Below are 55,634 nucleotides of genomic sequence, written 5' to 3'. Positions count from 1 at the left end.
GGCGCCGTCGTCGAGGACTCCGTCCTGCTGAACCGGGTCCGGGTGAGGGAGGGCACGCACGTGAGGAACGCGATCATCGACTCGGGTGCCGACGTCTCCGGGCAGCGCGTGGGCGCCGGACCGGACGCTCCCGCCGTCGTCGACCGGGACGGGCGGCGCACCGACTGACCCGGTTTGGTCGAGCCGGATCCTGTCGGTAGTATGGTAGGGCGTTTGGCTGTGGCCAATGCCGACCCGTTCCAGGACGGGCCGGGATTTGCCCAGCTACCCGTGACTACCTAGAATTTAAGGCTGTGCCGGCCGCAAGGCCGCGCCCGCCTAATCTTCACCGTCTTCCCCGCGGCGAGGCGCTTCGGCAGGTTCTCACCCTGCCAGGTCAACCTCCGGAAAGCTGCAGTAATAACGGTGTCATTACTGGTGGCGGGACGCTCAACAAGTGATTCCGTCACGTTCATCTAATCTGGAGGAGAGTTATGGCAGCCCACTGCCAAGTGACCGGAGCCGAGCCCGGCTTTGGACACAGCATTTCGCACTCGCACCGCCGCAACAAGCGCCGGTTCGACCCCAACATTCAGAAGAAGCGCTACTACGTGCCTTCCCTGCGCCGCAACGTGACGCTGCAGGTCTCCGCCCGCGGCATCAAGACGATTGACGTCCGCGGCATCGACGCTGTCGTGGCGTCCATCCTCGCGAGGGGAGTGAAGCTCTAATGGCAAAGGACAAGGACGTACGTCCGATCATCAAGCTGAAGTCCACCGCTGGTACGGGCTACACCTACGTGACGCGCAAGAACCGTCGTAACGATCCGGACCGCATGGTCCTGATGAAGTACGACCCGAAGATCCGCAAGCACGTCGAATTCCGAGAGGAGCGCTAAACATGGCCAAGAAGTCAAAGATTGCTCGTAACGAGCAGCGCAAGGTCATCGTCGAGCGCTACGCGGCCAAGCGCCTCGAGCTGAAGAAGACTCTCGTCGACGAGAACGCCACCGATGAAGCACGCGAAGCAGCACGCCTCGGCCTGCAGAAGCTTCCCCGCAACGCCTCGCCGGTACGCCTGCGCAACCGCGACCAGATCGATGGTCGCCCCCGTGGCACCATCCAGAAGTTCGGTATCTCGCGTATCCGCTTCCGCGACATGGCGCACAAGGGCGAACTGCCCGGCGTGACCAAGTCGAGCTGGTAGCAGCCCCCGGGACACTCCCGTCCCACAGCACTCCCCACCGCCTCGCGCGGTGGGCAGAGAAGCCGGCAACCCTCGGGTTGCCGGCTTCTTCGTTCTCTCCGCCGGAACGCGCCCTGCGATCCCCGGGCACTGCCTGCCGTGTGCCTCGCATTCCGTGGCGTGCCTCCCACCGAGGGTCAGAGGTCCAACCGAGGACGGCGTCTCGGCGGTGCTGGGACGCCCTCCTCGGAGGAGCCGCCGCCGGGGATGAACCCACACGGCCGCCCGCAGGCCCGAAACATCCTCGAAATGGTCGTGTTTAAGCCGAAAAGCCGCGCAAACACGCGGGGCGGGGCGTCCAAGCTGATAGGTTTTCGGACAGAGGCTTTCCGTATACCGTGGGAAGCTCGTTCAGAAGAGTGACGTCCAGGAGGACCCAAATTGGCTAAAAACCGTAGTGAACTTGTTGCCGAGGTAGCAGCGAAGGCTGACACCAGCCAGGCGTCTGTCAACAGCGTCCTCGACGCGCTGTTCGACGTCTTCGCCGAGTCCATCGCCAAGGACGAGAAGATCACCATTCCCGGGTGGCTCGCTGTCGAGCGCACCAGCCGTGCAGCCCGCACCGGACGCAACCCCCAGACCGGTGAGACCATCCAGATCGCCGCCGGCCACAGCGTCAAGCTGACCGCCGGTTCGAAGCTCAAGGCTTCCGCCAAGTAGTCCATCACGCAGTACGTGCCTCGAAGGACCGCTGCCGTTCCGGCAGCGGTCCTTCGTCGTCCGGTGCTGCCCCGCGGCCATCGCTCTCCGCGGAACACCCCGGAGATTAGCCCTATTTCTACTCCGGGTAGAGAATGGTGTACGTGTCCACAACAGCGAAAAACCCGCGTCAGACGCGCACCGGCGCCTCTCCGGACCGCGCCATCGGCACCGGCTGGCTGATCCTCGCGGGCGTCGTCGTCTTCGCGGCCCTCGTCGTGGCCCTGTTCTACTCGGGAGCGGCCGCCGCACGGCAGCTCGGCGACCCCGGCGCCCTGACGAGGTGGGGCCTGCCCGTCGCCAAGGTACTCAACAACACCGCGGCTGCCGCCACCATCGGCGCCCTCGTCTTCGCCGTGGTCCTGCTGCCGCGGAGGGTCGGCGACACCGGCCGGAAGCCGAAGGACGGTGCGGCCGAGCATCCCGCCTTCGCCCGCGTGCTGCTCCTGGCCTCCGTCGCGGCCGTCGCATGGACGCTCGGGGCGCTCGGTGTCATGGTCTTCACCTACTCCGACGCCGCGGGCCTGCCGTTGAGCACGGACCCCGCGTACACGCAGGGGCTCGCAGCCTTCCTCACCGACTTCTCCACGGGCCGCGCCTGGCTGGTGACCTCCATCGTCTCCGCCGTCCTCGCCACGATCCTCTTCGGTGTCCGGTCGCAGACCGGCCTGGCGTTGACGCTGGTGCTGGCGCTCCTCAACCTCCTGCCCATGGCGCTGATCGGCCATTCCGCGAGCGGGGACGACCACAACGCCGCTGTGAACTCGATCGCGCTGCACCTCGTCGGAGTCTGCCTGTGGATGGGCGGGATCATCGCCCTGGCCGTCGTCAGCGGCACGCTGGGCGGACAGACCCTGCCGGTCCTGAAGCGCTTCTCGGCCCTCGCAGGATTCGCCTTCGTCCTCGTGGTCGGCTCCGGCGTGGTGAACGCCAGCCTCCGTATCACGGACCTCGCGCAGCTCAGCTCCTCGTGGGGGCTGCTGGTCACCTTCAAGACCATCGCCACGCTGCTCCTCGGCGGTATCGGCTGGATGCACCGGCAGTGGATCATCCCGCAGCTGGAAGCGTCCTCCGGCAGTGCAGCGTCGAAGCTGTCCGCGCGCCGCGTGCTGTGGCAGCTCGTCGCCGTCGAGCTGGTCATCATGGGCGCCGTCTCCGGTGTGGCGGGAGCCCTCGGGCGGACTGCGCCTCCGCGTGCGGAGGAGCTCCCCACCGAGGCCGGTCCGGCCCGCATCCTGTCCGGGTACGACCTCCCGCCGGAGCCGACCGCGGCCCGCTGGCTGACCGAATGGCGGCCGGACTGGCTGTGGATCACGGTCGCGCTGACGCTGGGCATCGCCTACATCCTCGGCATGATGAAGCTGCACCGCCGCGGGGACTCGTGGTCCGTGCCCCGGCTCATCAGCTGGCTCGTGGGCCTGGCACTGCTGACCTACTTCACGTCCGGCGCGCCGGCCATCTACGGCATGGTGCTCTTCAGCGCCCACATGATCGATCACATGGCGCTCACCATGGTGGTGCCGCTGTTCCTGGTGCTCGGCGCGCCCGTGACCCTCGCGCTCAAGGCGCTCGGCGCCCGCCGGGACGGCACGCGGGGGCTCCGGGAATGGATCCTCGTGATCGTGCACTCCTGGCCGTCGAGGATCATCACGCACCCGCTGGTCGCCGCCGGCAACTTCGTGGCGTCCATCATCGTGTTCTACTACTCCCCGCTGTTCGGCTTCGCCCTGCGCGAGCACGTCGGCCACGAGCTGATGATCACGCACTTCCTCCTCACGGGCTACATCTTCGTGCTCTCGATGATCGGATCGGATCCCGTTCCGCTCCGCGCGCCCTACCCCCTGCGGATCCTGCTCCTTTTCGCGACCATGGCGTTCCATGCCTTCTTCGGTGTGACCCTGATGGGTTCGACGTCGCTGCTCGAGGCATCCTGGTTCGGCAACATGGGCCGCGAGTGGGGTGCCTCGGCCCTCGCCGACCAACAGGTGGGCGGCGCGGTGACCTGGGGAGTCGGGGAGATCCCGACCCTCCTCCTCGCGATCGGCGTGGCCGTCATGTGGTCGCGATCGGACGCGCGGGAGACCAAGCGCAAGGACCGGGCGGCGGACAGGAATAAGGACGCCGATCTCGAGGCTTACAACAACATGTTCGCCGAACTCGCCGCGCGCGACGTCGGACCCCGCCCGGGAGCCAAGCCCGCGGCGCGGGCCACCACAGCAGGAGACGATGAATGACCGAGACCACCGTGCGCACCGGCTACCGCGTGCGCGGTTCTGAGCTGACCGGCCGTAACTGGCTCAACACCGGCGGCAGGCAGCTGCAGCTCGAGGATCTCCGGGGGAAGATCGTGATCCTCGATTTCTGGACGTTCTGCTGCATCAACTGCCTGCACGTCCTCGACGAGCTGCGGCCCCTCGAGGAGCAGTACTCGGACGTGCTCGTGACCGTCGGCGTGCATTCCCCCAAGTTCGAGCACGAGGCGGATCCCGTGGCCCTCGCAGCCGCCGTCGAGCGCTACGACATCCACCATCCCGTCCTCGACGACCCCGAGCTCACCACCTGGCAGGCCTACACGGCGCGGGCCTGGCCGACGCTCGTGGTCATCGATCCCGAGGGCTACATCGTGGCGCACCTCTCCGGCGAGGGGCATGCGGCCGGCCTGACGTCCCTCGTGGAGGAGCTCGTCGCCGAGCACGAGGCGAAGGGCACGCTGCACCGGGGGAACGGCCCGTACGTGCCGGCTGAGAGCACCGCGGGTGACCTCAAGTTCCCGGGCAAGCTGCTCGCCCTGCCCGCCACCGGCACCTTCCTCGCCGGTGATACGGGCCACCACCGGCTCGTCGAGCTCGAGGCGGACCTCGTCACCGTGCGCCGCACCATCGGCTCCGGCACGAAGGGCTTCCGCGATGGAGGTGCCGACGAGGCGCAGTTCAACGAGCCCCAGGGCGTCGCCCTCCTGCCGGCCGACCTGGCCTCCGAGGTCGGGTACGACGTCGTCGTCGCCGACTCCGTCAACCACCGCCTGCGTGGCGTGACCCTCGCCACGGGCGAGGTGCGCACCCTCGCCGGCAACGGGACCCAGCGCCTGCTCGACGCCGGGAAACACACGAAGACGGGGCGGCAGGAGAACGCCTCCGAGGTTGGCGCCCCGAGCGAGACCCCGCGCCTCACGGAGACCCGGCTCGGCACGGACGCGCTGAACGTCTCGCTGTCCTCCCCGTGGGACGTGCTGTACTCGTCGGTGCTGGACCGCCTGGTCGTCGCCATGGCCGGCACGCACCAGATCTTCAGCTACGACCCCCGGACGTCCGCCGTCGAGGTCCTGGCGGGAACCGGTCTGGAGGGACTGCTCGACGGCGATGCCTCCGAGGCGTGGTTCGCCCAGTCCTCCGGCCTTGCGGAAGGCGCGGACGGCACGGTCTGGATCGCCGATTCTGAGACCTCGTCGGTACGCTTCCTGACCTTTGCCGAGGTGGACGGACGCAGCACGGTGCAGGTGGGGACGGCCGTCGGAACCGGTCTGTTCGACTTCGGCTTCCGTGACGGTGACGCGGACCAGGCACGCCTCCAGCACCCGCTGGGCGTCACCGCGCTCCCCGACGGCTCCATCGCCATCGCCGACACCTACAACGGTGCGGTCCGCCGCTACGACCCGGCAACCCGCCAGGTGTCCACGCTGCTGCGCGGCCTCTCCGAACCCTCCGACGTCCTCGTGGACATGACGCCCGTGACCGACGGCGGGGATCCGCTGCTCATCGTCGTCGAGGCCAACCGGCACCAGCTGGTTCGGGTGCCCCTACCCAAGGAGGCGCTCGCCGTCGACGAGGGCGCGTCCCAGACGCAGCGGCCCAAGACCCCGATGTCGGCAGGCCCTGTGGCCCTGACCGTGCGTTTCACGGCCCCCAAGGGACAGAAGCTCGACGACCGCTGGGGCGATCCCACCCAACTGAAGATCAGCGCCTCGCCCGAATCCCTCCTGGTGTCCGGGGGCGGCACGTCGACCGGGCTGACCCGCGAGCTCGTGCTCGCGCCCGGGGCGGGCGACGGTGTTCTGCACATCACGGCGCGGGCCGCGTCCTGCGACGGCGAGCCGGGCGGTGAGATCCCCGACCACGCCGCGTGCCACCTGTATCAGCAGGACTGGGGCATCCCCGTCTCCGTGACGGCCGACGGCGCCACGGACCTGACCCTGGACCTGCGCGGACTCGACTGACCTGTCGGGTAACGAAGGGCATCGGCCGGGTGTCCTCCGTTCCTCCCGGCATCGGTCGTGCCGGGAGGCCCGGGCGGCGATCGGAGGACCGCTCGGAACGCCGGCGTCAAGTTCTCGGTCGTGGAACCCGCCTGCAACGTCCCCGAAACGGGCGCTCCGGACAGTGGAGTCAAGACACGCTCCACTGGTTCCACCGCCGCCTCACTCCGCTGCGACTCCTGCGGGCAGCTGCCCGAGCCCGGGAAGGTACGGCTGACCCTCGCCAACGTCGCCGTGATGCTGCCCATCGAACTGGCCGTCCACGCCGCGGTGGTCCAGACGCACCTGGCCTACCCGCTCAAGGTCCTCCTCCTCGCCCTCACCGCGACCGCCCTCGTCATCTGGGTGGCGGAGCCCTCCGTGATGCGGTTCCTGCGGGCCTGGCTGCACGCGCCCGCCCTGAGGCAGCGCAGGCGCCTCGACACGGCGACGGAGCTCTGGCGGGCACGGGTGCTGGTCGAGGACAACCCGGGAGCCCTGGAACGCATCTCCCACCAGCTCGCACGACGCGGCGTCAACATCCTGTCCCTCCACATCCACCCCGGCGCACGCTCCAGTGTCGACGAATTCGTCCTCGCAGCACCTGGCGGGGTCGGGGAGCAGGACCTCCTCCGGGCCCTGACGATCGGCGGCGGCACGTCCGCCCGGGTGTGGCCGTCCACCGCCCTGGCCCTGGCCGACGGGCAGACCAAGGCGCTCGCCCTCGCCTGCCGCGTGGTGCAGGACCCCTCGGAGCTGCGCTACGCCGTCGCCGAGCTCCTCGTGGCCAACCCGGTCGTGGCGCCGTCGCCCGCTCCTGAGGGCTCGAGGCACAGGGCGCCCTCGGTTGGCGGGCCGTCGCGCCGGCTGCCCGGAACCGTGGCGCAGGTGCCCCGGAGAGAAGCCGCCGCGCCGGGTGTGCGGACGCGGGATGTACAAGCGGTTGCTTGAAGGTGAACGGCCGTTGAACGGGGTAGCGTAGCCGTACTAGTCTTCGATGGGCCCGGGAACGGGCCGGCTGTCAAGGGTGTACGGCGATATCACGGCATCCGGAACGCGAGGTGTGCCATGTCTGGTCGGATTCTTCACGCGACCCGACGGGTCGGCGTCGTCGTGGGACGCTTCCTGGTCTACCTCCTGATCTGGGCGGGACTCGTTCTGCTCATCGCCGCCGCGGGCATCCGATTCTACTGGGGCACGATCTCCGTCAACCAGATGCTCATGAACCTCGTGTCCGTGGAGCCCGGCGGCGGGGGCGGATCGATCGTCTGGGTCGGCATCCTGGGGATCGGTGTCGTGCCCGTGCTAGTCACTGCAGGGCTCGCCCTGTGGCAGTACTCCCGACGGCGCCGCCACCGCCGGGACGGCGGTGACCGGGGGCGTCGTCGTCCGCAGTGGGTTCCGCGCGCCATCTCCACGGCCCTGGTAGCGGCGGTGGTCCTCGGCGGGGCTACGGCCTTCTCCACCACGGTGGGCATGGGGGACTACATCAGGGCGGCGAACTCCGACTACGATCTCGGCGACTACTACGTGGAACCGGTCGTGACCGGCGACGCGGACAAGCGCAACCTGGTGCTGATCTACCTTGAGTCCGGCGAGGCCACCCTCGAGGACGAGCAGCTCTTCGAGAAGGACGCATTCGCCCCGCTCAAGGCGGTCACCCATGCCGCCGACGGCTGGCAGAGCATCGAAGATCTCCAGCAGTACAAGAGCGGAGGTTGGACCATGGGCGGCCTCGTCGCGACGCAGTGCGGGGTTCCGCTGAAGGGGATTCCCTCCCCCGGAGGCGGCGCACAGACGAATGACCTCGGCAGCGGTGCCGACACCTACCTGGGCGGGTTGACCTGCCTGGGTGATGTCCTGAAGGATCACGGCTACACCAGCACCTTTTTGGGTGGCGCCGACGCAACCTTCGGCGCAAAGGATATATTTCTGAGGACCCACGGCTACACCGAGGAGAAGGGCCTCTCCGACTGGCGTGCCGCCGGGGAGCCGGCGACGAGCTTCCGCAGCGACTGGGGCCTGAGCGATGAACGCCTGATGGCGAACGCCCGCGACGAGATCGACCGGCTGCACGCCGAGGCGGAGCGCACCGGCGAGCCGTTCAACCTCTCCATGCTGACCCTGGACACCCACGAGCCGGCGCACGTCTTCGACTACTGCGATGTGGACACCGAGAACGAGGTCATCTCCGTGTACTCCTGCTCCATGACCCAGGTGGCCGGATTCGTGGACTACATGAGGGACAAGGGCTACCTCGAGGACACCGCCGTCGTGATTATGGGCGACCACCTCAAGCGCATGGGAGCGGATGATCCTTTCCACGAGCAGTTGGACGATGGCAACCGCACCATCTTCAACCGGGTTTGGGTTCCGGGTGGCACGCCTGCGCTGCGCCCGCGCGTGGATCAGTTGAATCTGTACCCCACCATCCTGGAGGTCGCCGGCCTGACCCTGCAGGACTCCGAGGCAGGGCCTGGCGTATCGGCCTTCGCTCCGGAGGTCCCGACTGGTTCAGCCCAGGCCTTGAAGCCGGATCTCTACGCCGAGCTGCTCGACGCGAATTCCCCGCAGTTCTATACGAAGGCCTGGGCCGGGGAGAGCGCGGGCCGGGTGCACTGAGCCGGATGGGGATGCCCAGCCCGCGCCCTCCCTGATCTTGCGGTCGCTGGAATATCCTGCCCTTAGGGCGGCTTGTCGCCTTCGGGGCCCTGACGGGCCGGAAGGACGCGCAGTACCCGGACCGGCGAAGGCGGGCACAGGCGGCGGCACGACGAGAAGGAGAGCAGGATGACGGCAGGAACGGTGCCACCGGACGGGCGGCGGGTAGCACTCGTGGCGGGAGCCACGGGTATCGCGGGGTCCGCCCTGGTCGAGAAGCTCACCGCCGAGGGATGGCCCGTGCTGGCGCTGTCCCGCACGCCCGGAGCGGAGCGCGACGGCGTGCGCCGGCTGCCGGCGGACCTGACATCGGCCGAGTCCCTGGCCGCCGTCCTCGAGCCGGAAAACCCTACGCACGTCTTCTTCACGGCGTGGTCACGGCGCGACACCGAGGAGGAGAACATCGCGGTCAACGCCGGCATGCTGCGCGACCTGCTCGCCGCCCTCCGCGGCAAGGACGTGGCGCATGTGGCCCTCATGACCGGCCTCAAGCACTACCTCGGCCCGTTCGAGGCGTATGCGGCCGGGGAGATGGCGGACACCCCGTTCCACGAGGAGGAGCCGCGCCTGCCGGTGCCGAACTTCTACTATGCGCAGGAGGACGAGCTGTTCGCTGCGGCGGCTGAGCAGGGGTTCACGTGGTCGGTGCACCGATCCCACACGGTGATCGGCCACGCGGTGGGCAACGCCATGAACATGGGCCTCACGCTCGCGGCCCAGGCGACCCTCTGCCGGGAGTCGGGGGAGCCGTTCGTCTTCCCGGGTTCGGAGACGCAGTGGAACGGGCTGACCGACATGACGGACGCCGGGCTGCTTGCCGAGCACATGCTCTGGGCATCGACGACCCCCGCTGCGGCCGACGAAGCCTTCAACATCGTCAACGGAGACGTGTTCCGGTGGCGCTGGATGTGGCCGAGGCTCGCCGCCTACTTCGGGGTCGAGTGGGAGGGCTGTACCGGCGCACCGCGACCGCTCGAGCAGGCCATGGCCGGGCGGGAGGACCAGTGGGCGGAGCTCGCACAGCGCCACGGGCTGGCCGAACCGCGGCTGGACCGTGTGGCCTCCTGGTGGCACACGGACGGCGACCTGGGCCGGGACATCGAGGTGGTGACCGACATGGGGAAGAGCAGGGACGCCGGTTTCATGGGGTACCGGCGGACCTCCGATGCCTTCCTCTCGCTCTTCGACCGCTACCGCGCCGACAACCTCATCCCCTGATCTGCGTGCCGTCCCGATACGGCTAGTAGCGGACCACGGGTGTGACCGTGATGGTGTCCTCGGTCACCAGGAGGTCCGCCTCGAATTCGAAGGGGACGGACTCCGACACGTCCCGGACGGCACCGGAGAAGAAATCACGCAACCGGGTGTCGATGCGGGCGGACCCGCGAAGCGGAGCCAGCGACCACTGGCCGTTGTCCGGCGTGATCGTCGCGGACGGGTACTCCTCGATGGACCAGGCGATACCGCCGGCCAGCCGCTCGTTCGTCAGGTAGTAGAACGGGCAGTTGGTCGGCTGGAAGACGGTCTGGCCGGCGCAGCCGTCGAGGAATGTGTGCAGCTGGTCGTCGACCGCCTGGACGAGCTCGGGCGTCGCCTCCATGGTGAGGGCGAGTGCGGGAGGGGACGTGTCCCGGCTCGTGACCGCCGTGTGCTGTGGGGGAGCGGAGAAGAACTTCCCATCGTAGGTCGCGTCGACGGCGGCGGGGTAGAAGGACGCCAGCGCGGCCCTGCCGTCGGGCAGTCCAACGTCGACACCGTTCACTGCGGCCTCGACGCTGTTCGGGGCCGACACCTCGACCGTGGGCAGGACGGTGTGCTCGAAGCGCCACACAGGAAAGAAGCCCCACTCCGTGCCCGTCCGTTGGAGCGGGAAGACCGTGGTCGTCTCCGCTCCGTCGACGCTGTAGGTGACCGGGACCTCGACCCGGTCGCTGTCCGTCGTGCGGGCGTCGCCGACCTCGACGTCCCCGAGGGACGCGGCCGCCCGGCGCAGGGGCTCGCCGTCGAGCAGGGTGGGATCGGAGCCCTCCGGAACGGAGGCGTTGAGCAGGCCCAGGGCCTTGCCGCCGTCGCCCTGCTGCAGGGCCTCGAGGTACAGGCCCACCTGGTGTTCCGGGCCGTAGAGCCGTCCGTTGAGGAGGAGCACGGTCGCGACGAATCCCGCTCCGACGAGCATGAGGCCGAGCAGCCATGCCGCGAGGACCTTCACTACGGGGGTGTGCACCTCTCCACGGTACCGGCTGCGCCCGGTCAGCCGGGCAGGAAGCCCAGCAGCACCCCTCCGATGAAGCACGCGACTCCTACGACGGCGAGGATGCGGGTGCCCCGGTAGGGCTTCTCCAGCGACCAGTGACGGGGGTCGCGGGCGGAATAGAAGATGTCCACGTCCTTCCCGGGGGCCGGCGATGGAGGGACGGCGTGTCCCCGCCGCTGGTGCGCGCAGCTCGACCACAGGGCCTCCACGATGCGATAGCGGTGGTCGTGCCAGCGCAGGTAGGGGTGCCCCTCGTGCTCGAAGGTGATCGCCTGGGTCCGGGTCCAGGAGCCGTAGACCAGCCGGATCACGAGGGCGGCCATGAGGAGCCCCGGCCCCAGCACCGTGAGGGCGGAACTCACGATCTCGATCACCATCATCGGACGGTGCCCCCGGCTGCCGGGTAGCAGCCCTGCCTCAGTACCAACGGCGCTTCCGGCGCTTGGTGCCGAACAGACCCCGCGCGAGCTCCCTGCCGATGACGCCGGCGGCCTTCAGGGCAAGATCGGCCATCTCGTCCCTGTCCGGTCCGCGCTGGGCCGCCGGCCGACCCGTGCCGCTCTCCCGCTCGTCCCGCTCGGCGCCAGGGACATCGCGCTCCCGCCCGTTCTCTCCTGAGCGCCGACCGCCCTCCGGCGAGGGCAGGGACGGCATCCCGAGGATCTCCTCCTCGATGCGCTGTGCCTCGGCGTCGCGATCATTTCTGGACCTGCCCGCCGACCGGTCGGGAGCCGTCTCGCCGGGTGGGCCGGCAGGGACGGGAGTGGAAGCGCCCGGCGAGGGGACGGGCATCGGCCGACCGGTCAGCTTCTCGTAGGCGGAGTGGCCGTCGATCGCCTGGCCGTACTCCGGCAGGAGGGACGACGAGGCGACGACGGCGGGGACGGTTTCCTCCGGCGCCCGGCCCAGAACCGACTCGGGGGAGCGCAGGCGGGTCCACGCCACCGGAGTCGGGGCTCCGCGCTCGTTCATGACGGTGACGACGGCCTCGCCGATCCCGGCGGACGTCAGGACTTCCGCCAGGTCGTACGGGCTCATCGGGAAGGTCGACACCGTGGCGCGCAGCGCCTTCGCGTCGTCGGGCGTGAACGCGCGCAGGGCGTGCTGGATCCGGTTGGCCAGCTGGCCGAGGACCTCCCCGGGAATATCCCGGGGCGTCTGCGTGATGAAGAAGATTCCCACGCCCTTGGATCGGATGAGCCGCACGGTGGCCTGGATCGATTCCCGGAATGCCTTCGAGGAGCCCGCGAAGAGCAGGTGCGCCTCGTCCAGGAAAAACACGAGGCGGGGCTTGTCGACGTCACCGACCTCCGGAAGCTCGGCGAACAGGTCCGCGAGCAGCCACATCAGGAACGTCGAGAAGAGCCGCGGTTTCTGCTGCACGGCGACGAGCTCCAGCGCGGTGATCATGCCGCGTCCGTCAGCGGCGGTCCGCAGCAGGTCTGCTGTGTCGAACTCGGGTTCGCCGAAGAAGGCGTCCATGCCCTGCGCTTCGAGGGTGACTAGTTCGCGCAGGATCACGCCGGCCGTGGCCCTCGAGAGGCCGCCGAGTGACGCGAGGGCGCTCTTCCCCTCGTCGGAGGTGAGGAAGGCGATGACAGCGCGCAGATCGGCGAGATCGTAGAGCTCGAGGCCGTTCCGGTCGGCGTAGTGGAACACGAGCTGCAGGCTCGATTCCTGCGTCTCGTTGAGGTCCATCACGCGGCTGAGGAGCAGGGGGCCGAAGGAGGAGATGGTGGCGCGGACGGGGATGCCGTCCCCGTCGCCGCCGAGGGAGAGGAACTCGACCGGGAATGATGTGGGGGTCCAGTCCTGGCCGACGCTCGCGGCCCGCTCCGCCAGCCTGTCGGAGGCGGTGCCCGGACGCGCCAGGCCCGTCAGGTCTCCCTTGATGTCGGAGAGGAAGACGGGGACTCCCTGCGCGGAGAGCTGCTCCGCCAGGATCTGGAGGGTCACGGTCTTGCCGGTCCCCGTGGCACCCGCGATCAGGCCGTGCCGGTTCAGCATGGCGAGCGGGAGGCGCACCTGCGCGTCGGCGTGGAGTGTCCCGTCCACGAGTGCTGCGCCGAGGTGCAGGGTGGGACCCTCGAAGACGTATCCCGCGGTGATGTCGGCGATCCGGGCGGCGGCGTCCTGTTCGGGCATAGGGCCACACTACACAGCAGGACCGGCACCCTTGCGGATGCCGGTCCTGCTGGGCCTTGCCGGAGCAGGGGGGGCGGGTCAGCCCGCGGTGTGCGCGCCGCCTGCCGCCGTGGCGCCGCCGGTGCGCCCGGCACCGGCGTCGACCGGTGCGCCGTCCGTCCGACCGGAGGTGCCACTGCTGAAACCGGTCCCGTTCCCGTTCCCGTGTCCGTCCGCCTGCTGGGCGATCTCGATCTCCTCGGCCCGCTCCTCGCCTGCCTGGCGTGTGAGCTCCGCGCCCGCCTCCGCGTCGCGTGTCAGGTTCTCACCCGTCTCGGCGTCGAACAGGTGGAGCTTGCGGGTGTCCAACCAGAGCTCCGCCTCACGCCCGCCGCGGATCCGGCTCGCGGCATCCAGGGTGACGACCACCTGCGGTCGCAGCTCGTCGGCGTCCATGTCCCGTGCGAGGTTGTTCAGCAGCTCGCGCATCTCGGGTGCCGGGTCGAAGTTGATGTACCCGTACTGCTCGTTGCCGAGCCACTCGGTGTGCGTCAGGGTCGCGTTGAACGTGGAGCCGTTGGACCGCTTGTGGTCCTCCACGAGCTTGGCGTCCTCGAAGAACTCCGGACGGACACCCACGAGGACTACTCTCTTGCCCGCCGCCTTCCGGGCCTTCTCGGCGGGGATCTCCAGGTCGCCGACGGCCGTCCGGAGGACGTTCCCCTCGAGGGTGGCCGGCAGGAAGTTCATCGACGGCGAGCCGATGAACCCGGCCACGAAGAGGTTGATCGGCTGCTCGTACAGTTCGCGTGGTGAGGCGATCTGCTGCAGTTCACCCTTCTTCAGGACGGCCACGCGGTCACCGAGCGTCATGGCCTCGGTCTGGTCGTGGGTCACGTAGACGGAGGTGACGCCCAGCCGGCGCTGCATCTGGGAGATCTCCGACCGCATCTGGCCGCGGAGCTTGGCGTCCAGGTTGGAGAGCGGCTCGTCGAAGAGGAACGCGTCCGCCTGCCGCACGATCGCGCGGCCCATCGCGACGCGCTGCCGCTGGCCACCGGAGAGATTGGCCGGCTTGCGCTGCAGGTGGTCCGTGAGTTCCAGGGTGGCCGCGGCCTCGGTGACGAGCTTGTTCACCTGGTCCTCGGAGTGCTTGCCCTTGGCGAGGCGCAACGGGAACGCGATGTTCTCGTACACGGTGAGGTGCGGGTACAGCGCGTAGTTCTGGAACACCATCGCCAGGTTGCGGTCGCGCGGGGCCTTGTCGTTCACGCGCTGTCCGTTGATGAGCAGGTCGCCGTCGGTGATGTCCTCCAGGCCCACGATCATGCGCAGCAGCGTCGACTTCCCACAGCCGGACGGGCCCACGAGGATGATGAACTCGCCGTCGGCGATGTCGATGCTGACGTCGTTGACGGCGGGGAAGCCGTCGCCGTACTTCTTGACCAGGTGGTTGAGGGTGATTGAAGCCATGGTGCGAATCCTTTTCTTGAACCGGGGGCGTTAGCCCTTGACGGCGCCCGAGGTCAGGCCCGAGACGATCTGGCGTTGGAAGAGCAGCACCAGGAGGACGATCGGGATGGTGACGATGATCGCCGCCGCCGAGATGGCTCCTGTCGGTGCCTCGAACTGCGAAGCGCCCGTGAAGAACGCGAGAGCTGCGGGAACCGGCCGTGCCGCCTCGGTGGAGGTCAGCGAGATCCCGTACACGAAGTCGTTCCAGGCGATGAAGAACGCGATGATCGCCGTCGTGAACACCCCGGGAGCGGCCAGCGGCACGATCGCCTTGCGGAACGCCTGCCACGTCGTCGCACCGTCCACCTGCGCCGCCTGCTCGAGCTCCCACGGGATCTGCCGGAAGAAGGCGGCGAGGGTCCAGATGGAGATCGGCAGGGTCAGCGACAGGTAGGGGATGATCAGCCCGAGCCAGGTGTCGTAGAGGCCGATGGTGCGCCACAGGTTGAACAGGGGCGTCACGATCGAGATGACGGGGAAGATCGAGACCGCCAGTGCCGTGGTGAGCACCAGCTTCTTGCCCGGGAAGTCGAGCCGGGCGATGGCGTAGGCGCACAGGGTGGCCAGCACCACGGCGATGAACGTGGCGATCAGCGAGATGCCGATCGAGTTGCGCAGCGCCGAGAGGAACAGTCCCTGGGCGTCACCGACGAGGATCTGCTCATAGTTGCTGGTGGTGGCCTTGCCCGAGGTCGGCAGGAACTTGCCGCTCGTCAGGTCGCTCGGCGCCTTGAAGGACGTCGCGAGGATCGAGATCACGGGGAACAGCGCGTAGATCAGGACGAGGATCGTGACGACGGCCCAGAGGACCTTGCTCCTGGTGGTGGTGTTCGTCATTACTTTCCTCCCTGCGTGCCGGCGAGATCGACCTTGAACAGCTTGATCGCCACGAAGCAGATCAGCAGGACGCAGAGGAACAGGAGGACGGAGACGGCGGAACCGAGACCGATCTCGAGCCTGCTGATGGACTGCCGGTAGGCGAGCAGCGACAGCACCTCCGTGTTGTACGCGCCATTGGTCATGATGAAGACGTTGTCGAAGATGCGGAAGGCGTCCAGCGCCCGGAACAGCACGGCCACCATGATCGCGGCCTTCATGTTCGGGATGATGACCTTGCGCATCTGCTCCCACCAGGTGGCGCCGTCGACCTTGGCCGCCTCGCTGAGCTCGTCCGGCACCTGCGCGAGGCCCGCGAGGAGGAGCAGCGAGATGAACGGCGTGGTCTTCCAGATCTCCGACGCCATGATGACGAACAGGGCTGTGGGTCCCTGCGCGAACCAGTTCAGGTTCTCGTCGATGCCGGGGAGCCAGCCGAACCAGCTGTTGACGTACCCCGAGCTGATGTCGAAGGCGTAGAACCAGGCGAAGGCCGACACCACGGTGATGATGCCGTAGGGGACGAGGATCGCGGTGCGCAGGAGCCCGCGGACCGACTTCAGGGCCTTGTGCATGACGAGCGCGAGCGCGAAGCCGAGCACGAGCTCGACGGCCACGGTGATGACCGTGATGAGGACCGTGGTCCCCAGGTCCGACCACCAGACGGGGTCGCTGAGGATCACCCCGTAGTTCCCCAGGCCGATGAACTCCCGCTCGTCCGGTGCCGTGAGGCGGAACCGGAACAGGGATTCGTAGATGGCCTGCAGGATCGGGTACAGCGTGACCAGCAGCATGATGACGAAGGCCGGACCGGCGAGGATCCAGCCGAGCCGCCGTTCGGCGCGCACCCGGTCGCTGTACTGTTGCGGCGCCCGGCGGGTCCTGCCGTTGCTCCTGCTGTTGCCTGTATCGAGGCGCGGGCCGGAGTCGGAGGACGACGCCGTCGTCGTCTTGGCGGGAATGGCGGAGGTCACAGGAGTTGCTCCCCTCTCAGGACCGATGTGATGAAGTCGCTCGACGACCCGGGAGTGCTCTCGGGATCGACGGCGGCGGGCGGCGCCCAGGTCTGCTGGATGCCGGTGGAGACCTCGTTGTAGAACGGTGTCTGCGGACGGGGTGCTGCGAGCTGGAGCGAGTCCCTGATCGTTCCGGCCATGGGGAAGGATTCCTCGACGCGGGGGTCCTCGTAGGCCTCGGTGTTCGATGGCGGGTTGCCGTTGGTCACGAAATATTCCGCCTGGTTCTCGACCGAGACGATGCACTGGATCGCCTCGTAGGCCAGCTCGGGGTTGCTGCTCTCGGCGCCGACGCCGAGGTTGATGCCCCCGAGTGGCGGTGCGGACTCCTGGTCGGCCGTCATCCGTGGGTAGACGCTCCAGGCGATGTCGTCGAGGACCGCCTTGTCGACCGTCCCGGCCTCGACGGCGCCGGAGGTGGCCGGCCAGACGAACGGCCAATTCACCATGAAGGAGCCGGAGTCACCCTGGAAGCCGATGAGGGATTCGTTCTCCGCCTGCGTGGGGAGACCCGGGCCGCCCAGCCCGTCCTTGCCGATCGTCGAGATCACCTCGGCCGCCGCGATGCCGGCGTCGGAGTCGAGGCCGAGTTCGATCGTGTCCGCTGTGGCCTCGGGATCGACGATGATGGAGCCGCCCGCCGACTCGATGAGCGCGTTCACCCACACCGTCATCGATTCCGCCGAGGCCCCCTGCACCCCGAGCGTCTTCTCCTGGGCTCTGGCGGCCTCCATGATCTGCTCCCAGGTCACGGGCTTGGACATGTCCAGGCCCGCTGCCTCGGCGACCGACTTGCGGTACCAGAGGATCTGCGTGTTGGCCCAGAACGGCACGGTGACGAGTTCGTCCTTCCAGGTGGCCCCGTCGAGGGCACCCTCGACGACGTTTTCCGTGGTGGCCTGGGCTACGTCCTCCGGGACCGGCGCCAGGAAGCCCGGTTCGGCCAGTTCGGGGATGAAGGGGGGATCGAGGCTCAGGATGTCGAGCGACGAATCTCCCGCAGCCAGGCGGCGTGCGAGCTGCTCACGCTGCGAGGCGGCGTCGGTCGGGAGGAGCGAGGTTTCGATGCGGTAGCGGCCACCCGACTCGTCGCTGCACTTCTGGGCGATGGCGGCCTGGCCTCCCGCGTCGGGATTGATGTACCAGGTGAGCGTGTTGTCCGCCTGGGCCGGACCGCACCCGCTCATGGCCAGCGTCCCCATCATCAGGCCCGCCACGACGGCGGCCTTCGGGCGGTTCTTCGCGTCCCTGCGTGTTCTTCGATTCAGCGGCATCCGTACCGAGCCTCCACATCCTTGTAGACAACCCGGCTGGCGATTCGATCGAATCGACAGCCTAAGCATGCTTCCTTTTTGACCCTATTCCTAGACGGCCGAAACCGCTAGACAGCCAGCTTACTGTCTCGCGGCGGACAGGGGGCCGGAGGGAGGGGCCAGGGTCGGAGGGAAGGGTTCAGGCGGAGACGGTGGAGTTGTCCAGTGCGAAGGGAGGGCGTTTCACGTCGCCCAGGACCGCCTCTGCCGGATCGGAGCCGAGCTCCACGATGCGGTTCCCGGCATCCACGTGGACGACGGTGGGGACGAAGGCTCGCGCTTCCTCGGTGGTCATCTGCGCGTAGGTGATCAGGATGACGAGGTCTCCGCGCTGCACCAGGTGCGCCGCGGCACCGTTGATGCCGACAACGCCCGATCCCCGCTCACCGGCGATGGTGTAGGTCTCGAGACGCGCGCCGTTGGTGATGTCCACGATCGACACGAGCTCGCCGGGCAGGATGTCGGCGGCGTCGAGCAGGTCGAGATCCACGGTCACGGACCCTACGTAGTGCAGGTCGGCGTGGGTGACCGTGGCGCGGTGGATCTTCGACTTGAACATTGAGCGATTCATCGCTTCAAGGATACTGCGGAACGCAGGCCGTCAGCAGGGCGGAGGAGGTGGCCTCGAGCACACGGGAGAGCCACCGGAAGCTCCACGGAGGGGAGCGGAGAGCGGGCGACGGGAATCGAACCCGCGTATCGAGCTTGGGAAGCTAGCGCTCTACCATTGAGCTACGCCCGCAGTGCGGTTGGACCGCTCCATCACCTTACAACAGATCGTCCGGCTTCCCGGGATCGGCCGCCCGCGCCCGCTCGATCAGCTCCCTCCACGGGTCATCGAGCCGGTTCTCGGAGAGGTGCACCTCGGTGTACCCGATGGAGATCCTGTAGGTGAAGCTGTCCCGATGCGACCCGGACTCCACGCCGCTGCCACCGGCCTCGGCCTCCGCGAGCGGCAGCCAGCGCTCTTCGGCCTCGGTCCGGCTGACCTCGAGGGTCCAGGTCCGGGTGAGCCCGGCAAAACCGCCGGAGCGGGTGATCTCGATCCTCACACCGGCACGCCGACCCGCGACCAGGCGTCGGCCACCGCATCGGCCTCGCGGCTGTCGAGGCCGAAACGCTTTCCGGCGGCATCCTGCGTGGCCTTCGCGAAGGTGGGGAAGTCGCAGTTCGGGGGGATGCCGCCGGTGAGGACGGCGTCGTACCAGATGCGCCCCGCGTCCTTCCAGGCCGGGCCGCCGAGGGCGGTGGCCGTGAGGTAGAAGGCGTGGTTGGGGATCCCGGAGTTGATGTGGACCCCGCCGTTGTCCGACGCCGTCTCCACGTAGTCGGCCATCGTGGCAGGTTGCGGGTCCTTGCCGAGGACGTCGTCGTCGTAGGCCGTGCCGGGCGCCGCGAGGGAGCGCAGCGCCTTCCCCTCCACGTCCGCGGTGAAGATGCCCGCACCCACGAGCCAGGAGGCGGCAGCGGCATCCTGCCCGAGAGCGCGCTGTTCGACGAGGACGCCGAACACATCGGACAGCGACTCGTTGAGCGCACCGGACTGGCCCTGGTACTCGAGGTTGGTGGTGTACTGCGTGAAGCCATGCGTGAGCTCGTGGCTGATCACCGTCAGGGACGCCGTGAAGCGGCCGAAGATCTCTCCGTCGCCGTCCCCGAAGACCATGCGCCCGCCGTCCCAGAAGGCGTTGTCGTAGTCGGTGCCGTAGTGCACCGTGGCCTCCAGCGGCTTGCCGGCGCCGTCGACCGACGACCTGCCGTACTCCTCGCTGAACAGCCGGTACGTGGCACCGAGGCCGTCGTAGGCCTCATCCGCGGCGGCGTCCCCCGTCGCCGGCGCCCCTTCGGCCCGCACCGGGGTCCCCGGGAGCTCCTCCCGGCCGCCGGCGTCGGAGATGCGCCGTATCAGGGTCCCGGCGACAGCCGAGCCGCGGTGGACCGGGGCGCGGAGGGCCTCCGAACGGACCTGCAGGACGGGGTCGAGCTCGAGCAGTGCATGGCGTGCCGCGCGGGCCGTGACCGAGAGCCGCGGATCACGGAGCGCGGCGAGTCGGGTGAGAAGGTGCGGCGGGACGATGCCGCAGTGGATTCGGTGCATGGGCCTCCTTGGATGCGTTCCAACGTAGCCGCGCGGACCGACAATCCGGGGACGTAGGCTTGCCGCATGAGTGTCGAGCGCAACACCCGCGACCTGGAGCAGGGTATCGAGCGGGACTTCTCGGACAAGATGAGCTACGGGTCCTACCTGGGGCTCGACAGGCTGCTCGACGCGCAGCACCCCGTGAGCTCGCCGGAGCATCACGACGAGATGCTGTTCATCATCCAGCACCAGACCTCGGAGCTGTGGCTCAAGCTCGTGCTGCACGAGCTCCGCGCCGTGCGCCTCCACCTCCAGGGGGACGACCTGCGGGCCGCGATGAAGGGCATCGCGCGCATCAAGCACATCCAGCGCTCGCTGACCGAGCAGTGGTCCGTCCTGGCGACCCTCACGCCGTCCGAGTACGCGGAGTTCCGCGGGGACCTCGGGTCCTCGAGCGGCTTCCAGTCCTACCAGTACCGCGCCGTCGAGTTCCTGCTCGGCAACAAGAACGCCGCCATGATCGAGGTGTTCGACGCCGATCCGGCGGCTCGCGACCTGCTCGCGCAGCTGCTGGGGACGAGCAGCGTGTACGACGAGTTCATCGCGCTCCTTGCGCGGCGGGGCTACGCCATCCCCGATGAGCTCCTGGGGCGGGACGTCACGGTGGCGCACGAGTTCACCCCGGCCCTCGTCGCCGTCTACAAGCAGGTGTACGAGGACGCCGCCGGCCACTGGGACATCTACGAGGCATGCGAGGAACTCGTGGACCTCGAGGACAACTTCCAACTGTGGCGGTTCCGGCACCTGAGGACCGTCGCGCGGACCATCGGGTTCAAGGCCGGGACGGGAGGCTCCTCCGGCGTCGGCTTCCTGCAGCGTGCGCTCGAGCTCACGTTCTTCCCCGAACTCTTCGCCGTGCGCACCGAGATCGGGCGCTGAACCGGGTCCTGCAGGACTGGTAGTTTTGGACGGTGCTGATCTCAGACCGCGACATCCGAGCAGAACTGGCCGCCCAGCGGATCGTCCTCGAACCGCACGACCCCGCGATGGTGCAGCCCTCCAGCGTCGATGTCCGGATCGACCGCTACTTCCGCCTCTTCGACAACCACAAGTACGCGCACATCGACCCCGCCGAGGACCAGCCGGACCTCACGCGCCTGGTCGAGGTGGCCCGGGACGAGCCGTTCATCCTCCACCCCGGCGAGTTCGTCCTCGGGTCCACCTACGAGACGGTGACCCTCCCCGACGACATCGCCGCACGGCTCGAGGGCAAGTCGTCACTGGGCCGGCTGGGACTGCTGACGCACTCCACCGCGGGGTTCATCGATCCCGGGTTCTCCGGCCATGTGACCCTCGAGCTCTCCAACATGGCGACCCTGCCGATCAAGCTGTGGCCGGGGTCGAAGATCGGGCAGCTGTGCTTCTTCAAGCTGACCTCCCCGGCGGAGCACCCCTACGGTTCGGGCGAGTACGGCAACCGGTACCAGGGCCAGCGGGGCCCGACGGCGTCGCGCAGCCACCTCAACTTCCACCGGACGGACATCTGACGCCCCGTCCCCTGACGGGGCCGTCCGGCCGCGGGATCAGGCCTCGGGCACGACGGCGCGCACCACGCGGGAGGGCGGCCGGACCGGCAGCAGGACGAGGAGCCCGGCGAGCAGGACCACGAGGATGCCGACCACGCCGTAGAGCTGCGAGCCGAAGATCCCGATGCAGAGGGCGAAGAGCGTCGGGGCCAGGAAGCTCACGGCGCGGCCCGTGGTCGCGTAGAGGCCGAACAGCTCGCCCTCGTCCCCCACGGGTGCGAGGCGTGCCAGGTAGGCCCGGGACGATGCCTGGGCTGGCCCGACGAACAGGGTGAGCAGCAGCCCGAAGACCCAGAAGGTCGTGTCCGAGGTCCACTCCATGCCGATGAAGGAATACGTTCCCGTGCCGAGCAGGAGGATCGCCGTCCCGGCGACCAGCAGCCCCACCAGGGCACCCGTGATGACGCGTTTCGGTCCGATCCGGTCATCGAGGAAGCCGCCGATCACGGCACCTGCGGCGGCGATGACGTTCGCCGTGATCGCGAAGACGATCACCTTGCTCGCGGAGAACCCGAAGGCGCCTGCGGCGAGGATGCCTCCGAAGGTGAACACCGCGGCCAGGCCGTCCCGGAAGATGGCGCTGGCCAGTAGGAAGTAGATCGTGTGGGGGCTCTCCCGGTAGATGGCCTTCACGCGCCGCACCAGCAGCCCGTACGAGGCGAGGAATCCGAGCTGCGCCGCGCGGGTCCTGCGCGGGACCTCCGGGACGGCGAACATCACCGGAAGCGCGAAGGCCGCGAACCACAGCGCCGAGAAGACGGCCACCAGCCGGATGTTCAGGCCGTTGTCGCTCGAGGCACCCGGCCAGTCGACCACCGGCTGGATGAACACGACGAGGACCACCACGAGCGCCACGATGCCGCCCACATAGCCCATCGCCCAGCCGAACCCGCTGACCCGGCCGATCGTGGCCGGCGTCGAGATCTGGGTCAGCATCGCGTTGTAGTTCACCCCGGCGAACTCGAAGAAGATGTTGGCGGCGGCGATGAGTGCCACGCCGAGGAGCAGCATCCCGGGGCTCGGGAACACAAAGAAACACAGGCCGGTGAGCACGGCGACGATGAGGCTATTCACGCCGAGCCAGAGCTTCCGGCGGCCTCCGCTGTCGGAGCGCTGCCCGGTGACAGGGGCGAGGAGGGCGATCAGCAGGCCCGCGACGGCGAGGCCCCACCCGAGTACCTGCGAGGCGCGTTCCTCCCCGCCGAACGCCTCCGACGTGAGGTACACCGTGAACACGAACGTGGTCATGACCGCGTTGAAGGCGGCCGAGCCCCAGTCCCAGGAGGCCCACGCGAGGACGGGCTTGCTGAAGATGCGGCCGGAGCCGACCGCCGGAAGGGGTGCGGGGGCTTCCGCGGGCTGCGGACGCTGCTCGTGGGTACTCATAGGGTGAATGCTAGCGCCGTACGACGCCCATTCCGCCTGACCCGTCGCGGTGCGCGGAGTGGCGGTTCGGGCGGCGGTTCGGGCGTCCGGAGGGGAGGCCCGGGGAGGCCGAAGGGGAGGGCCGGGGGAGGCCGGGGACAGGTCGGAGGGAATCCTTCGGTAGACTGGCAGGAGCCCGACCGACCCCCAGCGGAAGATCGAGACTCCCATGCTCACCGTGCTCATCGCGATGTTCGCGCTGGCACTTGGAGCGCCTGTCCTCTTTTCCCGGCTCGGCAGATCGGCGTTCTTCGTCTTGGCCGCCGCACCCGCCACGGGCTTCGCCTGGCTCCTCCTCCAGCTGCCGGCGGTCCTGGCAGCCGATCAGGAGGCTCTTGCCGGGCCCCGCGCTCCGCCGTCGGTGGTCATCCCCTGGATCCCGACCCTGCAGCTCGAGCTGGCCTTCCGGCTCGATGCGCTGGCCGCGGTGCTCTGCATCCTGATCCTCGGTGTCGGGGCGCTCGTGCTCTTCTACTGCGCGCGCTACTTCAAGAACGACGATCCGGACGTGGGCGCGTTCGGCGCGCAGCTCCTGGCCTTCGCGGCGTCCATGGTCGGGCTGGTCACGGCCGACGACCTGATCCTGATGTTCATCTTCTGGGAACTGACCACGATCCTGTCCTACCTGCTCATCGGCTACGCGCGCCACCGCCTGTCGGCTCGGCGCTCGGCCCTGCAGGCACTGATCGTCACGACCCTGGGCGGCCTGGCCATGCTCGTGGGCCTCGTGATGCTCGGCCAGGAAGCCGGAACCTACCGGATCTCCGAGATCCTCGCCGGTGCCGGGTCCCTCGTGGCGCGCGGGACACTCGTCGACGTGGCGATCGGGCTGGTGCTGGTCGGGGCCATCACCAAGTCCGCGCTCGTGCCCTTCCACTTCTGGCTGCCCGGCGCGATGGCGGCACCCACGCCCGTCAGCGCCTACCTCCACGCCGCGGCGATGGTGAAGGCCGGCGTCTTCCTCGTGGCGCGCTTCGCCCCGGGATTCTCCGACACCGCCCTGTGGTACCCCGTGATCCTCCTCCTCGGCATGGCGACGATGTTGCTCGGCGGGTGGCGCGCCCTGCGCCAGTTCGACCTCAAGCTCGTCCTCGCCTACGGGACGGTGAGCCAGCTCGGATTCCTGACGATGGTCGTGGGACTCGGCGGGCGCGACGGGGCCGTGGCCGGCCTCGGCCTGCTCCTCGCCCACGGCTTCTTCAAGGCGACGCTCTTCCTGGTGGTCGGCATCATCGACCACCACTCGGGCACGCGGGACCTCCGGGTGCTGTCCGGGATCGGAGGCTCCTCACCCGTCCTCTTCGTCGTCGCGCTGGTAGCCGCCGGGTCCATGGCGGGCATTCCGCCACTGCTGGGTTTCGTCGCGAAGGAGTCGGTGTTCGAGGCCTTCGCGCACCGTGCGGAGGACGGCGTCGCCGGGGTACTCCTGCTGGGCGGGATCGTGCTCGGTTCCATCCTGACCTTCGCCTACAGCGCCCGGTTCGTCTGGGGTGCCTTCGCGCTGAAGCACGGCGGGCCGCGGACGGCCTTCGAGCCGGTCCGGGCCTCCTTCCTGCTGGCACCCGCCGTGCTCGCCGCCGCCTCCGTGCTGTTCGGGATCTGGCCGGCCCCGCTCGACGCCGCGATCCAGCCCTATGCCGCGCTCTTCGCCGGCGGCGGCACACCGCACCTCGCCCTGTGGCACGGATTCAACCTGCCCCTGCTGCTGTCGGTCGTCACCATCGTGGCCGGCGTCGCACTCCACCTCCTGCGCGTTCCCGTCGAACGGGTGCAGGCCGGGGTGCCGTCCGTGCGGGAGGCCGAGGCGGTCTACCGCTCCACCGTCGGGGTGCTCGACGACGTCGCCGTCTGGGTCACCGGGCGCACCCAGCGCGGCTCGCTGTCCTTCTACCTCTTCGTCATCCTGGCCACAGCCGTCGTCACCCCGCTGACCGCCCTGATCCTGTTCGATGCTCCGCTGCCCTCGGACTTCCGCATCGCGGAGTCCCCGGCGCAGGTCGTCGCCGCGGCTGTCATCCTGGCGGGCCTCCTCGCGGCGCTGCGGGCGGACAAGCGGTTCATGGCCGTCCTGATGGTCGGCATCACCGGCTACGGCATGGCGGTCATCTACGCCCTCCACGGTGCGCCCGATCTCGCGCTCACCCAGATGCTCGTCGAGACCATCGTGCTCGTCGCGTTCGTGCTCGCCCTGCGCTCACTGCCGGCCCGGCTGTGGAACCGCGAGGAGACCCGGCACCGGCTCCTCCGCGCCGCGCTGGGGATAGCGTTCGGCGGCATCATGGCGATCATCGCGATGTCGGCCATGGCATCGAGGACCGCGGCGCCCATCTCACTCGCCTACCCCGAGCTGGCCTACAGGGACGGCGGGGGAGCCAACGCCGTCAACGTCCTGCTCGTGGACATCCGCGCGTGGGACACCCTCGGCGAGATCACGGTCCTGGCGACAGCCGCCACGGGAATCGCCAGCCTCATCTTCATCCGCGGCCGCGGGGACAAGCGGCGCCGGGCCGACGGCGTGGAGGACGGATCGGTCGACCGGGGGCAGGAGCCCCTGCACGGCCGCGAGCACGCTGCACGGACCCTGGCGGCACAATTCGCCGCCGTCGCCCGGGACCCCTGGCTCGTCGCCGGACGGACCCTCGCGCCGGAGCGCCGTTCCATCATCTTCGAGGTCATCACGCGGCTGCTCTTCCACACGATCATCGTGCTGTCGATCTACCTGCTGATCGCCGGCCACAACCTGCCGGGCGGCGGCTTCGCCGGCGGGCTGATGGCAGGCCTCGCCCTCGCCATCCGCTACCTCGCCGGCGGACGGTTCGAGCTCGCCGAGGCCAGCCCGGTCAGTGCCGGGGCCTTGCTCGGCGTCGGGCTCGCCATCGTCTCCCTCACGGCGGCAGCGCCGCTGCTGGTCGGCGGCGAGGTCCTCGAGAGCTACATCCTCGAATTCTGGCTGCCGGTCTTCGGTGACGTGAAGTTCGTGACGTCCACCATCTTCGACATCGGGGTGTACATCATCGTCGTGGGCCTCGTCCTGGACGTCCTCCGGAGCCTCGGGTCGGAGATCGACGAGCGCAGCGAGGCCGATCGCCCCGTCGAGGAAGAGGCCGGGCCCGATGCCCTCGTCCCGCCCGCCACCGAAGGAGTCCGGCCATGACGGTCAACATCACGCTCATCGTGCTCATGGCCGCACTGTTCGCCGCCGGGATCTACCTGCTGCTCGAACGCAGCCTGACCCGGGTGCTCCTCGGCCTGATCCTCATGGGGAACGGGGCCAACATCCTCATCCTGGCCATGAGTGGAGGCGGCGGGAAGTCCCCCCTCTACGTCGCGGGGACGGCGGCGGAGGACTACACCGACAGCCTGCCGCAGGCCCTGATCCTCACGGCGATCGTCATCACGTTCGCCGTCACCGCGTTCATGCTCGGCATCATCTACCGGTCGTGGGTGCTGGGCCGGGAGGACGACGTCCAGGACGACCCGGAGGACCGCCGCGTCGCCGACCAGGACAGCTACGACTACGAGGACGACGCCGACATCGCCGCAGACACCTCCGAGTTCCCCGGCGACGACGAACGCCCGGCGGACCGGCACGACCCCGCCGGCCGCACCGCCGGGCCGGGGGGTGCGCGATGATCGCGGCCGACCTCGCTCCGCTCGCCGTCGTCCTGCCGTTCCTCGGAGCGGCCGTCACCTTCATCCTCATCCGGCACGCGCGGGCACAGCGGGCCGTGAGCATCACGACGCTCAGCGTCACCCTGTTCATCGAGGTCGGGATGCTCCTCGCCGCGCCCGGCGCCGGGACGCACGCCGTGACGCTCGGCGGGTGGCAGCCCCCGTTCGGCATCGTGCTGGTGGTGGACCAGTTCTCGGCCCTCATGCTGGTGGTGTCGTCCGCCGTCAGCCTCGCCGTCCTGATCTATGCCGCGGGGCAGGGGATGACGGACGGCGACGAGGAAGGGCCGGTGTCGATCTTCCATCCCACCTACCTCATCCTCGTCGCCGGGGTGTCCAACGCCTTCCTGACGGGTGACCTGTTCAACCTGTACGTGGGCTTCGAGATCCTCCTCACCTCGAGCTACGTCCTCATGACCCTCGGCGGCACCGCGCCCCGGATCCGGGCCGGTGTGACGTACGTGGTCGTGAGCGTGGTGTCCTCGATGCTGTTCCTGATCGCCATCGCGATGATCTACGGCGCGACCGGCACCATCACCATGGCCGATCTGGCGGTCCGGCTGGAGGACGTGGATCCGGCCACGCAGATGGTGCTCCACCTGATGCTGCTCGTGGCCTTCGGCATCAAGGCCGCCGTCTTCCCGCTCTCCTTCTGGCTGCCGGACTCCTATCCGACGGCACCCGCGCCCGTCACAGCGGTGTTCGCCGGGCTGCTGACCAAGGTCGGCGTCTACGCCATGGTCCGCGTCGAGACACTGCTCTTCCCGGGGGACCGCATCAACTCCCTCCTGATGGTGGTCGCGCTGCTGACGATGGTCGTGGGGATCCTCGGTGCGCTGGCACAGTCGGACATCAAGAGGCTCCTGTCCTTCACCCTCGTCAGCCACATCGGGTACATGGTCTTCGGGCTGGCCATCTCCACCCGCCTCGGACTCGGCGCAGCTGTCTACTACGTGGCCCACCACATCACCGTCCAGACGAGCCTCTTCCTCGTCACAGGACTGATCGAGCGCCGAGGCGGAACGGCCAACGTGGACCGCCTCGGCGGCCTCGCGAAGCTGTCGCCGCTCCTGGGGGTCCTCTTCTTCCTCCCGGCCATGAACCTCGCGGGCATCCCGCCGTTCTCGGGGTTCCTCGGGAAGCTCGGACTCATCCAGGCGGGCATCGAACTCGGGACCCCGCTCGCCTATGTCCTGGTGGCCGGAGGAGTGGTCACGAGCCTGCTGACGCTCCTGGTGATGGCCCGGGTCTGGAACCGGGCGTTCTGGCGGAGCCCGGCGGACGCGGAGGATCCCGATCCGATCCTCCTGGCGAGCACGGCGGACGGCTCCGGCGTGGGGACGTCCCATCGCGTCACCGGCGAGGACACGGGGCGTTTTGCCGGCAAGGACCCGGTGACACTCCTGCCCGGCACCATGACGGGGCCCACGATCGGCCTCGTGGCGCTCGGGCTGGCGCTGACCCTCCTCGCCGGTCCACTTTTCACGCTCAGCGACGATGCGGCCTCCGAGATGCTGGACCGCACCCCGTACATCGAAGCGGTCCTGGGAACGGGGGCGGACGGGTGACCCGGCAGCGCATACCGCTCATCACCGAGCTCCCCCTCGTCGTCTGGCTCGTCCTCGTCTGGGGTGCCCTGTGGCAGGATTTCGGCCCGGGCAACCTCGTCTTCGGTGCCCTCATCGCCTACGCCGTGGTGAATTTCTTCTACCTGCCTCCCGTCGAACTCACGGGCCGCTTCAACGTGCTGTGGGTGGTGCCGTTCCTCGGCCGGTTCCTGTACGAACTCGTCACGGCCAGCCTTCAGGTGTTCTGGCTCGCCGTGAGCAAGGGGCCGTCGCTGCGGAACGCCGTCGTCGCCGTGGAACTGCGCAGCTCCTCGGACTTCCTCGTCACGGCCACGGGTCACGCGATCTCGCTCATTCCGGGCTCCCTCGTCCTGGAGGTGGACCGTTCCACGTCGACGCTCTACCTGCACTGCCTGAACGTGACGGACGACGCGGGCGCCGACGCGATCCGCCGGAATGTCCGTGCGACGGAAGCCTGGCTGATCCGGATCATGGGAAGCAGCACCGACCTGGCGGCACTCCGGACCGAGGAGGCGCGGAGATGACGGTGGTGGAATATGTGGTCGGAGGAATACTTGCCGTCGGGGCTGCCCTCGCGTTGTACCGGGCCGTGCGGGGCCCGTCGATCCTCGACCGCGTCCTGGCGCTCGATGTCGTCCTCGCCATCATCGGTGCGGCGCTGGTGCTGAACATGGTCGTGCACGGACACCTCGACAACCTGATCCTGCTCGTCGCGATCTCACTGATCGGGTTCGTCGGCTCGGTGACCGTGGCCCGTTTCGTGACGGACAGGAAGTAGCGCCATGGCCGACGTCGTCGTCTCCGTCCTGCTGGTCGCAGGAGCGCTCCTGTCCCTCGCTGCGGGCATCGGCCTGGTGCGCTTCCCCGACCTGCTCTCGCGCATGCATGCCGCGACCAAGCCGCAGGTCCTCGGGCTCCTGCTCTTCCTTCTGGCGCTCGCGGTCGAGTCCGGGAACTGGGTGCTCGTGCCGCTGCTGGTGCTGTGCTGGCTGTTCCAGCTGCTGACGAGCCCCGTCTCGGCGCACATGGTCGGCCGTGCCGGATACCGTACCCGGCACCTCCGGCGCGATCTGCTCACACTGGACGAGCTCGACGACGTCGTGGTGCGGGCGGCGGACGACCGCGACGGGCCTTCGCAGCCGGACGGTGGCGGACGCGGCGGCGGGCAGGGGACCGGCGACGCGACCTGAGCTTCTCCTGCGCACCGCGATCCTCGGCGTCATTCCGCCCGCACCAGGTGGTCACGTCCGGGCCCGGACGGTAAGCTTGCTTCCAATCGAGGAGCGGTGACGAGTGAGGCTGGTTTCGGAGTCGGATGAGCGGCAGCGGGTCGCCGTGGTCATCGAGGACGACGCCGACATCCGTCAGTTGCTCGTCATCATCCTGTCCTCGCGGAACTTCGAGGTGCACGAGGCCGTCACGGGCGCCGAGGGGCAGCGCCTCCTGGACGCCGTCGATCCCTCACTCGTCACCCTGGACCTCAATCTCCCGGACGTGGACGGCATCGATCTCTGCGGCCGGCTCCGGGCCGATTCGGACGCGCACATCCTGACGATCTCGGCCCGGCCCCCTCAACTCACCGAGGAACAGTGCCTCGCGGCCGGGTCGGACCACTTCATGGCGAAGCCCTTCAGCCCGCGTGTCCTCGGTGCCTACCTCGACGGCGTCTTTCCGCGCGAGGGTGCCGCCTAGGCGCCGTCGCGCTCGGGACCGGTCGACAGCAAGGGAGCGGGGACCCCTCGGGGAGACCCCGGGCAGCGCTAGGCGGAGCGCCGGGTGGGCGAGATGACCCGGATGACCGCGGAGTCGTCCTCGGCGGCCAGTCCCTGCGCCTGGCCCAGCAGGTAGAGCTGTTCCGCGGCGGCGGCCACGGGAGCGGCCATCCCGGCGGCTCGGGTCGCCTTCCCCACGATGCCCATGTCCTTGACGAAGATGTCGAGGCGGCTGAGAACCTCTGCCCCCTCGTCCGAGTAGGCCTCGAGCATCCGCGGCCCCCGATTCGAGAGCATGAAGGACCCGGCTGCGCCGGCCTCGAGGGCGGCGAGGGTCCGGGCCGGATCGAGTCCGAGGGCGTCCGCGAGGGCCATCGCCTCGGCTGCGGCCGCGATGTGCACGCCGCACAGCAGCTGGTTGACGGTCTTGAGGGCCTGCCCGTCCCCGGGCTTGTCGCCGACGACGGTCAGGGTGGAGGCCAGGAGCTCGAGCACGGGACGTGCCGCTTCCAGAGCAGCAGGGTCCGCTCCCACCACGATCAGGAGGTCGCCCTCGCCGGCGCGCTTCGGGCCACCCGAGAGCGGTGCGTCGACCAGTGCGACACCGTAGCCCGCCAGTCGCTCCACGGTCGCCGGCACGGCATCGGTCCCCACGGTGCTGGTGAGGATGACGACGGACCCTTTCCGCAGGACGGAAGCCACTCCCGTCTCGCCGAACAGGACGTCGTCGAGCTGTTCGCCGTTGCGCACGGCGAGCAGCAGCGCGTCGGTACCGGTCGCTGCCTCCCGGGCGGAGGAGAACGTGCGGATTCCCGCCTCCCGGGCCAGTGCGAGCCTCGGCTCGGCGATGTCGAAGCCGTGGACCGTGAGGCCGGTGGCCAGGCGTGTGGCCATCGGCAGGCCCATGGCGCCGAGGCCGAGGACTGTGACGGAGTAGCTGTCGGTCATGGGTATCGCCATCCAATGCTAGAGCGGGGGCTGCCGGGGGGGTAGGGGAGATGGGGGGTGCGCGTCAGAAGGTCGCGCTGAGTTTCCTGGTGACCCGGGCGAGGGAGGAATCGTCCCCCACATTGCCCGCGAAGACGATGTACGGGATGCCCCTGGCGGGGCCATCCACCGGCTCCCACAGGCTCACGATCCCCGGGAGCATCGGGCCCCGGACGATCGCCCGTCGGATCTGCAGACCGTGCGCGGCCACGTCGGAGGAGGTGATGCCTCCCTTGGCGATCACGAAGCGGGGCGGGAAGATCTTCAGCGAACGGTTCACGACCGCGACGACGGCGGCGGAGACGGTGCGCGCGATCCGAAGGCTGGCGGCCGCATCGCTGGTCCGGACCAGCAGCCGGCTCGTGTGCAGGATGACGTCCCCCTCCGCGAGGCGTGCCACGACCTCGTCGACGATCCCGTCGAGGTGGCGGGCCGCGCGCTCGTCGAGGAGTTGCTCGACGTCGATCTCGATGATGTGCGCCCGCTGGTGCTGCTCGGTGAGGATGCGGAGCTGCCGGGTCGTGACGCCGACGTGCGAGCCGACCACGATCAACCCGCCGGCAGTCGACGGCTCGTGGCCCGCGTAGGCCTCGTCCCCGGTCAGTTCGGCCCGGATGTCCTGCCCGATCCGGGCCCGCATGAAGGGCGGTCCCACCCGGTACAGCAGCTTCCTGCCGCGCCGTTCCGCCTCGTCCAGCCCGAGGGCGAGGGCGCGCAGGTCGTTCTCGGTCACGATGTCGGCGACGATCGGCGTGGCATCGGCCGCGCCCTCGATGGCGTCCGCGATGGCCTTCGCCGATGCCGCCGCGCCCCCACCCGTGCTGCCTGCACGGATGATGCCGAGGTCCAGGACGATCACGGAGTCCGCCGGGATCCGTCCGGCGCTCTTCTCCTCCACGTAGTGCGCGAGCGAGGCGTTGCGGTAGCCGAAGGTGGCGTCCTGGGCGAACTCGGTGTCCGACACCGGGACGAGCCGGCCGGCGTCGGGCGATCGCACGTAGTGCACCCCGCCGATGGTGACGCGTCCGGCATCGGGGAAGGCCGGGACGATGACGACGCCGTCGGTCGCTTCCCCCGCGACGTCGAGGACGGTCGCCGCGATGGTGTCGGGTTCGAGGGGGTAGTGCCCGCGCAGGGTCGAGTCGGACCGGCTGACGAAGCTGACGTGGACACCCGCCGGTTCGGCTGCTGCTGCGGTCAGTGCGTTGCGGACGATCTCCTCGTTCCGGGCCGCCGCTTCCGGCGCGTCGAGGCTCCGGGTGTTCGTGAGCACGTAGACCGCCGGCTTGCCCTGGGCGAAGGCCCAGGAGAAGTCCTCGACGTCCCAGCGCATCAGGACCGGGAGGTCCGCCACGGACTGCGTCCCGGTCGGGTCGTCGTCGAGGACCACGAAGATCCGCGGGTCGTCCTGCTGGGCGGCCTGGACTGCCGTCGCCACCTCATGGGCGGAGATCGGCAGTTCCGCCGGGTAGGCGGACAGGAGGTCGGATTCGGTGGTCATGCTGCTCCGTCGTGGTGTCGGGTGGAACCTGAAATTCCGGTGCGGGACCGCCGACGGCGGTGAGGAAGAAAGTCCCCCCCCGCCGCCGATGGACCGCTTGCCGTCAGTGGCCGGGTACTGCCGCCACCTTCTCGTCCTCGACCAGCAGGTCGTCCGACCGGGACCGCATCTTGCGGGTCAGGAGGAACATCACAGCGGCGAGGAAGGCGAACACGCCGACCGAGATGGTGCCGTAGAGGCCGGTCTCGGTCGCGTAGCGCTCGTCGATCGCGGTGCGCATGATCGGGGCCACGAATCCGCCGAGGTTGCCCAGCGAGTTGATGAGCCCGATGCCCGCCGCCGCCGCCGTGCCGGTGAGGAACGCCGTGGGGTAGGACCACGTGATCGGACCGCAGGCCAGGAAGCTCGAGACCGAGATCACGAGGAACGCGATCGCCAGGACGGGCATCCCGTTCTCGCCGGCGAATGCCGCTCCGATGGTCGCCAGGCCGGTGAGGGTGTAGAACATCGCGCCCCACGTACGGCGGCGCCGGATGGTGTTGGCGCGCTTGCCCACGTTGTAGCAGACGAACAGGCCGACGAGCCAGGGGATGGCCGTGATCAGGCCGACCTGCCAGAACTCGGCGTCGGGGCTGATGATGCGCTTGACCTGCTGGGGGAGGTAGAACGTGGTGCCGTAGACCGCCACCTGCAGGCAGAAGTAGATCACCGTGAAGTACCAGACCTTCCAGTTCCCCATGGCACGCAGGATGCCCGACGGGCCATCCGTGCTGCGGACGACGTCCTCCGCCTCCATGACCCGGAGCAGTGCCCGCTTCTCGTCGTTGTCCAGCCACTTCGCCTTCTGGGGGCTGTCGATGAGGAAGAAGATCGCGGCGATACCGGCGACGACCGCCAGCATGCCCTCCGTGAAGAACATGACCTGCCATCCGTGCCACGGCGTGTACGTGTCGCCGAAGGAGATCAGGGCGCCGGAGAGCGGATTGCCGAGCATCTGGGAGAAGGGCTGTGCGAGGTAGAACAGGGCGAACATCTGGACGCGGACCTTGTTGGGGAACCATTCCGAGAGGAACATGATCACGCCCGGGAACAGCCCGGCCTCCGTGACGCCGAGGAGGAAGCGCAGGACGATGAACATGGTGTCGCCGGTCGTGAAGGCGAAGGCCGCGGCCACGAGGCCCCAGGTGACGGCGATGCGGGCGAGCCACCAGCGTGCGCCGAACTTCTTCAGCAGCAGGTTGGACGGGATCTCGAAGATCGCGTACCCGATGAAGAAGATGCCCGCGCCGAGGGCGAAGGCCCCGGCGGAGACGCCGCGGTCGACCTGGAGGGCATCTTGGGCGTATCCGACATTCGTACGGTCGAGGAACGCGACGAAGTACAGGATGATGAGCATCGGCATCAGGTGCCGTGCAGCTTTCTTGACGGCGGAGGCAAGCGCGGGGCTGTCCAGGTCGTCTTTGACCGCGTCCGTAGCGGACATGGGCCTCTCCTTTAGTGCAGTTGGTGGTGGATGGTGCGACTCACCCGACGAGTGCCGGGAAGATGAGCCACGCCCCGATGACGACGAGGACGACGCCGAGGGCGAGGAACAGGATGCGGGATTTCGACCAGTCGCGCATGTCAGTGCATGTAGAGGCCGCCGTCGACGTTCAGGGTCTGGCCCGTCACGAATCCGGAGTCCTCGCTGATGAGGTAGGCGATGGCTGCTGCGATGTCACGGGGGGTGCCGATCCTCGGGAGGACACCGTCGGCCGCCATGGCGGCTTTCCGTTCCTCCGTGAGCGTTCCGCCCATGATGTCCGTGTCGATGGGACCGGGGGAGATGGCATTGACGGTGATGCCCGCCCCGCCCAGTTCACGTGCCACGGAGCGGGTGAAGCCGATGACCCCGGCCTTCGCCGCGGAGTAGACGGTCTTGGAGAACGTCCCTCCGCCGCGCTGCGCGGAGACCGAGGACAGGTTGACCACCCGCCCGACGCCGTACTCGACCATGGACTCGACGGCCCGACGGGTGGCGTAGTGGACACCGTTCATGTTGATGCTCATGACGCGGTCCCACTCCTCGGCGGTGACCTCGAGGTAGGGCACGGGACTGGAGACCCCGGCGAGGTTCACCAGTGCGACGATCTGCGGGAGTTCGGCCTCCAGGGTGTCGAAGGCCGCCCGGACCTCGGACTCGTTGGCGACATTGGCCCCGGCCCCGGCCGCCGTGACGCCGTGCTCCTCCGCGATCTCGCGGGCGACGGCCTTCGCCGCGGCGTCATCGAGGTCGATGATGCCGATGTTCCAACCGAGTCCTGCCAGGTAGTGGGCCGAGGCGCGGCCGATGCCGCGCGGCGAGGCCGCCCCGGTCAGGACGACCGACCGGGAGTCGGGAAATGCTGGTGCCACGATAGGGCCTCCTTGCGATCAGTGGATGGGGGCAGGACCGAGTTCGTCCATGAGTTTCTTGATGGCCACGTAGGCCTTGTTGCGGTAGGCGATCAGCTCGGCGGTGCGGTCCGCCGGGACGTCGAGGTAGCCGGAACCAGTCTTGGTGCCGAAGTTCCCGGCGTCCACGAGTTGCTTCAGCGAATCGGGGGTTGCGAAACGCTCGGGCCAGCGGGTCTGCAGGGACGCGTAGCAGAACGCGTAGACATCCAGTCCGGCCATGTCCGCGATGGCGAACGGACCGAAGACGGGAAGGCGGAAGCCGAAGGTCGTGCGGACGATCGTGTCGACGTCGTCCGCGGTCGCGATGCCCTCCTCGACGATCTGGGTCGCCTCGTGGAACAGGGCGTACTGGAGCCGGTTCAACACGAAGCCGGTGGCGTCCTTCACACGCGCCGTCTCCTTGCCGGTTGAGGCGACGATCTCCTCGACCACCGGGATGATGCCGTCATCGGTTCCCGGGTGCGGGATGAGCTCGACGCCGGGGATGAAGGGGGCGGGATTGGAGAAGTGGACGCCGAGGAACCGCTCCGGATGCTCCACGGCCTCCGCGAGGCTGGCGATCAGGATGGTGGAGGTGTTCGAGCCGATGATCGCGTCCGGACGGGCGGCCGCCGAGATCCGCCGCAGCGTCTCGTGCTTGATCTCGATCCGTTCCGGCACCGCCTCCTCGATGAACTCCGCGTCGGACACGGCGTCCTCGATGGAGTCGGCGGCGGTGACGTTCGCCTCGATGCGCTGGCGCGCATCCGCGGGGAACAGGCCGTCGGCGGCGAACTGGTCCGCCTCGGTCAGCAGCCGTGCGAGGTTCGACGACGCGATCTCGGCGCTCACGTCCGCGATCCGGACGGTGTGGCCGGCAAGCGCGAGGACCTGGGCGATCCCGCCGCCCATGTACCCCGATCCGACGACTGCGATTCTCTTCGGTGTCATGCGTCCTTCTTCCCAGGCAGGAGTGAGCGGATGTAGGTCTGGTTGGTGCTGCAGTTCCCGAGGCTGTCCCCGCCGTAGTGCTCGCACAGGAAGATGCCGTCGAACCCGAGCTCGATGGCGTCGCGGATCACCTGGCGATAGTTGATCAGGCCGGCCTCCATCGAGCTGGGGACGCTCGTGGCCCACGAGCCGTCGGCGGCCTCGTCGCGTGTGTAGTTCTTGACGTGCCAGTAGTTGGCGTAGGGGAGGAGCTTCGCGTGGAGCTCACGCCAGTCCTCGACCGGGCGGTGCAGGCGGATGAGGTTGGCGACGTCGGGGTTGATGCCGACGTTGTCGAGGCCGATCTCCTCCACGAGCCGCACGGCGCTGTCCGCAGTGCCGAGGTACGTGTCCTCGTACAGCTCCAGCGACATCTTCAAGCCGACGTCGGCGGCGTGCCGGCCGAGCTCCCGCAGGCGCGTGACCGCCGCCTGCCAGACCTCCGGATCGTCCGGGTCCTTGGGTCCCTGCGCGGTCCAGAACCAGAGGGCGCGGCGCTGCGCCTCGCTGAAGGGCTGGTGGAGTCCGGTCGAGAACACCTCCATGCCCCATTCGGCTGCCGCGTCGATCGTGCGGTGCGCGTAGGCGAGGTTGCGTTCCTCGTGGCCCGGCATGATGACGCTCTGCCGCTGCAGGTGGACCGACGGGATCCGCACGCCGTGCGAGGCTGCGATGGACAGGAACTCGTCACGCCGGGACGGCTCGAGGTCGGCCGGGCGGACGTGGCTGTCGGCCAGTTCGGCGAGCGAGAAGCCGACCTGTTCCACCTGGCTGAACATGTCGTCCCACGCCTCGGGGGCGGCGTCGTGGAGGGCGACGCCCTCCTTGCTCACCGTGGGGATGCCGTGCAGGCACGTGGCGATCGGCCAGTTCTGGGCAGTGAACGCGGGCTGCGAAGGCATGTCGTTGCTCCATTGCAATCGGGATGGGGAGGAAGAAAAGATCCTATAGGAAATATAGACGGACCGATCCGTCTCTGCAAGACCTCTCCGGGCTGTTTCCGAGGTTGCCGGTCAGGCGCCGGGAGAATCGTCCAGGGAGCGGGCGCGCACGCCCTCGATGTGGGCCCGCAGGGCCGCGACGGGCGATGAGAGGTCCCCGCTGGCGAAAGCCGCCAGGATGGCGGCGTGCTCGGTGGCCGCCTCGGAGACGTCACTCGTCCCCCGGATGACGGCCTGGCGCATCCGGTGCGTCAGGGCCCCGAGATTGGCATACATGTCCTGCACGTACCGGTTGCGGGCGGCGTCGAGGATCACCAGGTGGAAGGCGTTGTCGGCGTCGAAGTAGTCGTGGATGGTGCGGATGGGGACGTCGCCGCCCCGCATCGCCTCGGTGACCCGTTCACCCATCAGGTGATGGTGTTCGTGGGCCCGCTGCAGGGCGGGCAGGAAGGATGCGGCCCGGGGGGCCGCGAGTCGTGCGGCCTCGACCTCGAGCATGATGCGGGCCTCGAACAGTTCATCGAGCTGCTCGGCTCCGAGGGGAGGAGCGACGCGGTAGCCCTTCAGGGCCTCGCGGGTCACCAGGCCCGTGCGTTCGAGCTGGACCATGGCCTCGCGGATGGGCGTCGGGGAGACCTTGAGCTGTTTCGCCAGCGTGTCGATCGAGAGCCTCGCCCCCGGTTCCATCTCGCTCGAGAGGAGGATGTCGAGGATCCGGTCGTACACCCGGTCCCGCAGCCCGCGGCGGTCGATGTCCGGAACGGAACGGTCAGAAAGCCCTGCTGTCATCGCCAACCCCAATTCTCCACGCCTCGTCCAGAATGGCCCCGAACGCAGCCGGGTCGTGTGCGAAGCGGCCGAGGAACATGCCGTCCACATCCGGAGCGATGCGCGTCAGCAGGCCCGGGCCGGCACTCCCTCCGTAGATTACCCGTGGATGCTGCAGCAACGCGTCCCCGGAGAGGTGTGCGCGGAGGGCGCGGGTGACGGCGCGGATGTGGGCGTCGGGTGCGGGTTCCGGCTGCCCGATCGCCCAGACCGGCTCGTAGGCCACGATGATCGTCCCGCCGGTCCCTTCGTGGCGGGCGACGGCGAGGCACGCCTCGAGCTGGCGCAGGCACGCCTGAACCGCCGACGCGTGCTCGCCCCGTTCCTCCTCGCCGATGCAGAGCACAGGCACCAGTCCGTGACGGAGGCTCGCATGGACCTTCCGGGCGGCGGAGGAATCCGTCTCACCGAACATCGCCCTGCGCTCCGCATGGCCGATCTCCACGAGCCCCACGCCCAGCTCCGCCAGCTCCGCCGCCGAGACCTCCCCGGTGAAGGCGCCGGCGTCCTCCCAGTGGACGTCCTGCGCTCCCACGAGCAGCCCCGCGGGAGCAGCCAGATCCAGGACGGCGGGGATGGACGGGAAGGTCGGGATGACGAAGGGCTCCACCACCCCGTCCCGTACCGCCGGGTGGGCGGAGGCGATCTCCGCCACCCGGCGGGTCCACTCGACCTGGCTCCGGTGGCCGAAATACATCTTCAGGCTGGAACCGATGGTGAACCTCGGCATGGGTCCCTACACGCCCTCGTAGGCGAGGATGTCGTCCACCTTGGCCTTCGACGCGCTCGAGGTGTCGAAGGTGTAGGTCAGCCACTCCCGCACGAGCCGGCGGGCGAGTTCGATGCCGACGACGCGCTGGCCCATGCAGAGCACCTGGCAGTCGTTGGACAGGACCGACCGTTCCACCGAGAAGGAGTCGTGGGCCGTGGCGGCCCGGATGCCCTGCACCTTGTTCGCGGCGATGGCGACACCGATCCCGGTACCGCAGATGAGCAGCGCCCGATCGGCCTCGCCCCTGGCGACCCGCTCGGCGGCCTCGATGGCGACCGTGGGGTAGGGCGTGTGGCCGTCCGGTCCCACGCCGACGTCGACCACCGACTCGACGAGGTCGTTCTGTTCGAGGTCCTTCTTCAGGATCTCCTTGTACTGGTATCCCGCATCGTCACAGCCGATGATGAGCCTGAGTGCCATGTTCTCTCCTAGGAATCCTGCGGGCTGGTGCCCGCTGCGCTACTGATGACGTCGGCGACGGTGGTGCAGATGAGGGCGAAGGACACCGCGCCGGGGTCGGGTGTGCCGACGGATTTGTCCCCGTGGGCCCGAGCACGGCCGAGGGTCGCCTTCATCGCCGCCGTGGCCTCCGCCGCGGCCGTGGCCGCGGACGCGGCTCCCGACCACGCCTCGGCGAGCCCCTGCCCGTCGCCGATCCGCGCCGACAGTTCGTCGGAGAAAGGCACGATCGCGTCGATCATGGTCTTGTCGCCGACCTTCGCCTTCCCGAAGGCCATGACGGCGTCACTGGCGGCCGACACTCCTCGTGCGAGGTCCTCCGCGGTGGGCCGTACCTCGTCGCCGACCACCGATCCGAGGGCCTTGAGGATGGTCGCCCAGATGGCCCCCGAGGTGCCGCCGGCACGGTCGCTCCACGCGTTGGCCGCGTGCCGCAGTGCCGTCTCGGCGCCGGCGCCCTGCCCGACGGCGGCGCGCGCCGCGTCCCGGGCGGCGTGGGCGCCGCGCTGCATCCCGATGCCATGGTCGCCGTCGCCTGCCACCTGGTCCAGCCTGCCGAGTTCGTCGGCGTGCTCGTCCACGATGCGCGCGACGGCCTCGAGGGCCGTGGCGACGGTAGCGGCGCAGGCGCGGGATTCGGCGGATGAGCTGCCGACCGTCTCCTCGGCGTCGTCCTTGACCTCCGCGTCGAAACGCTGCTGCTCGCCGACCTGTCCGCGGCGGAAGCCGGGCGTGTCCGCCGGCGCCGTCCAGAGGCGTTCGAGCTCGTCGTCGAGCCACAGGAGGGTGAGGGAGCAGCCGGCCATGTCGAAGCTGGTGCACAGTTCGCCGACCTCCGGGTCGACGATACTGATGCCGCGTTCGCCGAGCAGCTGGTGGACGGTGCGGTAGACGACGAAGAGTTCCTCGTACTTCACGCTGCCGAGGCCGTTCAGCAGGGGCACGACCCGCGCGCCCTCGAGGGCGACCCCGTCCGGGACCTCCTCGAGGAGGCGGCTGACGAACAGTTCGGCGAGGCCCGCCGCCGTGGGGATGTCCACCTCGTCGATGCCGGGCTCGCCGTGGATGCCCAGTCCCACGGCCATGCGGCCTTCGGGGACCTCGAAGAGGGGCGCGTCGGCGCCGGGGAGCGTGCAGCCGCCGAAGGCGACCCCGAGGGAGCGGGTCCGATCGTTCGCGCGGCGGGCGACGCGCTCGACCCCGTCGAGGTCGTAGCCCTCCTCGCACGCTGCGCCGGCGACCTTGAACACGGTGAGGTCCCCCGCGATGCCGCGCCGTTTGTGCTCCTCGCCCCTGGGGGCGCTGAAGATGTCGTCCGTCACGGTCACGGTGCGGACGTCCAGTCCGGCTTCGCGCAGCTCGGCCTGCGCCTCGTCGAAGTGCAGGACGTCACCCGCGTAGTTCCCGTAACTCAGGAGGACGCCCCGGCCCTGGTCGGCGGTCCGGGCGACCGTGCGGACCTGGTGTGCCGACGGCGATGCGAAGAGGTTGCCCATCACGGCTCCGTGGGCCAGGCCTGGCCCCACGAGGCCGCCGAAGGCCGGGTAGTGTCCGCTGCCGCCCCCGATGACGAGGGAGACCGTCGGTGCTGCAGGGCGGCCGGCGCGGACGACGCCGCCCGGGATCTGCTGGACCCAGCGCGATGCCGCGGCCGCGAAGCCGCTGATCATCTCGTCGACGAAGTCTCCGGGCTCATTGAACAGTCGCGTCATTGCGATTCCTCCTGGTCGTTTTCCTACATTCTATAGGATCTGCACGATCAGGCAATGCCCTCGGAGCGCGGCACGCAGCAGGTCAGCCGGAGGACCGCCGGTCAGCTCGGCTCGGCGCGGGCTGGTATCCGCCGGCCGCGTGCAGGGCCCGGGCGGCGTCCTCCGGGCGCGAGGCGGCAGCGACGAACCCGTCCGGCCGCACGAGGTACAGGATGCCGGGCCGGAGGGGTGTCGATCCGGTGGTCGGAAAGCGGTGGAGGGGGAGCCCGAACTCCCGCGCCGCGGCTTCCGCGTGCCGGATCCCTGCCTCGTCCGCTGCATACAGGTGCAGCTGCCAGGTCGCAGAGCGCAGCACGTCGAAGTTCTCGCCGGTCCACTGCAGCCGCCTCCCGACGACGGCGTCCCGGCGTCGGCGCACGGTGCTCCCGTCCATCCAGTAGTGGATGCGGATCTGGCCGAGGTAACCCGCGAGCCGCCGGCCGACCGGCAGGCGGGGGAACAGGGCGACGGCGACCGGCAGTACGACCCGGGGCACGTACCTGCGCACGGCCATGACGACCTTCGAGGAGGACGTCAGGCCGCGGAACACCAGGTCCGTCGTCGTGAGCAGGCGCACCGCCACGGGCCGGCGTTCCGCCTCGTACCGGCCGAGGAACGTCTCGGGTGCACGCCCCGCGACGACGTCGGCGAGCTTGAACGCGAGGTTGTGGGCGTCCTGCAGCCCCGTGTTCATGCCCTGCGCGCCGACCGGGGAATGGACGTGGGCGGCATCCCCAGCCAGGAACACGGAACCCGTGCGGAACTGCGCGGCGATCCGGTGGTGGATGCGGTAGGTGGAGAACCAGCGGTAGTCCTCGTAGGTCACGCCGAACGCCTCGGCCATCCGGCGCCGCGCGAAGTCCTCGGTGACGGACGGGGCGTCGTCGTCGCCGGCGGTGCCGATGAGCCGCTGGCCGTTCCTGCCCTCCTCGTCGGGCCGCATGGGGAAGGCCAGGAGGAACTCGGTCGCCTCCTGGCGGATGTTGACGGTGGCGGGAGGAAGCCCGCTCACTCCCACCGCATCGACCAGGTAGAAGGTCTGCCGGCTGGTGGTGCCCTCGAACGCGATCCCGGACAGGGTACGGACGAGTGAGGACGCCCCGTCGCAGCCGACCGCGAACCGCGCGGACACGGTTGCCGTGCCCATGGGCCCCTCGACGACGGCTCCGACGCCGCCGTCCACCTGGTCCAGGGACCGCAGCCGGTGCCCCCAGCGGACGGACCCGCCGAGTGCCTGCAGGTTGTCGACGAGGAGCCGCTCGTTGGCGCTCTGCTCCAGCATGTGCATGCCGGGATAGGGGGAGAGCCCCCTGCCGAGGCCGCCCAGCGGGACCGGCGCGAAGGCCCTGCGCCCGAACCCCGGCCGCACGGACTCGGCGTGCACGGCCTCGGCCAGCACCCGGTCCACGACGCCGAGCTGGTCGTAGATCTCCATGGACCGCGAGTGCACGCCCAGGGCACGGGACTCCACCGTCGGGCCGTCCTTGCCGTCGATCAGCACCACGCGCACGCCCAGTCTCACCAGCCAGTTCGCCAGCATCAGGCCGGTGGGGCCGGCTCCCACCACCAGGACGTCGACGCTCCCGGGGTCGTGCCGTTCGTCCTGCTCCATCGCGGGCCTCCTCGCCGGTGTCCTGGTCAGCGGTCCAGGGTCGTGCAGACGCAGGCCCGGTTGCCCTCGGCGTCGGCCAGCACGGTGAAGGACGGCGCCCGGGTGGCGTCCACCACGGTGCCTCCGGCGGCGACCGCCGCCGCGATGCGGGCGTCCGCCGCGTCGTGCGGCACCCAAAGGTCGAGGTGGAACCGCTGCCGCGGCGTCTCGTGCGCGTCGGTGTGCTGGAACCACAGGAGCGGAACGCGCCCGGAGGGGTCGACGACGTCGTCGCCGTCCACCGCGCCGGCCTCCCCGGTCAGCAGCGCCGCCCAGAACGGGCCGATCGCGGCCGGGTCGGCGGTGTCGAGGGCGAGCTCGACGACGGCGGGAGCCGCGGGGTCGGCGGCGATGCCATGCGCCGAGGCGAGTTCGCTGACCGCCCTGGCCAGCCGGACGTCACGCTCCGTGATGCCGGACGCATCATGGCTGAGGAGCTTCACGTCGACGTGCCGGTAGGTCAGCACGACGTCAGGGTGGTGGTCCATCTCCTCGGCAAGCTCGCCGATGGCCGCGACGAGGGCGAGGCCGGTGGCGAAGTTCCCGGTCAGGAAACGGGCGTGGAGCGCCTGGGCCAGCTTCCGCCAGTCGCCCAGGCCGGCGTCGAGGATCTGGCGGGTGCCGAGGATAGTCATGCGGCCAGTATGGCCCCGTCGGAGAGGCAGGAGAAGGTCTGCCGCCCACGCAGTCGACGGCCGCCCGGTGAGGCTGTGATTTGACTCTCAGTTCCCTACGGTTCAGGGTTTTATGTCTGTCATATCCGTCTTTACCCACGCAACCGCCGCTGCCTTCCTGCCCCGCGGCTGCGGAAGGAACACCTCCTCCATGTCTGATCCCGTACTCTCGGCGCCGGCCTCGACCCGCGCCACCGGCCGTTCCAGCTCCTCGCCCCACCTGACCCGGGCGCTGAGCAACCGCCACATCCAGCTGCTCGCCATCGGTGGTGCCATCGGCACCGGCCTCTTCATGGGCTCGGGCAAGACCATCTCGCTTGCCGGTCCCTCCGTGATCTTCGTCTACATGATCATCGGCTTCATGCTCTTCTTCGTCATGCGCGCCATGGGGGAGATCCTCCTGTCCAACCTCGAGTACAAGTCCTTCAGCGACTTCGCGGGCGACCTGCTCGGACCCTGGGCCGGGTTCTTCACCGGGTGGTCCTACTGGTTCTTCTGGGTCGTGACGGGCGTCGCCGACATCGTCGCCATCTCCGGCTACGTGGACATCCTCGCCCCCGGGACCCCGCTGTGGATCCCGGCGCTGGCCACCCCCGTGGTGCTGCTGCTCCTGAACCTGCCCACGGTGAAGGCGTTCGGCGAGGCCGAGTTCTGGTTCGCCATCATCAAGGTCGTGGCCATCCTGGCCCTGATCGCCACCGGCATCGTCATGATCGCCACGCATTTCACCTCTCCCGCAGGGCAAGTCGCGAACCTCGCCAACATCTGGAACGACGGCGGCATGTTCCCGCACGGGCTGTTCGGCTTCATCCTCGGCTTCCAGATCGCCATTTTCGCCTTCGCCGGCATCGAACTGGTCGGCACCGCCGCCGCCGAGACGAAGGACCCCGAGACGACGCTTCCCCGCGCCGTGAACTCCATCCCCATCCGTGTGCTGCTCTTCTACGTCGGAGCGCTCACCGTCATCATGGCGGTCAACCCCTGGCGGACCATCGATCCCGCGAACAGCCCCTTCATCGGCATGTTCACCCTGGCCGGCCTCGGTATCGCTGCCGTCGTCGTCAACTTGGTGGTGCTGACCTCCGCCGCCTCGAGCGCGAACTCCGGCATCTACTCCACGTCGCGCATGGTGTTCGGACTGGCGCAGGACGGCAACGCCCCGAAGGCCTTCGGCACGCTCAGCCGCCGCCAGGTGCCGCAGAACGCTCTCCTGTTCTCCTGCATCTTCCTGCTCGCCGGTCTGATCCTGCTCTACTCGGGTGACTCCGTGATCGGAGCCTTCACGATCGTCACCTCGGTGGCCTCGGTCCTGACGATGTTCGTCTGGTCCATGATCCTCATCAGCTACCTGGCGTTCCGCCGCCGCCGTCCCGAGCTGCATGAGCGGTCCGCGTTCAAGATGCCCGGCTCCGCGTTCATGCCCTACGTGGTCCTTGCCTTCTTCGTGTTCATGCTCGTAGCCCTCGCGCAGGCCGAGGACACCCGGCTGGCGCTCGTCGTGACGCCGGTGTGGTTCCTCCTGCTCGGAGCGGCCTGGTACGCCAACCGGAAGACGCCGCTGCAGCAGGCCCGCATCGAGGAGCACAAGGCCACGGTGCAGGCCGAGCAGGCGGCACGCGCGGGCCGCTAGGTCCCGCACCACTGCTCCGGAAGACCGCTCCGGAAGACCGCTCCGGAAGACTGCTCCGGAAGACCGCGCGGAAGCACCGAAGGACCGTCCCCTGGAAATCGCTTGGGGGGCGGTCCTTCGTCGTCCTCCCGGAGTGCGGAGCGGCGGGGACACCGATGGGCCCGGGTGCGGATGCCATACTGCAGGGATGGCCAAGAACAGGACTCCCTCCGGCCGCATCCTCGCCGCCCGCGTCGACGACGACCTGAAGGAGCGGCTGCGCGCCGCAGTGGTCCATCCCCACCTCCTTTTCGCGGGCAAGGCTGCCCTCGCGGCCGCGCTCGCCTGGACCTTCGCGCTCGCCATCCCGGGGAGGCCTCCCGGTATCCGTACTACGCCCCGCTGGGCGCCCTGCTCGCGCTGTACCCGACCGTCGCGGGAACGCTCAGGTCGGGACTGCAGACGGTCGCCGGCCTCACGATCGGGATCATCCTGGCCCACATCGCCGGATGGGCGGGAGACCCGGACTGGCTGACGATCGCCTTCGTCGTCGGCGTGGGAGTGCTCCTCGCGGGCGCCCTGCGGAGGACGGCGGGCGGCGGTTCCGGGATCGTGTCCGCCGGGCTGTTCGTCCTGGTCATCGGTAACGATGACCTCGGGTACTCGCTGGGCTACTTCGTCCAGACCGTCGTGGGCGTGGGCGTGGGCCTTGCCGTCAGCGCGCTGATCCTGCCGCCGCTGAACCTGGACGATGCCGTGGGACAGGTGAGCCGGCTCCGTAGGACGGCGTCCCGCCAGCTCCAGGAGATGGGCGAGGCGCTCGAGGAGGACTGGGAGGCGGATGATCCGCGCTGGCCCCAGCGGCGGGACGACCTGACCGCCACGGTACGCAATGCCCGCGAGGCCCTGCAGTACGCGGACGAGAGCAGGAAGGGCAACGTCCGGCGGCGCTTCCACCCGCATGACGCGGACCGCGACCACCGGCACGTCGAGGTCCTCGAAGCCGTCGCGACCCACACGCTGAACATCACCAACATGCTGCAGGACGCGCTCCATGGAACATCCCGCGAGCAGCCCCTGCCCGCCGCGGTCCGGCCGCCCCTCCAGCAGGCCTTCACCGCCGTCGGCGACGTCCTGGACCTGTGGACGGTGGAGGAGGACGACGCCGGGACGCTGCGGGTGGCCGAGCGGAGCCTGAAAGCGCTCGAGGTCGCTGCGTACGAGTCCTCGTCGAAGGACGTCCCCTTCGGTGCCGCGGCCGCGATCGGCATGAACCTGCACCGCATCCTGCAGGCCGTCCGGCAGGAGCAGGAAACAGGCCGGGCGGCCTAGCGGTACTGCCGGGGGACACAACGAGGGGCACCCCGAAAAGTGCCCCTCGTCACTGGATGAAACTTCCTGCGTGGAACCGCTCAGGTGAGGTCGCGGGTCTTCGCGAACCGGTCGATCGCCTTCTGCGTGGAACGGTTGGTGAGCACCTGGATGGTGGTGCTCACCACACCCGAGACGATCGCGAACACCAGGGCGGAGCGCAGGGTGTTCTCCAGCCCGTCCTTGCTCTTCGGTGGCGCTTCACCCGTGATCTTCTCCCACAGGAAGTCGACGAGCTTGGTCCCCACGAAGCCGGCGCCGACGCTCATGCCCGCGCCGAGCAGCTTGAACAGTACGTTCATGTCTCTCCTTCTGGTCCGGTAGTCCTCCGCCTAGCCTAGCCGCGGCGGGCGGCCCCCGGCACAGCTGCACGCACGGGGCCGGCCCTGCACGAGGAGCTCATCTGCCGGGGCTCCCCCTGCGGTGTAGGATCGGTAGCGCTCAACCAACATACGACAGGGGAGCGCCGACCGGCAGCATGCTGCGGGAACGGGCGCTGAGAGTGCGGACCGCCGCAGACCCTCGAACCTGATCCGGCTAGTACCGGCGAAGGGAGTCGAGTTCTCAGAGTGCACGGAAACTGCCCCGGCGGTCCCCGGCACCCTCCCCTCCTGTACCTCAGGAGGAATCACCATGGCATCATCAACCGCCCTCAACGGCACCTCTCCCCGCACCCGCCAGTGGCGCGTCGTCGACATCGTGGTGGCCTCGGTCATCGCGGTCGCCGTCGGCGTCCTGTTCTTCGCATGGTCCGCGGGGTACTCGGGCATCAGCGTGCTCACGGCGGGCTTCCCGCCCCTGGCCGGCCTGTACTCCGGCGGCTGGCTCATCGCCGCCGTCCTCGGCGGGCTCATCATCCGGAAACCCGGCGCGGCGATCTACTGCGAGGTCCTCGCCGCGGCCGTCGAAGCCCTGCTCGGTTCCCACTTCGGGCTCACCGTGCTGCTCTCCGGAGTCATCCAGGGGATCGGCGCGGAGCTCGTCTTCCTGCTCTTCCTCTACCGGAAGTGGAACCTCCCGGTAGCGCTGCTCGCCGGTCTCGGTGCAGGCCTCGCGCTCGCGATCAGCGAGAACATCCTCTACAACGCGCTGTGGACGTTCGAATTCAAGCTCCTGTACACGGTGTTCGCAGCCATCTCCGGCATCGTGATCGCCGGGCTGCTGTCCTGGCTCGCCATGCGGGGCCTCGCCCGGACGGGCGTCCTGTCCTCGTTCGCCGCGGGCCGCACGGCGGACGTGTGACACCAGCGCAGGCACCCTTCCCGGGCCCCGTGCACGTCCGCGCCCGGGAATGGGGCTGGCGTCACGCCGGCCGGAAGGCCTTCGCCGCACGCCGGCTCGATCTCGACATCCCGCCGGGGGAGCGCGTCCTGCTCCTCGGCGCCTCGGGCGCGGGCAAGTCGACCGTGCTCGCCGGTCTGGCCGGCCTGCTCGGGACCGGCGACGAGGGCGAGCAGGAGGGTGAACTCCTGCTCGACGGCGCGCAGCCGGCCGGCGCCCGGGGGCGCGCCGGGCTCGTCCTGCAGGACCCCGAGACGCAGGTGGTCCTCGCCCGCGTGGGCGACGAGGTGGCCTTCGCGGCCGAGAACCTGTCGGTGCCGCGCGAGGAGATCTGGCGGCGCGTGGGCAGGGCGCTCGACGACGTCGGGCTCGACCTCCCGCTCGGCCACCCCACGGCGGCGCTCTCCGGCGGCCAGAAGCAGCGACTCGCGCTCGCGTCCGTCCTCGCGATGGAGCCGGGGCTGCTCCTGCTCGACGAGCCCACCGCGAACCTCGATCCCGAGGGAGTCCTCGAGGTGCGCGACGCCGTCGTCCGCGTCCTCGAGCGCACCGGAGCCACCCTCGTCGTCGTGGAGCACCGCGTGGCGGTATGGGCCGACGTCGTCGACCGCGTGGTCGTGCTCGATGCGGGCGGAGGGGTCCTGGCCGACGGGCCGCCCGCGACCGTGCTCGCCGGGGGCCCGACCCGGGACCGGCTTGCCGCTGCAGGAGTCTGGGTCCCGGGATGGCAGCCGGTGGTGGGCGGACTGCTCCCCGCCGGTGGCGGGGAGGCCCTGCTGTCGGCCTCCGGTCTCACCGTCGCCCGCACCAAGCGGGGACCGGCCGCCGTCGAGGACCTCGCCGTCGAGGTGCGCGCGGCCGGGGCGCTGAGCATCACCGGCCCGAACGGGGCCGGGAAGTCGACCGCCGCCCTGACACTCGGCGCCCTGCTCCGCCCGCGGGCGGGACGGCTGGAGGCATCGGCGGCCCTGGCCGGGACCGCCGCGGGTGACCCGTTCCGCTGGCGCTCGTCCGAGCTGGTCCAGCGCATCGGGACGGTCTTCCAGGAGCCCGAGCACCAGTTCCTCACGGCGACCGTCGCCGACGAACTGGAGTTCGGGCCGCGGCGGGTGAGCGGAGCCCCGGATTTGCACCGCGTGGCGGAGGTGGCCGAGCGACTCCGCCTCACCTCTCTGCTGAAGGCCAATCCCTTCACGCTGTCCGGCGGGGAGAAGCGGCGCCTGTCCGTCGCGACGATGCTCGCGACCGCCCCGCGCATCCTCATCCTCGACGAGCCGACGTTCGGCCAGGACGCGGGAACGTGGGCCGAACTCGTCACCCTGCTGCGCGAGCTGATCGACGGAGGCGTCTCCGTCCTCTCCGTCACGCACGACGCCGATTTCATCGCAGCACTGGGCGGCGCCACCCTGCACATCTCGGGCGGAGCGGGACGGCTGGTGACCCGATGAGCACGGACCACCCGACCCCGGTGCTGACCGGGAAGACCCTGCTGCGGGCCAATCCCGTGTCCAAGCTCTTCGCCGCCGTCGTCATCACGCTCGCGCTGATGGCGAGCATCGACTGGGTGAGTGCCGCGGTGGTCCTCGCCTGCGAACTCGTCCTCCTGCCCCTGCTGGGCATCAGCGCGCTGGGGCTGGCGCGGCGGATCTGGCCGCTGCTGGTCGCCGCGGCGATCGGCGGCTACGGGACCGCTCTGCTGGCGGAGAAGACGGGGCGCGTGCTGCTCGACGTCGGGCCGCTCCTCTTCACCGAGGGGTCGGTGGCGTCCGGCATCGCGGTCGGGTTGAGGGGACTGGCGCTCGCGCTCCCGGGCATCTTCCTCCTGCTCACCACGGACCCCACGGACCTCGCCGACGCGCTCGCACAGAAGCTGCACCTGCCGCACCGGTTCGTCCTGGGGGCGCTGGCGTCGCTGCGACTGGTCGGCCTCCTGGTCGAGGAGTGGGAGGCTCTCGGGCTGGCCCGGCACGCCCGGGGCATCGGCTCGGACGGTTCGATCGTCGCGCGGACCCGCAATCTGCTGGGGCAGTCCTTCGGGCTGATCGTGCAGGCCATCCGGCGGGCCACCCGGCTGGCGACGGCGATGGAGGCCCGCGGATTCGGCGGAGGAACGCGCACGTGGGCGCGCGAGAGCAAGCTGGCTCCGCTCGACGCCGCTGTCGCCGCCGTCGGCCTCCTGATCGCCGCAGGTGCAGTGACGGCGGCCGTCCTGGCCGGGACCTGGAACTTCCTCCTGTCCTGACCGGGACGACCGCCGTCGTGTCCTGCTGGTCCTGCGGTGGCGCCTACAGCACGTCCGAGAGGAACGACTTCAGGCGCGGCGTCTGCGGGTTGTCGAAGACCGCGGCCGGCGGACCGGACTCGACGACGACACCGCCGTCCATGAACGTCACGGTGTCCGAGACGTTGCGCGAGAAGCCCATCTCGTGGGTGACGACGACCATCGTCATGCCCGCCGTGGCGAGGTCCGCCATGAGGGCGAGGACGCCCTTCACGAGCTCCGGGTCCAGTGCGGAGGTCGCCTCGTCGAAGAACATGACCTCGGGGTCCATGGCGAGCGCCCGGGCGATGGCCACCCGCTGCTGCTGGCCGCCGGAGAGGTTGCCCGGACGGACGTCGGCCTTGTGCTTGAGGCCCACCAGGTCCAGCTGCGCGAGGGCCTTCTCCCGGGCCTCGTCGGCGGACATCTTCCGGAGCTTGCGCAGCGCGAGGGAGACGTTGTCCACCACGGTCTTGTGCGGGAAGAGGTTGAACTGCTGGAACACCATGCCGATGCGGCGGCGCAGCTCGTCCGGGTTGTCCTTCAGTACCGACCGGCCGTCGAGCAGGATGTCGCCCTTGTCCGGTTCGATCAGGCGGTTCAGCACCCGCAGGAGCGTCGACTTGCCGGACCCGGAGGGGCCGATGACCGACGCCGTCGTACCCCGCTCCACGTGCAGGTCGATGCCGCGCAGCACATGGTTGGAGCCGAAGGAGAGGTGGAGGTCCCTACCGGTCAGGGTTCCCGATTCGAGAGTCTTCATGCCTTCGCTCCTTCACCGATCTTCGCGGCCAGTTCGTCGGGCTCGGGCTTCTCCCGCTTGCCGACCCGCAGCCGGTTGTCGATGTAGTTGACCAGGTGGGTCAGCGGGATCGTGAGGCACAGGTACAGGGCGGCGGAGGCGATGAGCGGCGAGAGGTTGCCCGTGTTGCTGGCCGCATCGTTGCCGATCCGGAACAGCTCACGCTCGCTGGTCAGGAGTCCGAGGAAGTAGATCAGCGAGGACTCCTTGATCAGCGCGATGAACTGGTTCACCAGGGCGGGCAGCACGCGCCGCACGCCCTGGGGAACCACCACGAGCTGCATGGAGGAGCGGTAGCTGAAGCCCAGTGCGCGCGAGGCCTCCAGCTGTCCCTTCTCCACACTCTGGATGCCGGAGCGGAAGATCTCGCCGATGTAGGCCGCCGCCATGAGCGACAGCGCGAGGATGCCCATGGGGAACGGGCTCGTGCTGCCGGTGGCCTGGCGGTAGATCGGGCTGAGGCCGATGCCGATGAGCAGGATGATCACCACGGCGGGGACGCCACGGAAGATGTCCGTATAGATGCGCGCCACCCAGCGGAGCAGCCGGTTCCGGGAGATCCCCATGATCGCGAGGAGCATGCCGAGGACCGACCCGATGATGCCGGACGTGATCGCGAGGATCAGGGTGTTCCGCAGTCCGACCGCCAGGAGTTCCGGCAGGACGGCGGCCATCGCCCCCCAGTCGAAGAAGGTCTGCGAGAGCTGTTCAAGGGCATTCATGCAGGGACCGCTACTTTACTTCCACGGCTTTGCTGCCGGGCTTCCAGTCGGAGGGCATCTCGCGGTCCGGGTACCACTCCTTGGTGAGCTCGGTCCACGTGCCGTCCTCGATCACGGCGTCGAGCCCGGAGTTGAGCGCGTCGATCAGGGGCTGGTTCTCGCTGTTCACGGCATAGGCCGTGAAGTTCTCGGTGTTGATGATGGTCTCGGCGATGGTGGTGTCGTCGCCCTCCTTCACCTGGCCGGTGGCCTGCTGGGACGGGGCGACCCACGCGTCGACCTGGCCGTTCTTCACGTTCGCGTAGACCGTGTTGTAGTCCGCGAAGCGCACGGGCTCGAGGCCGAGGGTGTTGGTCACGTAGTCGTCCTGGACGGTGCCCTGCACCACGCCGATGCGGGTGCTCTCCGAGAGGGAGTCGAAGCCCGTGACCGAGGAACCGTTCTTCGTGACGACGGCCATGTACCCGAAGTCGTAGCCGTTGGTGAAGCCGACGTTCTCGCGGCGGGCGGCCGTCGTGGAGATCGAGGAGGATCCGACGTCGAACTGCTTGTTCTGGACCTGGGCGAGCAGTGCGGAGAAGTCCGTGGACGCGAACTCGACCTCGAGGCCGAGCTTGTCGCCGATGGCGCGGAGCAGCTCGTTGTCGTAGCCGGTGAAGACGCCGTTCTCGATGAAGATGTTCGGCGGGGCGTCCGAGAGGGTGCCGACGCGCAGGGTCCCCTCCGTGATGAGGCCGAGCTTGGAGGTGTCGATCTCGTCGACCGGCGTGGTGTCCTCGGTCGTGTACTGGTCGAGCGACTGCTGGTCGCTGCCGGCGAGGGCGTCGGTGGTCGCGGTCGGCTCGCTGCTGCTACTGGTGTTGCTGCCGCAGGAGACGGTCAGCGCGAGGAGCGGGACGGCGAGTGCCGCGAGGACTTTGCGGGAGATGTTCATGGGGTCCTTCTTCGATGCTGGCCCGGGGTGCGGGCCGACTGGATGAGGTGGATCTCGGGGAGGAACGAATAGGTGCCGGGAGGCTGCTGGTGACACGCTCGCTGTTCTGGCCGGGCGCGATGTGGCGGCTGCTGTCCCGGTTACCTCGGGGTGGTCCGCACGACGCCGTACTTGCCAACCGGGGGACTGGTCCCGGCGGCCGAATCTTCACCTGGAGCACCCCACTACGGGAGAGGGTTGCTGTCCAGCCGGCCAGGGCCGAGGGCTGGAGCTCTTGATTTCAAGAAAACGCTATGGCAGCACGAAGTGCCCGGTCAAAACGAAATTGCGCGGAAATCGGCGTTTGACGCGGTAAACGGCCTGTAGGGCAGGCTTTTGTGGCGAAGATTACACGAAGCGGTCTACAAGGTCGGTCAGCTCGGCCGTGAGGGCGGGCGAGGATCGGACGGCCTGGCCGTCGATCGAGAGCACGGGTGCGAGGAGCCGGATGCTCGAGATCAGCCATACCGCGTCGGCGTCGAGGAGGTGGTGCGGTTCCAGGGGGCCGTAGCCGAGTTCCCACCCCTGCTCCTTCGCCGCCGTGAACAGGGCGCTCTGGGAGGTGCCCGCGAGGATGCCGCTCTCCAGCTGCGGTGTCAGGAGCGTCTTCCGTCCGTCGCGGACGGAGGCCAGCAGCACGGTCGAGGTGGGGCCCTCCAGGACCTTGCCGTCGGAGGACGTGAAGATGACGTCGTCGGCCCCGTGGGCCTTCGCGTAACGGATGGCCGCCATGTTGACGGCGTAGGAGAGGGTCTTGGCGCCCAGCAGCAGCCAGGGTGCGCGCTGCGCCACGGTGCTGTCGTACCCGCGTTCGAGGAACAGGACCCTGAGTCCCGTCCTGCGCTGTTCGATCGTCGACGCCGGCACGGGCGCGATCTGGACCCACGCGGTGGCCCGCCCGGCGCCTTCGGCCCCGCGCGTGGCGATGAGCTTCACGACGGCGTCATGGCGCTCCGGTTCCGCTGCCGCGAATTCCCGCAGGCCGGTGCGGATGGCCCGGCTCCACGCCTCGGCGTCGGGGACCGGAAGGTCCAGGGCCGCTGCCGACGACGCGAGCCTCGTCAGGTGTGCCTGCTCTTTGCGGGGAGACCCGTCGACGGCCAGGAGCGACTCGAAGACCCCGTCGCCGCGGGTGGCGCCCAGGTCCGTGGCAAGGAGCTGGGGCTGCGAGGCATCGACGACCCTGCCGTCGTCGTGGGCCGGGTCGAGGAACACGAGAACAGTCATGGCCCCAAGCGTATCCGCTCGCGCCCGACCACCCCTGTCTGTAGTGTGCGAGGGGATGTCCGGCACTCGGGTATCACCACAGGGGGTTGGGGAGCATGGCGGAAGAACGGGATGCCGCCCCGGAAGCCTTCGTGGCCGAGCTGCGCACCGAGGTCCTGTGGGTCCAGTGGCGGCGCAGTATGAGCGTCGGCGACAGTGATGCCGCAGCACTGATCGAGCGGTCCAACGCGCTGTGCCGGGACGTCTGCCCGCCGATGCTGGTGGAGCTCAACGGCATGGTGTCGCTCACGCGGAGCGCTCTTCACGGGTTCGCGACTGCGCTGAACATCGCAGCCATGGCCATCGTCGGCCCGAGCGCCGTCGACAGGACGCTGGCGGACTTCTTCGCCCGGGTGCACAACCCCCCGTACCCCACGCGCTACTTCGAGTGCCCGGCCGAGGCGCTGACCTGGCTCACCGAACATCCGTACGGTCCCTGACAACGCACCTCAGGAGCTGACGGGAGTCGCCGATCGGGTGAGTGCCGTGATGAGCCGCTCCACACGGACGAGGCCCGCGAAATTGCCGGCATCGTCGGTCGCCAGCGCCGGATCGAAGCGTGTCGGGACGTCGCGCGTGACGCACCGCTCCAGGGCCTCGGGAATGGGGGTGTCCGTGTTCACGCACATGCCCTGGCCGAGCACCCCCAGAAGCGCCGCGTCCTGGGTCAGCACCGCGACCGGCCGGCGCCCCGACACCAGGACGACCTCGGTCAGCGAGGGGTCCCCGGCGAACGCGGCCCGCGCATCATCGATGCTCGTCACGGTCGCCGCGACTTCCAGGACCGAACCGACGGACGGGCGCCGGGCCGGGACCCGGCGGGCGAGACGATGGGCGATCTCGGGGTCGAGCTCACCCCAGGGCAGGGCCGGGCGGCCCAGCAGGTAGCCCTGGACGAGGGGGACACCCAGGGAGGCGAGGACGTCGAGTTCCTCGATCCGCTCGACGCCTTCAGCGATGATCCAGGCGTCGAGCCTGCCCACGAAGGCTCCCAGCATGTCGACCAGTGCACGCTTGGCTTCGTCGTGGTGGATGTCCGTGATGAAGTCCCTGTCGACCTTGACGAAGGCCGGCCTGAGGGCCAGGAGATGCTGCAGTCCCGCGTACCCCGAGCCGGCGTCATCCACCGCGATCAACGCTCCCGCCGCCTTCAGCCTGTTGAGGTCCGGCTCCAACTCCAGGTACGACTCGATCTCTGCGTGCTCGGTCAGTTCGATGATCACGCCGCCCAGGTGTCCGGTCTCGTCCCACACGTCCCGGATGGCCGGTGCCGGCAGGAGGTCGGGCGACACGTTGACCGTGAGGAAGCAATTGCGGGGCAGCGACGGACGATGGGCAAGGGCTGACCGCAGGGCCGCCGCTTCCAGTTCGGCGGGGCAGCCGGCTCGCCGGGATCGGGCGAACCAGACCTCCGGGTCCTGCTCGGCGAAGCCCGGGAATCGCAGGAGGGCCTCGAACCCGACGATGGTGCCCCGCGCCGTGTCCACGATGGGCTGGTACATCGAGACGATGCCCTCGCCCCGGCATGCCGCAGCAAGGTGCTCGCTCCAGCGGTCATCCGGCTCGGTCATGGAAGGCACCGGACGCGTGGGATCGGATGCAACGACGTCAGGCGGGCAGCGTGTGGGCCCGGACCGCGTCCCTGACCTCGGAGGGAAGATCCGTCAGGCCGTGGGCCGTCGCCGCATGGCTCCGCACGTTGGACAGGATCTCGTCGTCCGAGGCGCAGACCCAACGGGCATCACACCCGGGAACCACGTCACCGCAGGCAAAGGACTTCATGGCGCTTCCCCCCTTCGTGTCGGCCGGACGTGTCCCCGTCCGCCGGGTCGGTAGGGCGCCGGACGGACGCCGGCACCGGCACTATCGTAGGGGCCCCGACAGTGGCCTGACGAGCGGAAAGTGCGACGACGACCGTGTGCCCGCGGGCCGCTGGAGGCCCGGCCGGGATGGGACGGACGTGCCTCGCAACGAGGGGTTCGAAGCTGCCCGCGGTCATCCGTTGCCCGATACGGCAGTACGGTAGTAGAAAGCCTGCTGATGAATCGCGGGACAGGGACGCACAACAGGCGTCGCGGCGTCGTACTTCCGGCGGCCGGCGCGGAGGACTGGGAATGAATCGGCAGGCACACGTGCAGCGGATCAGGGAGGCGTTGTCCAGCACGGGCCTGGGCTTCGAGGACGTGTGGCTTCGCTACTACTCGTTGGGCGGACTCGTCTCCCAGTTCGAGATCGAAGCGTATGTGGGCGGCGTGCTGGAGCTGCCCGTCGAGGAGTGCGACCTGCTGGCCGACGCGATGAACGAACTCCTGGCAGAGGTTCCGGGGGAAGGAGGCTTCCGGGTTCCCCGGTGCTCCGAACACCGGCTGGACGCAGCAGAGGAATCCTCGCTGGATTCCCGCCG

56 protein-coding genes, 1 tRNA gene and 2 riboswitches (2 of these 59 running past the window's edge) are annotated in these 55,634 nt (G+C 69.2%); of the genes, 26 read left to right on the top strand and 31 right to left on the bottom strand.

Annotated elements, in window-relative coordinates; all coding sequences use genetic code 11:
* From ACX80J_RS03675 to ACX80J_RS03630, 10 genes are all read left to right on the top strand, one after another.
* Positions 1-168 carry the final stretch of a glucose-1-phosphate adenylyltransferase family protein gene (locus ACX80J_RS03675; protein ID WP_459346846.1) on the top strand. It extends 975 nt beyond the left edge of the window, so 168 of the gene's 1,143 nt are visible here — the last part of the coding sequence; its start codon lies beyond the left edge, outside the window; its stop codon occupies positions 166-168.
* A 305-nt stretch (positions 169-473) separates the two neighbouring features.
* Positions 474-710, top strand: a complete 237-nt coding sequence (gene rpmB / locus ACX80J_RS03670) for a 50S ribosomal protein L28 (RefSeq protein ID WP_043441573.1) — start codon at positions 474-476, stop codon at positions 708-710.
* A complete protein-coding gene (gene rpmG / locus ACX80J_RS03665; protein ID WP_019481734.1) occupies positions 710-877 on the top strand; it encodes a 50S ribosomal protein L33 in 168 nt (55 codons plus the stop codon). The genes rpmB and rpmG overlap by 1 nt, the downstream gene beginning before the upstream one ends.
* 2 nt (positions 878-879) lie before the next feature.
* Positions 880-1,185, top strand: coding sequence for a 30S ribosomal protein S14 (rpsN, locus tag ACX80J_RS03660; RefSeq protein ID WP_087074136.1), 306 nt, complete (start codon positions 880-882; stop codon positions 1,183-1,185).
* 420 nt (positions 1,186-1,605) lie between these two features.
* The gene (locus ACX80J_RS03655) at positions 1,606-1,884 is read left to right on the top strand and encodes an HU family DNA-binding protein (RefSeq protein ID WP_087074140.1); all 279 of its coding nucleotides are present in this window, start codon (positions 1,606-1,608) and stop codon (positions 1,882-1,884) included.
* 134 nt (positions 1,885-2,018) lie between these two features.
* Positions 2,019-4,157, top strand: a complete 2,139-nt coding sequence (locus ACX80J_RS03650; protein WP_459346845.1) for a cytochrome c oxidase assembly protein — start codon at positions 2,019-2,021, stop codon at positions 4,155-4,157.
* Positions 4,154-6,136 (top strand): NHL domain-containing thioredoxin family protein, encoded by a 1,983-nt coding sequence (locus ACX80J_RS03645; protein ID WP_459346844.1) that lies wholly within the window; start codon positions 4,154-4,156, stop codon positions 6,134-6,136. Before ACX80J_RS03650 ends, ACX80J_RS03645 begins: the two co-directional genes overlap by 4 nt.
* Before the next feature lie 120 nt (positions 6,137-6,256).
* Positions 6,257-7,105, top strand: coding sequence for an amino acid-binding protein (locus ACX80J_RS03640; protein WP_459346843.1), 849 nt, complete (start codon positions 6,257-6,259; stop codon positions 7,103-7,105).
* Between the two features lie 117 nt (positions 7,106-7,222).
* Positions 7,223-8,776: an LTA synthase family protein gene (locus tag ACX80J_RS03635; protein ID WP_459346842.1), complete on the top strand. Its 1,554-nt coding sequence runs from the start codon at positions 7,223-7,225 to the stop codon at positions 8,774-8,776.
* 168 nt (positions 8,777-8,944) lie between these two features.
* On the top strand, positions 8,945-10,033 hold the full coding sequence (locus ACX80J_RS03630) for an SDR family oxidoreductase (RefSeq protein ID WP_459346841.1): 1,089 nt from the start codon (positions 8,945-8,947) through the stop codon (positions 10,031-10,033).
* Between the two features lie 22 nt (positions 10,034-10,055).
* Here the strand turns inward: ACX80J_RS03630 and ACX80J_RS03625 are convergent, their stop codons facing one another.
* The 11 genes from ACX80J_RS03625 to ACX80J_RS03575 form a co-directional block, all read right to left on the bottom strand.
* Positions 10,056-11,039 (bottom strand): hypothetical protein, encoded by a 984-nt coding sequence (locus ACX80J_RS03625; protein WP_459346840.1) that lies wholly within the window; start codon positions 11,037-11,039, stop codon positions 10,056-10,058.
* Positions 11,040-11,065: 26 nt separating this feature from the next.
* The gene (locus ACX80J_RS03620; protein ID WP_459346839.1) at positions 11,066-11,446 is read right to left on the bottom strand and encodes a hypothetical protein; all 381 of its coding nucleotides are present in this window, start codon (positions 11,444-11,446) and stop codon (positions 11,066-11,068) included.
* A 40-nt stretch (positions 11,447-11,486) separates the two neighbouring features.
* Positions 11,487-13,214 (bottom strand): helicase HerA-like domain-containing protein, encoded by a 1,728-nt coding sequence (locus ACX80J_RS03615; RefSeq protein WP_459346838.1) that lies wholly within the window; start codon positions 13,212-13,214, stop codon positions 11,487-11,489.
* 78 nt (positions 13,215-13,292) lie between these two features.
* A complete protein-coding gene (locus ACX80J_RS03610) occupies positions 13,293-14,666 on the bottom strand; it encodes an ABC transporter ATP-binding protein (protein WP_459345282.1) in 1,374 nt (457 codons plus the stop codon).
* Between the two features lie 30 nt (positions 14,667-14,696).
* Complete coding sequence (locus ACX80J_RS03605; RefSeq protein ID WP_459346837.1) at positions 14,697-15,545, bottom strand: carbohydrate ABC transporter permease; 849 nt, start codon at positions 15,543-15,545, stop codon at positions 14,697-14,699.
* On the bottom strand, positions 15,545-16,432 hold the full coding sequence (locus ACX80J_RS03600; protein WP_459346945.1) for a carbohydrate ABC transporter permease: 888 nt from the start codon (positions 16,430-16,432) through the stop codon (positions 15,545-15,547). Before ACX80J_RS03600 ends, ACX80J_RS03605 begins: the two co-directional genes overlap by 1 nt.
* 122 nt (positions 16,433-16,554) lie before the next feature.
* On the bottom strand, positions 16,555-17,874 hold the full coding sequence (locus ACX80J_RS03595; RefSeq protein ID WP_459346836.1) for an extracellular solute-binding protein: 1,320 nt from the start codon (positions 17,872-17,874) through the stop codon (positions 16,555-16,557).
* 178 nt (positions 17,875-18,052) lie between these two features.
* Entirely contained in the window at positions 18,053-18,484 is a 432-nt protein-coding gene (panD, locus tag ACX80J_RS03590) for an aspartate 1-decarboxylase (protein ID WP_459346835.1), read from the bottom strand.
* Positions 18,485-18,584: 100 nt separating this feature from the next.
* Positions 18,585-18,655 (bottom strand) — tRNA-Gly (locus ACX80J_RS03585).
* Between the two features lie 25 nt (positions 18,656-18,680).
* Positions 18,681-18,965 (bottom strand): protealysin inhibitor emfourin, encoded by a 285-nt coding sequence (locus ACX80J_RS03580; protein ID WP_459346834.1) that lies wholly within the window; start codon positions 18,963-18,965, stop codon positions 18,681-18,683.
* Complete coding sequence (locus ACX80J_RS03575) at positions 18,962-20,011, bottom strand: M4 family metallopeptidase (protein WP_459346833.1); 1,050 nt, start codon at positions 20,009-20,011, stop codon at positions 18,962-18,964. Before ACX80J_RS03575 ends, ACX80J_RS03580 begins: the two co-directional genes overlap by 4 nt.
* A 66-nt stretch (positions 20,012-20,077) precedes the next feature.
* Here ACX80J_RS03575 and ACX80J_RS03570 point away from each other — a divergent pair, with 66 nt between their 5' ends.
* Together ACX80J_RS03570 and dcd are read left to right on the top strand one after the other, a co-directional pair.
* Entirely contained in the window at positions 20,078-20,932 is an 855-nt protein-coding gene (locus tag ACX80J_RS03570) for a tryptophan 2,3-dioxygenase (RefSeq protein WP_459346832.1), read from the top strand.
* 32 nt (positions 20,933-20,964) lie between these two features.
* Positions 20,965-21,540 carry a dCTP deaminase gene (dcd, locus tag ACX80J_RS03565; RefSeq protein ID WP_301225332.1) on the top strand — a complete coding sequence of 192 codons (576 nt, stop codon included), beginning with the start codon at positions 20,965-20,967 and terminating at the stop codon, positions 21,538-21,540.
* A 36-nt stretch (positions 21,541-21,576) separates the two neighbouring features.
* Here the strand turns inward: dcd and ACX80J_RS03560 are convergent, their stop codons facing one another.
* Positions 21,577-22,965 carry an MFS transporter gene (locus ACX80J_RS03560; RefSeq protein WP_459346831.1) on the bottom strand — a complete coding sequence of 463 codons (1,389 nt, stop codon included), beginning with the start codon at positions 22,963-22,965 and terminating at the stop codon, positions 21,577-21,579.
* Between the two features lie 208 nt (positions 22,966-23,173).
* Between ACX80J_RS03560 and ACX80J_RS03555 the strand changes: the two genes are divergently transcribed.
* The 7 genes from ACX80J_RS03555 to ACX80J_RS03525 all read left to right on the top strand — a co-directional run bounded on the left by ACX80J_RS03555 (position 23,174) and on the right by ACX80J_RS03525 (position 29,957).
* A complete protein-coding gene (locus tag ACX80J_RS03555) occupies positions 23,174-26,158 on the top strand; it encodes a Na+/H+ antiporter subunit A (protein ID WP_459346830.1) in 2,985 nt (994 codons plus the stop codon).
* Positions 26,155-26,637: a Na(+)/H(+) antiporter subunit C gene (locus ACX80J_RS03550; RefSeq protein WP_459346829.1), complete on the top strand. Its 483-nt coding sequence runs from the start codon at positions 26,155-26,157 to the stop codon at positions 26,635-26,637. The genes ACX80J_RS03555 and ACX80J_RS03550 overlap by 4 nt, the downstream gene beginning before the upstream one ends.
* A complete protein-coding gene (locus tag ACX80J_RS03545; protein WP_459346828.1) occupies positions 26,634-28,244 on the top strand; it encodes a Na+/H+ antiporter subunit D in 1,611 nt (536 codons plus the stop codon). The genes ACX80J_RS03550 and ACX80J_RS03545 overlap by 4 nt, the downstream gene beginning before the upstream one ends.
* Positions 28,241-28,789 carry a Na+/H+ antiporter subunit E gene (locus ACX80J_RS03540; RefSeq protein ID WP_459346827.1) on the top strand — a complete coding sequence of 183 codons (549 nt, stop codon included), beginning with the start codon at positions 28,241-28,243 and terminating at the stop codon, positions 28,787-28,789. The genes ACX80J_RS03545 and ACX80J_RS03540 overlap by 4 nt, the downstream gene beginning before the upstream one ends.
* Complete coding sequence (locus ACX80J_RS03535) at positions 28,786-29,043, top strand: monovalent cation/H+ antiporter complex subunit F (protein WP_459346826.1); 258 nt, start codon at positions 28,786-28,788, stop codon at positions 29,041-29,043. Before ACX80J_RS03540 ends, ACX80J_RS03535 begins: the two co-directional genes overlap by 4 nt.
* Positions 29,044-29,047: 4 nt before the next feature.
* Positions 29,048-29,455 (top strand): monovalent cation/H(+) antiporter subunit G, encoded by a 408-nt coding sequence (gene mnhG, locus ACX80J_RS03530; RefSeq protein WP_459346825.1) that lies wholly within the window; start codon positions 29,048-29,050, stop codon positions 29,453-29,455.
* 103 nt (positions 29,456-29,558) lie between these two features.
* Positions 29,559-29,957: a response regulator transcription factor gene (locus ACX80J_RS03525; RefSeq protein WP_459346824.1), complete on the top strand. Its 399-nt coding sequence runs from the start codon at positions 29,559-29,561 to the stop codon at positions 29,955-29,957.
* 68 nt (positions 29,958-30,025) lie between these two features.
* Here the strand turns inward: ACX80J_RS03525 and ACX80J_RS03520 are convergent, their stop codons facing one another.
* The 12 genes from ACX80J_RS03520 to ACX80J_RS03465 form a co-directional block, all read right to left on the bottom strand.
* A complete protein-coding gene (locus ACX80J_RS03520; RefSeq protein WP_459346823.1) occupies positions 30,026-30,925 on the bottom strand; it encodes an NAD(P)-dependent oxidoreductase in 900 nt (299 codons plus the stop codon).
* Positions 30,926-30,989: 64 nt separating this feature from the next.
* Positions 30,990-32,465 carry a four-carbon acid sugar kinase family protein gene (locus ACX80J_RS03515; protein ID WP_459346822.1) on the bottom strand — a complete coding sequence of 492 codons (1,476 nt, stop codon included), beginning with the start codon at positions 32,463-32,465 and terminating at the stop codon, positions 30,990-30,992.
* Between the two features lie 103 nt (positions 32,466-32,568).
* On the bottom strand, positions 32,569-33,948 hold the full coding sequence (locus tag ACX80J_RS03510) for an MFS transporter (protein ID WP_459346821.1): 1,380 nt from the start codon (positions 33,946-33,948) through the stop codon (positions 32,569-32,571).
* Positions 33,949-34,088: 140 nt separating this feature from the next.
* Positions 34,089-34,859, bottom strand: coding sequence for an SDR family NAD(P)-dependent oxidoreductase (locus ACX80J_RS03505; protein WP_435868645.1), 771 nt, complete (start codon positions 34,857-34,859; stop codon positions 34,089-34,091).
* Positions 34,860-34,877: 18 nt separating this feature from the next.
* Complete coding sequence (locus ACX80J_RS03500) at positions 34,878-35,831, bottom strand: 3-hydroxyacyl-CoA dehydrogenase family protein (RefSeq protein WP_459345262.1); 954 nt, start codon at positions 35,829-35,831, stop codon at positions 34,878-34,880.
* Positions 35,828-36,772, bottom strand: coding sequence for a sugar phosphate isomerase/epimerase family protein (locus ACX80J_RS03495; RefSeq protein ID WP_459346820.1), 945 nt, complete (start codon positions 36,770-36,772; stop codon positions 35,828-35,830). The genes ACX80J_RS03500 and ACX80J_RS03495 overlap by 4 nt, the downstream gene beginning before the upstream one ends.
* A 111-nt stretch (positions 36,773-36,883) precedes the next feature.
* Positions 36,884-37,600 carry a GntR family transcriptional regulator gene (locus ACX80J_RS03490; protein WP_459346819.1) on the bottom strand — a complete coding sequence of 239 codons (717 nt, stop codon included), beginning with the start codon at positions 37,598-37,600 and terminating at the stop codon, positions 36,884-36,886.
* Positions 37,581-38,369 (bottom strand): triose-phosphate isomerase family protein, encoded by a 789-nt coding sequence (locus ACX80J_RS03485; RefSeq protein ID WP_459346818.1) that lies wholly within the window; start codon positions 38,367-38,369, stop codon positions 37,581-37,583. The genes ACX80J_RS03490 and ACX80J_RS03485 overlap by 20 nt, the downstream gene beginning before the upstream one ends.
* A 6-nt stretch (positions 38,370-38,375) precedes the next feature.
* Entirely contained in the window at positions 38,376-38,831 is a 456-nt protein-coding gene (locus ACX80J_RS03480; RefSeq protein ID WP_459345258.1) for a ribose-5-phosphate isomerase, read from the bottom strand.
* Between the two features lie 8 nt (positions 38,832-38,839).
* Positions 38,840-40,582: a dihydroxyacetone kinase family protein gene (locus ACX80J_RS03475; RefSeq protein WP_459346817.1), complete on the bottom strand. Its 1,743-nt coding sequence runs from the start codon at positions 40,580-40,582 to the stop codon at positions 38,840-38,842.
* 82 nt (positions 40,583-40,664) lie between these two features.
* Positions 40,665-42,233 (bottom strand): FAD-dependent monooxygenase, encoded by a 1,569-nt coding sequence (locus ACX80J_RS03470; RefSeq protein WP_459346816.1) that lies wholly within the window; start codon positions 42,231-42,233, stop codon positions 40,665-40,667.
* 26 nt (positions 42,234-42,259) lie between these two features.
* Positions 42,260-42,907 (bottom strand): VOC family protein, encoded by a 648-nt coding sequence (locus tag ACX80J_RS03465; protein WP_459346815.1) that lies wholly within the window; start codon positions 42,905-42,907, stop codon positions 42,260-42,262.
* 190 nt (positions 42,908-43,097) lie between these two features.
* Between ACX80J_RS03465 and cycA the strand changes: the two genes are divergently transcribed.
* Positions 43,098-44,576, top strand: a complete 1,479-nt coding sequence (cycA, locus tag ACX80J_RS03460; protein ID WP_459345254.1) for a D-serine/D-alanine/glycine transporter — start codon at positions 43,098-43,100, stop codon at positions 44,574-44,576.
* A 171-nt stretch (positions 44,577-44,747) separates the two neighbouring features.
* The gene (locus tag ACX80J_RS03455; RefSeq protein WP_459346944.1) at positions 44,748-45,887 is read left to right on the top strand and encodes an FUSC family protein; all 1,140 of its coding nucleotides are present in this window, start codon (positions 44,748-44,750) and stop codon (positions 45,885-45,887) included.
* Positions 45,888-45,967: 80 nt separating this feature from the next.
* Here ACX80J_RS03455 and ACX80J_RS03450 read toward each other — a convergent pair whose 3' ends face one another.
* Complete coding sequence (locus tag ACX80J_RS03450; RefSeq protein ID WP_087074208.1) at positions 45,968-46,228, bottom strand: DUF4235 domain-containing protein; 261 nt, start codon at positions 46,226-46,228, stop codon at positions 45,968-45,970.
* 145 nt (positions 46,229-46,373) lie between these two features.
* A riboswitch (TPP riboswitch) is annotated at positions 46,374-46,498 on the top strand.
* Between the two features lie 61 nt (positions 46,499-46,559).
* Between ACX80J_RS03450 and ACX80J_RS03445 the strand changes: the two genes are divergently transcribed.
* Genes ACX80J_RS03445 through ACX80J_RS03435 form a run of 3 tightly spaced genes read left to right on the top strand, consistent with a single transcriptional unit; the run spans position 46,560 to position 49,449 of the window.
* Positions 46,560-47,168, top strand: a complete 609-nt coding sequence (locus ACX80J_RS03445; RefSeq protein WP_459346814.1) for an ECF transporter S component — start codon at positions 46,560-46,562, stop codon at positions 47,166-47,168.
* On the top strand, positions 47,165-48,655 hold the full coding sequence (locus ACX80J_RS03440) for an ABC transporter ATP-binding protein (RefSeq protein WP_459346813.1): 1,491 nt from the start codon (positions 47,165-47,167) through the stop codon (positions 48,653-48,655). The genes ACX80J_RS03445 and ACX80J_RS03440 overlap by 4 nt, the downstream gene beginning before the upstream one ends.
* The gene (locus ACX80J_RS03435; RefSeq protein ID WP_459345250.1) at positions 48,652-49,449 is read left to right on the top strand and encodes an energy-coupling factor transporter transmembrane component T family protein; all 798 of its coding nucleotides are present in this window, start codon (positions 48,652-48,654) and stop codon (positions 49,447-49,449) included. Before ACX80J_RS03440 ends, ACX80J_RS03435 begins: the two co-directional genes overlap by 4 nt.
* A 43-nt stretch (positions 49,450-49,492) precedes the next feature.
* Here ACX80J_RS03435 and ACX80J_RS03430 read toward each other — a convergent pair whose 3' ends face one another.
* The 4 genes from ACX80J_RS03430 to ACX80J_RS03415 form a co-directional block, all read right to left on the bottom strand.
* Complete coding sequence (locus tag ACX80J_RS03430; RefSeq protein ID WP_459346812.1) at positions 49,493-50,230, bottom strand: amino acid ABC transporter ATP-binding protein; 738 nt, start codon at positions 50,228-50,230, stop codon at positions 49,493-49,495.
* Positions 50,227-50,991, bottom strand: coding sequence for an amino acid ABC transporter permease (locus tag ACX80J_RS03425; RefSeq protein ID WP_459345248.1), 765 nt, complete (start codon positions 50,989-50,991; stop codon positions 50,227-50,229). The genes ACX80J_RS03430 and ACX80J_RS03425 overlap by 4 nt, the downstream gene beginning before the upstream one ends.
* 10 nt (positions 50,992-51,001) lie before the next feature.
* Positions 51,002-51,925: an ABC transporter substrate-binding protein gene (locus ACX80J_RS03420; protein ID WP_459345247.1), complete on the bottom strand. Its 924-nt coding sequence runs from the start codon at positions 51,923-51,925 to the stop codon at positions 51,002-51,004.
* 162 nt (positions 51,926-52,087) lie between these two features.
* Positions 52,088-52,205, bottom strand: a riboswitch (SAM riboswitch).
* A gap of 107 nt (positions 52,206-52,312) precedes the next feature.
* A complete protein-coding gene (locus tag ACX80J_RS03415; protein WP_459346811.1) occupies positions 52,313-53,191 on the bottom strand; it encodes an aminodeoxychorismate lyase in 879 nt (292 codons plus the stop codon).
* A gap of 95 nt (positions 53,192-53,286) precedes the next feature.
* Here ACX80J_RS03415 and ACX80J_RS03410 point away from each other — a divergent pair, with 95 nt between their 5' ends.
* A complete protein-coding gene (locus ACX80J_RS03410) occupies positions 53,287-53,670 on the top strand; it encodes a DUF7793 family protein (protein ID WP_459346810.1) in 384 nt (127 codons plus the stop codon).
* A 9-nt stretch (positions 53,671-53,679) separates the two neighbouring features.
* On the opposite strand, the gene ACX80J_RS03405 is transcribed toward ACX80J_RS03410, so the two are convergent.
* Positions 53,680-54,801, bottom strand: coding sequence for an EAL domain-containing protein (locus ACX80J_RS03405; RefSeq protein ID WP_459346809.1), 1,122 nt, complete (start codon positions 54,799-54,801; stop codon positions 53,680-53,682).
* Positions 54,802-54,838: 37 nt separating this feature from the next.
* On the bottom strand, positions 54,839-55,012 hold the full coding sequence (locus ACX80J_RS03400) for a DUF1059 domain-containing protein (RefSeq protein ID WP_459345243.1): 174 nt from the start codon (positions 55,010-55,012) through the stop codon (positions 54,839-54,841).
* A gap of 332 nt (positions 55,013-55,344) precedes the next feature.
* Between ACX80J_RS03400 and ACX80J_RS03395 the strand changes: the two genes are divergently transcribed.
* Positions 55,345-55,634 carry the beginning of a GAF domain-containing protein gene (locus tag ACX80J_RS03395; RefSeq protein ID WP_459346808.1) on the top strand. Its footprint extends 517 nt past the window's final position, so only the first 290 of its 807 coding nucleotides appear in the window; its start codon is at positions 55,345-55,347; its stop codon lies beyond the right edge, outside the window.

It is taken from the genome of Arthrobacter rhamnosi (genome assembly GCF_054510975.1).
Note: the sequence above shows the minus strand (reverse complement) of the source record. Positions and strands in the feature narration are given on the sequence as shown.

Bases quoted from the DNA above. Each gene is read 5' to 3' on its own strand.
- rpmB (WP_043441573.1), top strand. From the start codon at position 474: ATGGCAGCCCACTGCCAAGTGACCGGAGCCGAGCCCGGCTTTGGACAC.
- rpmG (WP_019481734.1), top strand. From the start codon at position 710: ATGGCAAAGGACAAGGACGTACGTCCGATCATCAAGCTGAAGTCCACC.
- rpsN (WP_087074136.1), top strand. From the start codon at position 880: ATGGCCAAGAAGTCAAAGATTGCTCGTAACGAGCAGCGCAAGGTCATC.
- ACX80J_RS03650 (WP_459346845.1), top strand. From the start codon at position 2,019: ATGGTGTACGTGTCCACAACAGCGAAAAACCCGCGTCAGACGCGCACC.
- ACX80J_RS03645 (WP_459346844.1), top strand. From the start codon at position 4,154: ATGACCGAGACCACCGTGCGCACCGGCTACCGCGTGCGCGGTTCTGAG.
- ACX80J_RS03635 (WP_459346842.1), top strand. From the start codon at position 7,223: ATGTCTGGTCGGATTCTTCACGCGACCCGACGGGTCGGCGTCGTCGTG.
- ACX80J_RS03630 (WP_459346841.1), top strand. From the start codon at position 8,945: ATGACGGCAGGAACGGTGCCACCGGACGGGCGGCGGGTAGCACTCGTG.
- ACX80J_RS03620 (WP_459346839.1), bottom strand. From the start codon at position 11,446: ATGGTGATCGAGATCGTGAGTTCCGCCCTCACGGTGCTGGGGCCGGGG.
- ACX80J_RS03615 (WP_459346838.1), bottom strand. From the start codon at position 13,214: ATGCCCGAACAGGACGCCGCCGCCCGGATCGCCGACATCACCGCGGGA.
- ACX80J_RS03610 (WP_459345282.1), bottom strand. From the start codon at position 14,666: ATGGCTTCAATCACCCTCAACCACCTGGTCAAGAAGTACGGCGACGGC.
- ACX80J_RS03605 (WP_459346837.1), bottom strand. From the start codon at position 15,545: ATGACGAACACCACCACCAGGAGCAAGGTCCTCTGGGCCGTCGTCACG.
- ACX80J_RS03595 (WP_459346836.1), bottom strand. From the start codon at position 17,874: ATGCCGCTGAATCGAAGAACACGCAGGGACGCGAAGAACCGCCCGAAG.
- panD (WP_459346835.1), bottom strand. From the start codon at position 18,484: ATGAATCGCTCAATGTTCAAGTCGAAGATCCACCGCGCCACGGTCACC.
- ACX80J_RS03575 (WP_459346833.1), bottom strand. From the start codon at position 20,011: ATGCACCGAATCCACTGCGGCATCGTCCCGCCGCACCTTCTCACCCGA.
- ACX80J_RS03570 (WP_459346832.1), top strand. From the start codon at position 20,078: ATGAGTGTCGAGCGCAACACCCGCGACCTGGAGCAGGGTATCGAGCGG.
- ACX80J_RS03560 (WP_459346831.1), bottom strand. From the start codon at position 22,965: ATGAGTACCCACGAGCAGCGTCCGCAGCCCGCGGAAGCCCCCGCACCC.
- ACX80J_RS03555 (WP_459346830.1), top strand. From the start codon at position 23,174: ATGCTCACCGTGCTCATCGCGATGTTCGCGCTGGCACTTGGAGCGCCT.
- ACX80J_RS03550 (WP_459346829.1), top strand. From the start codon at position 26,155: ATGACGGTCAACATCACGCTCATCGTGCTCATGGCCGCACTGTTCGCC.
- ACX80J_RS03545 (WP_459346828.1), top strand. From the start codon at position 26,634: ATGATCGCGGCCGACCTCGCTCCGCTCGCCGTCGTCCTGCCGTTCCTC.
- ACX80J_RS03535 (WP_459346826.1), top strand. From the start codon at position 28,786: ATGACGGTGGTGGAATATGTGGTCGGAGGAATACTTGCCGTCGGGGCT.
- mnhG (WP_459346825.1), top strand. From the start codon at position 29,048: ATGGCCGACGTCGTCGTCTCCGTCCTGCTGGTCGCAGGAGCGCTCCTG.
- ACX80J_RS03520 (WP_459346823.1), bottom strand. From the start codon at position 30,925: ATGACCGACAGCTACTCCGTCACAGTCCTCGGCCTCGGCGCCATGGGC.
- ACX80J_RS03515 (WP_459346822.1), bottom strand. From the start codon at position 32,465: ATGACCACCGAATCCGACCTCCTGTCCGCCTACCCGGCGGAACTGCCG.
- ACX80J_RS03510 (WP_459346821.1), bottom strand. From the start codon at position 33,948: ATGTCCGCTACGGACGCGGTCAAAGACGACCTGGACAGCCCCGCGCTT.
- ACX80J_RS03500 (WP_459345262.1), bottom strand. From the start codon at position 35,831: ATGACACCGAAGAGAATCGCAGTCGTCGGATCGGGGTACATGGGCGGC.
- ACX80J_RS03495 (WP_459346820.1), bottom strand. From the start codon at position 36,772: ATGCCTTCGCAGCCCGCGTTCACTGCCCAGAACTGGCCGATCGCCACG.
- ACX80J_RS03490 (WP_459346819.1), bottom strand. From the start codon at position 37,600: ATGACAGCAGGGCTTTCTGACCGTTCCGTTCCGGACATCGACCGCCGC.
- ACX80J_RS03485 (WP_459346818.1), bottom strand. From the start codon at position 38,369: ATGCCGAGGTTCACCATCGGTTCCAGCCTGAAGATGTATTTCGGCCAC.
- ACX80J_RS03480 (WP_459345258.1), bottom strand. From the start codon at position 38,831: ATGGCACTCAGGCTCATCATCGGCTGTGACGATGCGGGATACCAGTAC.
- ACX80J_RS03475 (WP_459346817.1), bottom strand. From the start codon at position 40,582: ATGACGCGACTGTTCAATGAGCCCGGAGACTTCGTCGACGAGATGATC.
- ACX80J_RS03470 (WP_459346816.1), bottom strand. From the start codon at position 42,233: ATGGAGCAGGACGAACGGCACGACCCCGGGAGCGTCGACGTCCTGGTG.
- ACX80J_RS03465 (WP_459346815.1), bottom strand. From the start codon at position 42,907: ATGACTATCCTCGGCACCCGCCAGATCCTCGACGCCGGCCTGGGCGAC.
- cycA (WP_459345254.1), top strand. From the start codon at position 43,098: ATGTCTGATCCCGTACTCTCGGCGCCGGCCTCGACCCGCGCCACCGGC.
- ACX80J_RS03455 (WP_459346944.1), top strand. From the start codon at position 44,748: ATGCCATACTGCAGGGATGGCCAAGAACAGGACTCCCTCCGGCCGCAT.
- ACX80J_RS03450 (WP_087074208.1), bottom strand. From the start codon at position 46,228: ATGAACGTACTGTTCAAGCTGCTCGGCGCGGGCATGAGCGTCGGCGCC.
- ACX80J_RS03445 (WP_459346814.1), top strand. From the start codon at position 46,560: ATGGCATCATCAACCGCCCTCAACGGCACCTCTCCCCGCACCCGCCAG.
- ACX80J_RS03435 (WP_459345250.1), top strand. From the start codon at position 48,652: ATGAGCACGGACCACCCGACCCCGGTGCTGACCGGGAAGACCCTGCTG.
- ACX80J_RS03430 (WP_459346812.1), bottom strand. From the start codon at position 50,230: ATGAAGACTCTCGAATCGGGAACCCTGACCGGTAGGGACCTCCACCTC.
- ACX80J_RS03425 (WP_459345248.1), bottom strand. From the start codon at position 50,991: ATGAATGCCCTTGAACAGCTCTCGCAGACCTTCTTCGACTGGGGGGCG.
- ACX80J_RS03420 (WP_459345247.1), bottom strand. From the start codon at position 51,925: ATGAACATCTCCCGCAAAGTCCTCGCGGCACTCGCCGTCCCGCTCCTC.
- ACX80J_RS03415 (WP_459346811.1), bottom strand. From the start codon at position 53,191: ATGACTGTTCTCGTGTTCCTCGACCCGGCCCACGACGACGGCAGGGTC.
- ACX80J_RS03410 (WP_459346810.1), top strand. From the start codon at position 53,287: ATGGCGGAAGAACGGGATGCCGCCCCGGAAGCCTTCGTGGCCGAGCTG.
- ACX80J_RS03405 (WP_459346809.1), bottom strand. From the start codon at position 54,801: ATGACCGAGCCGGATGACCGCTGGAGCGAGCACCTTGCTGCGGCATGC.
- ACX80J_RS03400 (WP_459345243.1), bottom strand. From the start codon at position 55,012: ATGAAGTCCTTTGCCTGCGGTGACGTGGTTCCCGGGTGTGATGCCCGT.